This window comes from Micromonospora sp. NPDC048986, assembly GCF_040649335.1.
GTDB classification, from domain to species: Bacteria; Actinomycetota; Actinomycetes; order Mycobacteriales; family Micromonosporaceae; genus Micromonospora; species Micromonospora alfalfae.
The window spans coordinates 56,179-112,804 of the sequence record NZ_JBEZFJ010000019.1 but is presented as its reverse complement, the minus strand read 5'-3'; the positions used below and the strand labels follow the sequence as shown (position 1 = coordinate 112,804).

At 71.8% G+C, this 56,626-nt stretch carries 54 protein-coding genes and 1 pseudogene (2 of these 55 running past the window's edge); 34 read left to right on the top strand and 21 right to left on the bottom strand.

All coding sequences use genetic code 11. The annotated features are described in order from the left end of the window. The 6 genes from AB0B94_RS30255 to pip all read left to right on the top strand — a co-directional run. Positions 1-645 carry the 3' portion of an ABC transporter substrate-binding protein gene (locus AB0B94_RS30255; protein ID WP_357288242.1) on the top strand. Its footprint begins 1,098 nt before the window's first position, so 645 of the gene's 1,743 nt are visible here — the last part of the coding sequence; its start codon lies off the left edge, out of view; it ends in the stop codon at positions 643-645. Positions 646-802: 157 nt separating this feature from the next. Continuing rightward, positions 803-1,672, top strand: coding sequence for an AraC family transcriptional regulator (locus tag AB0B94_RS30250; RefSeq protein WP_357288239.1), 870 nt, complete (start codon positions 803-805; stop codon positions 1,670-1,672). Positions 1,673-1,906: 234 nt separating this feature from the next. Then, positions 1,907-2,224, top strand: coding sequence for a metalloregulator ArsR/SmtB family transcription factor (locus tag AB0B94_RS30245; RefSeq protein ID WP_357288236.1), 318 nt, complete (start codon positions 1,907-1,909; stop codon positions 2,222-2,224). Beyond that, complete coding sequence (locus AB0B94_RS30240; RefSeq protein ID WP_357288233.1) at positions 2,221-2,748, top strand: SRPBCC domain-containing protein; 528 nt, start codon at positions 2,221-2,223, stop codon at positions 2,746-2,748. Before AB0B94_RS30245 ends, AB0B94_RS30240 begins: the two co-directional genes overlap by 4 nt. Beyond that, a complete protein-coding gene (locus AB0B94_RS30235; RefSeq protein WP_357288230.1) occupies positions 2,745-3,125 on the top strand; it encodes a VOC family protein in 381 nt (126 codons plus the stop codon). Before AB0B94_RS30240 ends, AB0B94_RS30235 begins: the two co-directional genes overlap by 4 nt. A 135-nt stretch (positions 3,126-3,260) precedes the next feature. Beyond that, positions 3,261-4,214, top strand: coding sequence for a prolyl aminopeptidase (gene pip / locus AB0B94_RS30230; RefSeq protein WP_357288227.1), 954 nt, complete (start codon positions 3,261-3,263; stop codon positions 4,212-4,214). 84 nt (positions 4,215-4,298) lie between these two features. On the opposite strand, the gene AB0B94_RS30225 is transcribed toward pip, so the two are convergent. Then, positions 4,299-5,051: an XRE family transcriptional regulator gene (locus AB0B94_RS30225; RefSeq protein ID WP_357288224.1), complete on the bottom strand. Its 753-nt coding sequence runs from the start codon at positions 5,049-5,051 to the stop codon at positions 4,299-4,301. Positions 5,052-5,190: 139 nt separating this feature from the next. Here AB0B94_RS30225 and AB0B94_RS30220 point away from each other — a divergent pair, with 139 nt between their 5' ends. From AB0B94_RS30220 to AB0B94_RS30210, 3 genes are all read left to right on the top strand, one after another. After that, a complete protein-coding gene (locus AB0B94_RS30220) occupies positions 5,191-5,352 on the top strand; it encodes a hypothetical protein (RefSeq protein WP_357288220.1) in 162 nt (53 codons plus the stop codon). Then, positions 5,342-6,514: a helix-turn-helix domain-containing protein gene (locus AB0B94_RS30215; protein ID WP_357288217.1), complete on the top strand. Its 1,173-nt coding sequence runs from the start codon at positions 5,342-5,344 to the stop codon at positions 6,512-6,514. Before AB0B94_RS30220 ends, AB0B94_RS30215 begins: the two co-directional genes overlap by 11 nt. Before the next feature lie 189 nt (positions 6,515-6,703). Continuing rightward, positions 6,704-6,991, top strand: coding sequence for a hypothetical protein (locus AB0B94_RS30210; protein ID WP_357288214.1), 288 nt, complete (start codon positions 6,704-6,706; stop codon positions 6,989-6,991). Between the two features lie 43 nt (positions 6,992-7,034). Here AB0B94_RS30210 and AB0B94_RS30205 read toward each other — a convergent pair whose 3' ends face one another. From AB0B94_RS30205 to AB0B94_RS30190, 4 genes are read right to left on the bottom strand one after another with little or no spacing between them, the layout of a single operon-like run. Then, positions 7,035-7,685: a response regulator transcription factor gene (locus AB0B94_RS30205; RefSeq protein WP_357288210.1), complete on the bottom strand. Its 651-nt coding sequence runs from the start codon at positions 7,683-7,685 to the stop codon at positions 7,035-7,037. Then, the gene (locus AB0B94_RS30200) at positions 7,673-8,893 is read right to left on the bottom strand and encodes a sensor domain-containing protein (RefSeq protein WP_357288207.1); all 1,221 of its coding nucleotides are present in this window, start codon (positions 8,891-8,893) and stop codon (positions 7,673-7,675) included. Before AB0B94_RS30200 ends, AB0B94_RS30205 begins: the two co-directional genes overlap by 13 nt. Next, the gene (locus tag AB0B94_RS30195) at positions 8,890-10,230 is read right to left on the bottom strand and encodes an ABC transporter permease (protein ID WP_357288204.1); all 1,341 of its coding nucleotides are present in this window, start codon (positions 10,228-10,230) and stop codon (positions 8,890-8,892) included. The genes AB0B94_RS30200 and AB0B94_RS30195 overlap by 4 nt, the downstream gene beginning before the upstream one ends. Further along, positions 10,227-10,964: an ABC transporter ATP-binding protein gene (locus AB0B94_RS30190; RefSeq protein WP_357288200.1), complete on the bottom strand. Its 738-nt coding sequence runs from the start codon at positions 10,962-10,964 to the stop codon at positions 10,227-10,229. Before AB0B94_RS30190 ends, AB0B94_RS30195 begins: the two co-directional genes overlap by 4 nt. 356 nt (positions 10,965-11,320) lie before the next feature. Between AB0B94_RS30190 and AB0B94_RS30185 the strand changes: the two genes are divergently transcribed. Further along, the gene (locus AB0B94_RS30185; protein WP_357288196.1) at positions 11,321-11,734 is read left to right on the top strand and encodes a nuclear transport factor 2 family protein; all 414 of its coding nucleotides are present in this window, start codon (positions 11,321-11,323) and stop codon (positions 11,732-11,734) included. A 296-nt stretch (positions 11,735-12,030) separates the two neighbouring features. On the opposite strand, the gene AB0B94_RS30180 is transcribed toward AB0B94_RS30185, so the two are convergent. Then, on the bottom strand, positions 12,031-14,175 hold the full coding sequence (locus AB0B94_RS30180; RefSeq protein WP_357288193.1) for a prolyl oligopeptidase family serine peptidase: 2,145 nt from the start codon (positions 14,173-14,175) through the stop codon (positions 12,031-12,033). Between the two features lie 86 nt (positions 14,176-14,261). On the opposite strand from AB0B94_RS30180, the gene mshB reads away from it, so the two are divergent. The 3 genes from mshB to AB0B94_RS30165 all read left to right on the top strand — a co-directional run bounded on the left by mshB (position 14,262) and on the right by AB0B94_RS30165 (position 16,220). Next, positions 14,262-15,188, top strand: coding sequence for an N-acetyl-1-D-myo-inositol-2-amino-2-deoxy-alpha-D-glucopyranoside deacetylase (gene mshB / locus AB0B94_RS30175; RefSeq protein WP_357288190.1), 927 nt, complete (start codon positions 14,262-14,264; stop codon positions 15,186-15,188). A 17-nt stretch (positions 15,189-15,205) separates the two neighbouring features. After that, positions 15,206-15,643 carry a hypothetical protein gene (locus tag AB0B94_RS30170; RefSeq protein WP_357288185.1) on the top strand — a complete coding sequence of 146 codons (438 nt, stop codon included), beginning with the start codon at positions 15,206-15,208 and terminating at the stop codon, positions 15,641-15,643. Positions 15,644-15,755: 112 nt separating this feature from the next. Then, a complete protein-coding gene (locus tag AB0B94_RS30165; RefSeq protein WP_357288182.1) occupies positions 15,756-16,220 on the top strand; it encodes a hypothetical protein in 465 nt (154 codons plus the stop codon). Between the two features lie 83 nt (positions 16,221-16,303). Here the strand turns inward: AB0B94_RS30165 and AB0B94_RS30160 are convergent, their stop codons facing one another. Then, the gene (locus AB0B94_RS30160; RefSeq protein WP_357288179.1) at positions 16,304-17,281 is read right to left on the bottom strand and encodes a GNAT family N-acetyltransferase; all 978 of its coding nucleotides are present in this window, start codon (positions 17,279-17,281) and stop codon (positions 16,304-16,306) included. Between the two features lie 79 nt (positions 17,282-17,360). Here AB0B94_RS30160 and fdxA point away from each other — a divergent pair, with 79 nt between their 5' ends. The 5 genes from fdxA to AB0B94_RS30135 are packed head-to-tail and all read left to right on the top strand — an operon-like array spanning position 17,361 to position 21,136. Further along, positions 17,361-17,687 (top strand): ferredoxin, encoded by a 327-nt coding sequence (gene fdxA, locus AB0B94_RS30155; RefSeq protein ID WP_030490464.1) that lies wholly within the window; start codon positions 17,361-17,363, stop codon positions 17,685-17,687. Then, positions 17,684-18,787 carry a succinyldiaminopimelate transaminase gene (gene dapC / locus AB0B94_RS30150; RefSeq protein WP_357288277.1) on the top strand — a complete coding sequence of 368 codons (1,104 nt, stop codon included), beginning with the start codon at positions 17,684-17,686 and terminating at the stop codon, positions 18,785-18,787. Before fdxA ends, dapC begins: the two co-directional genes overlap by 4 nt. Positions 18,788-18,809: 22 nt before the next feature. Further along, positions 18,810-19,829, top strand: coding sequence for a prephenate dehydrogenase/arogenate dehydrogenase family protein (locus AB0B94_RS30145; RefSeq protein ID WP_357288176.1), 1,020 nt, complete (start codon positions 18,810-18,812; stop codon positions 19,827-19,829). A 9-nt stretch (positions 19,830-19,838) separates the two neighbouring features. Next, complete coding sequence (locus AB0B94_RS30140; RefSeq protein ID WP_357288173.1) at positions 19,839-20,489, top strand: SIMPL domain-containing protein; 651 nt, start codon at positions 19,839-19,841, stop codon at positions 20,487-20,489. Beyond that, complete coding sequence (locus AB0B94_RS30135; RefSeq protein ID WP_357288170.1) at positions 20,489-21,136, top strand: nucleoside/nucleotide kinase family protein; 648 nt, start codon at positions 20,489-20,491, stop codon at positions 21,134-21,136. Before AB0B94_RS30140 ends, AB0B94_RS30135 begins: the two co-directional genes overlap by 1 nt. Positions 21,137-21,156: 20 nt before the next feature. On the opposite strand, the gene AB0B94_RS30130 is transcribed toward AB0B94_RS30135, so the two are convergent. Continuing rightward, positions 21,157-21,795 (bottom strand): dihydrofolate reductase family protein, encoded by a 639-nt coding sequence (locus AB0B94_RS30130; RefSeq protein WP_357288167.1) that lies wholly within the window; start codon positions 21,793-21,795, stop codon positions 21,157-21,159. Positions 21,796-21,838: 43 nt separating this feature from the next. Further along, entirely contained in the window at positions 21,839-22,396 is a 558-nt protein-coding gene (locus AB0B94_RS30125) for a sugar O-acetyltransferase (protein ID WP_357288164.1), read from the bottom strand. A gap of 76 nt (positions 22,397-22,472) precedes the next feature. Between AB0B94_RS30125 and AB0B94_RS30120 the strand changes: the two genes are divergently transcribed. Then, entirely contained in the window at positions 22,473-25,892 is a 3,420-nt protein-coding gene (locus tag AB0B94_RS30120) for a S8 family serine peptidase (RefSeq protein WP_357288161.1), read from the top strand. A gap of 52 nt (positions 25,893-25,944) precedes the next feature. Here the strand turns inward: AB0B94_RS30120 and dapD are convergent, their stop codons facing one another. Continuing rightward, positions 25,945-26,904 (bottom strand): 2,3,4,5-tetrahydropyridine-2,6-dicarboxylate N-succinyltransferase, encoded by a 960-nt coding sequence (gene dapD / locus AB0B94_RS30115; protein WP_357288158.1) that lies wholly within the window; start codon positions 26,902-26,904, stop codon positions 25,945-25,947. Between the two features lie 78 nt (positions 26,905-26,982). On the opposite strand from dapD, the gene dapE reads away from it, so the two are divergent. After that, positions 26,983-28,056 carry a succinyl-diaminopimelate desuccinylase gene (dapE, locus tag AB0B94_RS30110; RefSeq protein ID WP_357288155.1) on the top strand — a complete coding sequence of 358 codons (1,074 nt, stop codon included), beginning with the start codon at positions 26,983-26,985 and terminating at the stop codon, positions 28,054-28,056. A gap of 54 nt (positions 28,057-28,110) precedes the next feature. On the opposite strand, the gene AB0B94_RS30105 is transcribed toward dapE, so the two are convergent. Beyond that, positions 28,111-28,278: a hypothetical protein gene (locus tag AB0B94_RS30105; protein ID WP_238668234.1), complete on the bottom strand. Its 168-nt coding sequence runs from the start codon at positions 28,276-28,278 to the stop codon at positions 28,111-28,113. 154 nt (positions 28,279-28,432) lie between these two features. On the opposite strand from AB0B94_RS30105, the gene AB0B94_RS30100 reads away from it, so the two are divergent. The 7 genes from AB0B94_RS30100 (at position 28,433) to AB0B94_RS30070 (ending at position 39,478) form a co-directional block, all read left to right on the top strand. Further along, positions 28,433-29,287, top strand: a complete 855-nt coding sequence (locus AB0B94_RS30100) for a TIGR00730 family Rossman fold protein (protein WP_357288150.1) — start codon at positions 28,433-28,435, stop codon at positions 29,285-29,287. Beyond that, the gene (locus AB0B94_RS30095; RefSeq protein ID WP_357288147.1) at positions 29,287-29,832 is read left to right on the top strand and encodes a TIGR00730 family Rossman fold protein; all 546 of its coding nucleotides are present in this window, start codon (positions 29,287-29,289) and stop codon (positions 29,830-29,832) included. Before AB0B94_RS30100 ends, AB0B94_RS30095 begins: the two co-directional genes overlap by 1 nt. 158 nt (positions 29,833-29,990) lie before the next feature. Then, positions 29,991-33,515, top strand: a complete 3,525-nt coding sequence (locus tag AB0B94_RS30090) for an ATP-dependent DNA helicase (protein ID WP_357288144.1) — start codon at positions 29,991-29,993, stop codon at positions 33,513-33,515. 79 nt (positions 33,516-33,594) lie between these two features. Continuing rightward, positions 33,595-37,065, top strand: a complete 3,471-nt coding sequence (locus AB0B94_RS30085; RefSeq protein WP_357288140.1) for a UvrD-helicase domain-containing protein — start codon at positions 33,595-33,597, stop codon at positions 37,063-37,065. Between the two features lie 226 nt (positions 37,066-37,291). After that, the gene (locus AB0B94_RS30080; RefSeq protein ID WP_007464836.1) at positions 37,292-37,495 is read left to right on the top strand and encodes a cold-shock protein; all 204 of its coding nucleotides are present in this window, start codon (positions 37,292-37,294) and stop codon (positions 37,493-37,495) included. A 224-nt stretch (positions 37,496-37,719) separates the two neighbouring features. Then, positions 37,720-39,033 (top strand): DEAD/DEAH box helicase, encoded by a 1,314-nt coding sequence (locus tag AB0B94_RS30075; RefSeq protein ID WP_357288137.1) that lies wholly within the window; start codon positions 37,720-37,722, stop codon positions 39,031-39,033. 244 nt (positions 39,034-39,277) lie between these two features. Next, positions 39,278-39,478, top strand: coding sequence for a hypothetical protein (locus AB0B94_RS30070; protein WP_357288134.1), 201 nt, complete (start codon positions 39,278-39,280; stop codon positions 39,476-39,478). 250 nt (positions 39,479-39,728) lie between these two features. Here the strand turns inward: AB0B94_RS30070 and AB0B94_RS30065 are convergent, their stop codons facing one another. From AB0B94_RS30065 to AB0B94_RS30050, 4 genes are read right to left on the bottom strand one after another with little or no spacing between them, the layout of a single operon-like run. Continuing rightward, positions 39,729-40,166, bottom strand: a complete 438-nt coding sequence (locus tag AB0B94_RS30065) for an Rrf2 family transcriptional regulator (protein WP_357288130.1) — start codon at positions 40,164-40,166, stop codon at positions 39,729-39,731. 1 nt (position 40,167) lies between these two features. Then, on the bottom strand, positions 40,168-41,052 hold the full coding sequence (locus tag AB0B94_RS30060; protein WP_357288126.1) for an ABC transporter permease: 885 nt from the start codon (positions 41,050-41,052) through the stop codon (positions 40,168-40,170). Beyond that, positions 41,042-41,821, bottom strand: coding sequence for an ABC transporter ATP-binding protein (locus tag AB0B94_RS30055; protein ID WP_357288123.1), 780 nt, complete (start codon positions 41,819-41,821; stop codon positions 41,042-41,044). The genes AB0B94_RS30060 and AB0B94_RS30055 overlap by 11 nt, the downstream gene beginning before the upstream one ends. Continuing rightward, on the bottom strand, positions 41,818-42,882 hold the full coding sequence (locus AB0B94_RS30050; protein ID WP_357288120.1) for an ABC transporter substrate-binding protein: 1,065 nt from the start codon (positions 42,880-42,882) through the stop codon (positions 41,818-41,820). Before AB0B94_RS30050 ends, AB0B94_RS30055 begins: the two co-directional genes overlap by 4 nt. A gap of 419 nt (positions 42,883-43,301) precedes the next feature. Between AB0B94_RS30050 and AB0B94_RS30045 the strand changes: the two genes are divergently transcribed. The 3 genes from AB0B94_RS30045 to nudC all read left to right on the top strand — a co-directional run bounded on the left by AB0B94_RS30045 (position 43,302) and on the right by nudC (position 47,068). Next, positions 43,302-44,612: a pitrilysin family protein gene (locus AB0B94_RS30045; RefSeq protein ID WP_357288117.1), complete on the top strand. Its 1,311-nt coding sequence runs from the start codon at positions 43,302-43,304 to the stop codon at positions 44,610-44,612. Then, positions 44,609-45,952 carry a pitrilysin family protein gene (locus AB0B94_RS30040; RefSeq protein ID WP_357288114.1) on the top strand — a complete coding sequence of 448 codons (1,344 nt, stop codon included), beginning with the start codon at positions 44,609-44,611 and terminating at the stop codon, positions 45,950-45,952. Before AB0B94_RS30045 ends, AB0B94_RS30040 begins: the two co-directional genes overlap by 4 nt. Positions 45,953-46,108: 156 nt before the next feature. Then, entirely contained in the window at positions 46,109-47,068 is a 960-nt protein-coding gene (gene nudC / locus AB0B94_RS30035; RefSeq protein WP_238668222.1) for an NAD(+) diphosphatase, read from the top strand. Between the two features lie 125 nt (positions 47,069-47,193). Here nudC and AB0B94_RS30030 read toward each other — a convergent pair whose 3' ends face one another. The 3 genes from AB0B94_RS30030 to AB0B94_RS30020 form a co-directional block, all read right to left on the bottom strand. Then, positions 47,194-47,469, bottom strand: a complete 276-nt coding sequence (locus tag AB0B94_RS30030; RefSeq protein WP_091406149.1) for a hypothetical protein — start codon at positions 47,467-47,469, stop codon at positions 47,194-47,196. Between the two features lie 237 nt (positions 47,470-47,706). Further along, positions 47,707-47,946: a DUF397 domain-containing protein gene (locus tag AB0B94_RS30025; RefSeq protein WP_112583698.1), complete on the bottom strand. Its 240-nt coding sequence runs from the start codon at positions 47,944-47,946 to the stop codon at positions 47,707-47,709. A gap of 74 nt (positions 47,947-48,020) precedes the next feature. Next, entirely contained in the window at positions 48,021-49,001 is a 981-nt protein-coding gene (locus AB0B94_RS30020; protein ID WP_357288109.1) for a helix-turn-helix transcriptional regulator, read from the bottom strand. Positions 49,002-49,215: 214 nt separating this feature from the next. On the opposite strand from AB0B94_RS30020, the pseudogene AB0B94_RS30015 reads away from it, so the two are divergent. Beyond that, positions 49,216-50,409: pseudogene (locus AB0B94_RS30015) on the top strand (MFS transporter); the annotation flags it as partial. A gap of 205 nt (positions 50,410-50,614) precedes the next feature. Here the strand turns inward: AB0B94_RS30015 and AB0B94_RS30010 are convergent. Beyond that, complete coding sequence (locus AB0B94_RS30010; RefSeq protein ID WP_030337579.1) at positions 50,615-50,857, bottom strand: mycoredoxin; 243 nt, start codon at positions 50,855-50,857, stop codon at positions 50,615-50,617. Between the two features lie 92 nt (positions 50,858-50,949). Here AB0B94_RS30010 and AB0B94_RS30005 point away from each other — a divergent pair, with 92 nt between their 5' ends. The 3 genes from AB0B94_RS30005 to AB0B94_RS29995 all read left to right on the top strand — a co-directional run bounded on the left by AB0B94_RS30005 (position 50,950) and on the right by AB0B94_RS29995 (position 53,981). Then, a complete protein-coding gene (locus AB0B94_RS30005; protein WP_357288106.1) occupies positions 50,950-53,115 on the top strand; it encodes an ATP-dependent DNA helicase UvrD2 in 2,166 nt (721 codons plus the stop codon). A gap of 121 nt (positions 53,116-53,236) precedes the next feature. Continuing rightward, positions 53,237-53,485, top strand: a complete 249-nt coding sequence (locus tag AB0B94_RS30000; RefSeq protein WP_357288103.1) for a hypothetical protein — start codon at positions 53,237-53,239, stop codon at positions 53,483-53,485. 130 nt (positions 53,486-53,615) lie between these two features. Then, positions 53,616-53,981, top strand: a complete 366-nt coding sequence (locus AB0B94_RS29995) for a WhiB family transcriptional regulator (protein ID WP_030490434.1) — start codon at positions 53,616-53,618, stop codon at positions 53,979-53,981. 317 nt (positions 53,982-54,298) lie between these two features. Here the strand turns inward: AB0B94_RS29995 and AB0B94_RS29990 are convergent, their stop codons facing one another. Both AB0B94_RS29990 and AB0B94_RS29985 read right to left on the bottom strand, forming a co-directional pair. Further along, positions 54,299-55,645: an AarF/ABC1/UbiB kinase family protein gene (locus AB0B94_RS29990; RefSeq protein ID WP_357288099.1), complete on the bottom strand. Its 1,347-nt coding sequence runs from the start codon at positions 55,643-55,645 to the stop codon at positions 54,299-54,301. Then, on the bottom strand, positions 55,642-56,626 hold the 3' portion of the coding sequence (locus AB0B94_RS29985) for a hypothetical protein (RefSeq protein WP_357288096.1). The gene runs 128 nt beyond the window's last position; the window shows 985 of its 1,113 coding nt (coding positions 129-1,113); its start codon lies beyond the right edge, outside the window — the gene reads right to left on this strand; it ends in the stop codon at positions 55,642-55,644. The genes AB0B94_RS29990 and AB0B94_RS29985 overlap by 4 nt, the downstream gene beginning before the upstream one ends.

Sequence of the window (56,626 nt, the reverse complement as noted above, 5' to 3'; positions counted from 1 at the left end):
ATCAAGGCGATGGGCGGGCAGACCGTCGCCGCGCCGCTGACCACGCTGATGCCGCCGGCCACCATCGGCTACAAGGCGTACGACGCGTACCCGGCGGGGGCCAACGGCAACCTCGACAAGGCCAAGGAACTGCTCGGCGGGAAGACGCCAGAGCTGGTCCTCGGCGTCGCCGACAACTCCACCGAGCAGCAGCAGGGCGCCCAGCTCAAGGCGAACCTGGAGCGGGCCGGCTTCAAGATCACGCTGCGGAACATCTCCGACGACGCGAAGCTCGACGAGATCAAGAAGAAGGACAACCCCTGGGACCTGTACATCGGTAACTGGGCGGCGGACTGGCCCAGCGGGGCCTCGATCCTGCCGGTGCTCTACGACGGCCGCACCATCAAGGCCGAGGGCAACAGCAACCAGGCCTACTTCAACGACCCGGCGATCAACACCGAGATGGACCGCATCTCGGCGCTGCCCGCAGCCGAGCAGGGCCCGGAGTGGGCCAAGCTCGACGAGCGGATCATGAAGGAGCACGCGCCGGTGGTGCCGCTCTTCGTCGACGTGGCCTACAACGTGCACGGGTCCAAGGCGGGCGGGATCTTCATCTCCAGCGTCTTCGGCTACCCGTCGTTCGTGAACGCGCACGTCAAGCCGTAAGTCACACCGCACACATCCAGGGGTCCCCTCCCGACAACGCCGTCGGGAGGGGGCCCCTGTCGTCGTTTGGGAAGCCGGGCACCTGATCGGATCGGACCGCTACGGTCGGGTGAGGGGCAGGGTCTTTCGGTCAGGCTTGACGTCGAAAGGAGGCCTCGTGATCGCGGCACTCAACAAGCTCGTCGACCTGCTCGAAGAGCACCTCACCGAGGAGTTCGACGTCGCCGGAGTGGCCAGGACGCTCGGCACGACCGAGTACCACCTGCGCCGGATGTTCTCCTCGTTGGCCGGCATGCCGCTGTCCGAGTACGTGCGCCGACGCCGCATGACCGTCGCCGCCGCCGACGTCGTTCGGGGCGAGGACGATCTGCTGAGCATCGCCGTGCGGCACGGATACGGCTCGACCGAGGCGTTCGGACGTGCGTTCCGGGCGGTCCACGGTGCCAGCCCCGGTGACGTACGCCGCGATGGAGGTCCCCTTCGCACACAACCGCAGCTCAGGTTCCGCCTGATCGTCGAAGGGAGCACCCCCATGGACACCCGCATCGTCGACCGCCCTGCGTTCCGGCTCGTCGGACACGCCACCCGGGTCCCGCTCATCCACCACGGCATCAACCCACACATCCAGCAGCACATCACCGGGCTGCCGCCGCAGGAGCACCTCCGGCTCAAGTCGCTCAGCGACACCGAGCCCTCGGGGCTGCTACAGGTCAGCGACGACGTCGACGCCGAGGCCACCGAGGGCACCGAACTGACGTACCTGCACGGGGTTGCGATGTCCCGGGACGCGCCGGTCCCCGACGACCTGGACGCCATTGAGGTGCCGGCCGGCCAGTGGGCGGTGTTTCGTACCAGCGGACCCCATCCGCAGGCGCTGCAGAACACCTGGGCGGCGACCGCGAGCGAGTGGTTCCCGTCCAACCCGTGGCGGCTGCGGCCGGGCCCCTCGATGGTTGCCATCCTCGAACGCGCTGACGACTTCAGCACCGCGACCTGCGAACTGTGGCTGCCCATCGAGCCGGCGTGACGTGAGACCCAGGGCCAGGCCGGGGTGAGGAGATAGAACTCGTTGCCCTCCGGTCGGCGATGGCTCGTGAACGCGCACGTCAAGCCGTAAGGCACACCGCAGGTCAGCAGGGTCCCTTCCGGCAGCGTCGTCGGGAGGGGCCCTGCTGTTTCTGTCGATCGGCTACGACCTGCGGCATGAGAGGTGCTGAATGTAACCTTGTGGATACGTACCCACATGGTTACATTATCCGGCATGGACGCCGTGTTGCACGCGCTGGCAGACGAGAGTCGGCGCACGGTTCTCGATATTCTCCGCGACCGCCCGGCGAGTGCAGGAGAGCTGGCCGAGGCCCTCCCGATCGCTCGCCCGGGCGTGTCCCGGCATCTCCGCGTGCTGCGGGAAGCCGGGCTTGTCGACGTACGCCAGGACGCGCAGCGCCGGATCTACACCCTCCGCCCGGAGGCGCTCGTCGAGGTCGACGAGTGGCTGGGGGAGTACCGCAGGCTCTGGGAGAACCGACTCGGCGCTCTTCACACCGAGATCGCACGAGGAAAGAAGGCGCGAGGATGACCACGATCGCGACGATGCGAACGATCGACGGGACCCGCGGAGCAATCCGGGTCGAGGACCTCTACGACACGGACATCCGCGACCTCTGGCAGGCGTGCACCACGCCCGAGCGGCTGGCCCGCTGGATGGCCCGGGTCGATGGCGACATGCGGGTCGGCGGCACCATCCAGGCCGTCTTCACGAGCAGTTGGACCGGTCCGGCGCGCATCGAGGTGTGCGATGCGCCCCACCACCTGCTGCTGACGACGAAGCCGGGTACGGACGACGAGGGGCAGATCGAGGCGTGGCTGACCGAGGAGGGCTGTAAGACCCGGCTGGTGGTCGAGGAGCGCGGCCTGCCGATAGGGCATCTCCCGTTCCACGCCTCTGGTTGGCGGGTCCACCTTGATGATCTCGGTCGGTCGCTGGAGGTCGACGGCCCGGTCCATCCGGGGGGCTGGAGCTCCGATGTCAGAGCGCGCGGATGGGAGGAGCGCTGGGAAGAGCTCACGCCGGCCTACCAGCGGATGGAGATCGTTCGATGACGGACCTGATCAGGCTTAGTTTGACGACTGTCAATGCGCCCGACGCGATCGCGCTCGCACGGTTCTACGCCGAGATCACCGGCGGGGTCGCGAAGGGTGACGAGTCCTGGGCGCTCGTAGAAGGGCCGAACGGTGACATCGGTTTCCAGCAGATCGCCGACTACCGGCCCCCCACCTGGCCGGATGGCGAGGTGGGGATGCAGATGCACCTGGAGTTCCTCGTCGACGACCTGGAGGCGACCGGAGCGCGCGTGCTGGCGGCCGGCGCTACCCGATTCGAGCATCAGCCCAACGCGGACCACTGCTTCGTGTACGCCGACCCGGCCGGGCATCCGTTCTGCCTGTCCACGTGGGGGGCGCCGAGAGTCGGCGACTGACTCAGCTCGCTCGGGCATCTGTTGTCCAGGCGCGGACCAACTTGCCGGCGCTGCCCGCGAGACCGCCGACCAGGGACACACCGGCAGCGCGGTATCGAGGACGTATCCACGATGAAGATCCACGGGGGTTGAATGATGGACTGGTATCCGCCCATCGAGCCGTACGACTCCGGGATGCTCGGCGTCGGCCACGGTAATGAGCTCTACTGGGAACTCTGCGGAAATCCCGACGGCAAACCCGCGGTGTTTCTGCACGGCGGTCCCGGCGGTGGCCTGCTTCCGGACAATCGGCGGTACTTCGACCCGTCCGGTTACCGGGTCGTGCTGTTCGACCAGCGAAACTGCGGTCGCAGCCGGCCCTTCGCGGGCGACCCGAAGACGTCACTGGAACACAACACCACCCCGCACCTGGTGGCGGACATCGAACGGCTACGCGAGCACCTGGGAATCGAGCGTTGGCTCGTCCTCGGCGGCAGTTGGGGCAGCACCCTCGGCCTGGCCTACGCCCAGGCCCATCCCGAGCGGGTCACCGAACTCGTGCTCCGTGGCGTGTGGCTGGTTCGCAGGTCGGACGAGGCCTGGTCGTTCACCCCGGCGGGCGCGGCGCACCTTTTTCCCGCCGAGTGGGCGGCATTCTGTGCCGCGATCCCCGTGACGGAACAGGACGACCTTGTCGGCGCCTATGGCCGCCGCATTTCCGACCCCGACCCCGCGGTCCACGGCCCGGCGGCCCGCGCCTGGATGAGCTGGGAGCTCTCGGCCAACACCCTGCTGCCGATGCCGCCGCCAGTCATCGACGACAGCAGCCTGCTGGCGTTCGCCCGCATCACACACCACTACATCAGCAACGGCGGCTTCCTCCCGCCGGAAGGTCTCCTGGCGGGCGTCGACCGCATTCGACACATCCCGACTGTCATCGTGAACGGCCGTTACGACATCAAGACGCCGCCGAACCAAGCCTGGGACCTGCATCGGGTCTGGCCTGAGGCGAAGTTCCACATCGTGGAGGACGCCGGCCACAGCGGCTCCGAACCAGGCACCCGCAGCCTGCTCATCGAAGCCACCAACGAGTTCCTCGCGCCAATGTGATCTTGAGCCGACGTAAAAGCCTGTTGACTGCGAATCCGTACTACGCCATCCGCAGAGCCAACTGCGGACCAGTCGGTGAAACTTCTACTCGGGCGAGGTGTTGTAGTTGTCGAGTGTCGCCTTGGACGTGGACGCATCCCGAAATGTCAGCTCCCAGGGGCCGGTGTTGACGTCCATGTCCTTGCCGAACCCGACCCATTTCCCGGCCATCCGCCGGCCGGTGGGCTCCACCAGTAGCTGGATTGCGCCGTGGTACCGGGCTCCCCGGTAGTAGCCAGCGGGGTCGGTCTGCTCCACCCAGGTGCCGGTGACCACGGCACCGTCCACGGTGAGATCCATTGACAGCGACGATGCCGCCGAGCCTGGCAGGCTGCGCACGGTCAGTCGGTCGCCGTGCTGGAGCACGACCACGAAGTGCTGCCCGGCGAATGATTCTCCCCGGCCACTGGAGTGGTATTGGTAGCGGCTGAGCCAGACGCCCTCGTACGACGCGTGGACCGCGAGTGGCTTGGGCGTTGGCGTGGCCAGATTGGACATGGGCGAGGTCAGGTCGTGGCCGCCGTGCTGGTCATCGACGACCTGGCCATTGGGTATCGCGGCGAAGCCGAGCAGCGAGACCGGCAGGCCGGTGACGACCTCCAGGGCGCGGGCGTACACGGGCCGCGGTGCGGCGATCGCGCCAGACTCCCAGCGCTGGACGAGTCTCTTGTTGGCGTCGTTGGGCTCGCCGACGCGGCGGCCGGCGGCCTGGAGCGCGCGGGCGAAGTCGTCCTGGCTCATGCGCATCCCGGTGCGGACCGCGCGTAGGGCGGTGTTCGGGGCATTCATGTTCGCCACAATAGCGATGTGTCGCCTTAATGTCGCCATCAAAGTGCCCGTGTTGTCGCATTCAGTGCCGTCGCGCCTGACGACGGATCGGCGTCACTGTGGACGACAACGCGACGCCTGCCAGTGCGCGCCAGCAGCGGAGGTGATGATGCCCAGTTCTGACGAGCCGGTCAGCCGGGGCGAGCAGATTGATGCGGCCGAACGGGAAGAAGCCAAACGCCGGTTGCTCGCGCAGGCCGAGGCCGAACGGATACCGGTGCAGGAGACGACTCGGGCGGTGTCGGATCGGCGGTGGCGTGGTGAGCCGTGATCCGGTGCCGATCGGTCGGCGGGTCGCATACCTGCGGGTACGGCGGAGGTTGTCGCAGCAGTCGTTCGCGGATCGGTTGGGGAAGTCGAAGAGCTGGGTGGACAAGGTCGAGCGTGGGGTCCGTTCCCTGGAGCGGGTGTCGACCATCCGGGAGATCGCCGCGGTGCTGCGGGTCGATCCCGCAGCCCTGCTTGGCCGTGATGTCCAGCCCGCCGGGGTTGTCGAGCGTCGCGAGGGCGTCGCGCGGATTCGGGCGGCGCTGTCGGCGTACCCAATGGCTTTCAATCGTCTGGCGGACCGTGACGTGATGTCGCCCGATCGGTTGGCTCGGGAGGTGCGGCATGCGTGGATGACCTTCCAGCACGCCCGGTACCCGCGTCTGGTCGAGCTGCTGCCCACTGTGGTGACCGAAGTGCATCGCGCCCACGCGCAGGACCCGGAGGCCGGACGGACGGCGGTGGTCGAGGCGTATCGGGTGACGGCGGCGCTCCTGGTCAAGCTGGACGAGGGGAGCCTCGCCTGGTTGGTGGCTGATCGGGCGATGTCCGCCGCCGCTGGTGACCGGGTGTTGTTGGGCTGCGCGGCGGTGCAGCTTGGCCAGGTGTTGCGGGCATCGGCTCGGGCAGGGCCGGTGATCCTCGCCGCCGCTTCCCAGATCGCCCCGGGCACGCCGGAGGAGATGTCGCTGCGGGGATCGTTGCTCGTGCAGGCCGCGCTGATCGCGGCCAGGGCCGGTGATGATCGGATGGTCGGTGAGCTGTTGGACGAGGCCGCCAAGCTGGCCGCTCAGGTGGGCGACGGTCACGACCATCACCGGACGGCGTTCGGGCCGACGGCCGTCGAACTGGCATGGGTCGCTGCCGCCGTGGAGTTGGGTGACGGGCCCCAGGCGGCCACCCGGCACGAGAAGGCGATCGAGCGGGACGGGTGGCGGTGGCTGCCGGTCGAGCACCGCGCCGCGCACCTGATCGATGCGGCGCGCGCACACCTCCACATGGATGACCTCGCCAACGCGGCGCGGCTCCTGTTGCGGGCCGAGCGCATGGCGCCCGCCGAGGTCCGCGACCGGCCAGCCGTGCGGGACGTGGTCGCCCAGGTCGCCCGCGACCCGGGTGCCCCACCGACGATCACGCAGCTCGCCATCGGCCTCGGGGTGCTGTGAGCATGACGGTCAATGGACATCGGTCCACTAGCGTGCGGGGCTGTGGCAGCCAAAGCAGCGGGAGCGTTTCGACGGACGCCAATCGAGCGATCAGACCAGCGGGTCGCATGGGAACGGACGGACCAGGCCTTCTTCGCTGCCGGAGCGTGTCACATCCTCGCCTGGGTCTGCCGGGATTCCCATCCAGGCATGTCCATCGAGATCACCGCGGTTTTCCTCACGCGCGAGCGGCAGGTCTTTCACACCTACGCGACCTGGAACGGCTGGGCGTTTGACCACTCGGGCTGGAGTCCCGAGCCGCAACTGCTAGCGGTCAACACCGACTTCGAAGGGCAACCGCTGAAGCGCCTCAAGATCGCAGGGAGCCTCGCCGAATTTTGCGAGGAGCACCGTCACCGCATGCCAAACCAGTACTGGCGAGATCCACGCCCCCGCGCTCGCGCCTACGTCGGCCGATACACCCCGCCCTGGGTTTAGCCCCTTACCGGGTGCTGGCCGGAGTTTGCACTCCCGGTGGGTTTCAGCGCGCCGCGTTCAGGTAGCGCAGCACGGCGAGCACCCGCCGGTGGTCGGTCCGCGCCTGGGGTAGGTCCAGCTTGGTGAAGATGGCTGTCACGTGCTTCTCCACGCTGCGTGCGGCGAGGTGCAGCGACTCGCAGATGGCAGCGTTGGACCGGCCCTCGGCCAGCATCCCCAGGACCTCTCGTTCCCGCTCGCTGAGGCGGGCGACGCCCGCGTCCACCGCCGGGGCCGCCAGCAACTGCCGCACCACCTCCGGGTCCAGCGCTGTCCCGCCGGCGGCCACCCTGCGCAGCGCGTCGACGAAGTCGTCGGTGCTGACGATGCGGTCCTTCAACAGGTACCCGACCCGCCCGGGGTGCTCGGCGATCAGTTGTCGCGCGTACCGGGTCTCCACCCACTGTGAGAAGACCAGCACGCTGATCTCCGGGTACGCCGCCCGGATCGCCAGTGCCGCCCGCAGGCCTTCGTCGGTGAAGGTCGGTGGCATCCGCACGTCGACCACCGCCGCGTCCGGCCGGTGCTCGCCGATCGCTGCCAGCAGGTCGTCTCCGTTGTCCACAGCCGACATCACGGTGATGCCGTGATCGGTCAGCAACAATCTGATCCCGTCGCGCAGCAACGGGTTGTCCTCGGCGATCACCACTCGCACGGCAACTCCACTGTGATAGTCGTCGGCCCGCCGGGCGGGCTGTCCACCCGCAGCGCGCCGTCCAGCGACTCGGCCCGCCGGGCCAGCCCCGCCAGACCCGTACCCTTGCTTCCCGGCACTGCACCGCCGCGTCCGTCGTCGGTGACGGTCAGGCGGAGCACGCCACCCAGCGCCCGAAGGTCCAGCCGGATCCGGGTGGACCGGGCGTGCTTCGCCACGTTGGTGAGCAGTTCGGCGGCGCTGAAATAGAGCGCGGACTCCATGTCGGGCGTTGGCCGCCGGGGCAGGTCCACGTGTGCGTCGACGGGCACCGCGCTGCGCGCGGCCAGCGTCTCGATAGCGGTGCTCAGGCCGGCGTCCAGCACGGGCGGGTGAATGCCCCGCACGATGTCCCGCAGCTCGGTAAGCGCCTCCACCACCGCGCCCTGGGCCTGCGCCACCATGGTCCGCAGCTCCGGTTCGCCGGCTCGCCGCTCGATGCGCGACAGCGCCACGCCCAGCGCGACCAGCCGGGCCTGCGTGCCGTCGTGCAGGTCCCGCTCCACCCGCCGCAGCAGCGCCGCCGCGTCCGCCCGCAGCGCGGCCCGGCTGGCCTCCAGCGCCGCTATCCGGGCTCGCTCCGGGCCCGGCTCCAACAGCGCCCCCACCAACCGCCGGTCCAGCCACACGATGAGCCGGAAGTACCACGGAAACACCAGCAGCGCCGCCAACCCCTGCGCGGCCAGACCCCAGGGACCACCCCACGGCGGATCCTGCGGAAACCGGTGCATCCAGGCGGGATAGGTGATCCCTAGCAGCCCACCGACGATGAGGACCCCGCCGAGGTAGCCGGCCGCCGCCATCAGCGGCAGCCGGGCGAAGCAGTACGCGAGGGCCTTCCAACCGCTGGCGTCGGTGAGCACCGCGGCGGCCCAACGCACCGGGCCCGACCCGCCGCGGCGTACGGGCGGCGGGTTCGGCCAGCTCCAGCCGAGGAAGAGCCGGGCCGGCCCACGGAAGTACCGCACTGTCAGCCGGGCCAGCACCAGCACACCGGTCAGTAGCGGCAGCCCGATCGTCAGCAGCGACAGCGCGGAGAACACCAATCCCAGCAGCGCCAGCGCGAACGTCGGCACGGCCAGTACCGCGCCGGTGACCGCGTATCCGACCTCACGCCAGGTACGGGCGGCCAGCGGCGCGCGCAGGACCGTGCCGACGACCGATCTCACGGGTCCACGACCAGCGACTCGACCGCCGGGCGGCGCATCGCGACCACCGCCGGCACCACGGTGCCCAGCAGGACCAGACCGATCACCGCGGCCAGGCCGACGATAAGCTGCCCGCTCGGCAGGTACGGCATCCACGTGCCCAGCATGCCGTGCAGCATCGGCACCACTGTGACCATCGCGACCACCGTACCCACGGCCATCGCCGTCACCGTCACCGTCAGGGCTTCGCAGACGACCACGGCCAGCGCCCGCATCCGGCTCGCGCCGACCAGCCGGGTCACCGCAAGCTCCCGGCGCCGGGCCAACAACACGGTCACCAGCGTGTTCACCGCGGCTACCGCGGCGAAGGCCACGTAGACGGCAGTGCCGGAATACTCCGTCCACACCTGCGCCGGTGGGTCGGGCATTGCGCGCACATGTACGGACGTGGTGTGCGTGACCACCTTCACCATGGCGAACGCGATCGCGAGAACCAGCGGTACCAGGGCGCCGGACAGCGCCTTGGATCGCACCGCGAGGTTCTCCGCGGCCAGCGCCCCGGTGCCCCCGAACAGTCGCGCCAGCGGTGCGACCAGCCGCAGCAGAACCGGGCCGAGGAAGCCGGCCCCGACGCACATCGCCAGCATCGTGAAGAAGCTCGACCCGTCGGCCTTGGCCGGGTCGCCCTTCGCGATCAGGATCGACAGCACCACGCCGCCAGCCACCAGCACCACCCCGATCGCGGTACGCACGAAGCTGACCTGGCGGCGCGCGACGGCCGTCTCGGCCAGTGCGGCGGCGGGGCGTACTCGCGCCGGGCGCACCGCGGCGACCAGCGCACCAACCAGCGACGCCCCGACGGTGATGCCCAACGCGGCGGGCAACGCCGCGGCCGAACTGTGGAACGTCACGCCGGGCGGGATCACCCCGTGCCCGGTGAGCCCCGCCAACCAGGCGTGGGCGAGCAGGGCGCCGAGCGGCACCCCGAGCACTGTCGCCGGCACTGCCACCGCAGCGGCCTGGACAGCCACCGCGCGGCGCACCAGCGCGGGAGTGGCACCGATCGCCCGCACCAGCGCGATGTCCCGACCCTGCCGGGCGATCGACGACGTCATGGTCAACCCAACGATCAACGCGGTCAGGTACACCGACACCACCACGAACAGCACCGCCATCTCGGGGATCCCGCTCTCGGTCAGCGCCTGCCGCGCGGCCGGGTCCAACCGCGCGCCGGACATCGATGAATCGGCGCCGAGCGCTCCGGACACCAGCGCGGCGGCCAGGCACTGCGTGACGAATGGTCCAGCGAAGGCCCACGGCTGCTTGCGCAACGCCTGCCTGGTCAGCCCCGCGTTCACCGGGCCACCACCGGGTCAGACGCGGTGGCGGCCAGCCGCTGGGCGATGCTTGTCGGATCGGGCGTCGGGCCGTCCGCCACCACCTCGCCGTCGCGCAGCAGGATGAGCCTGTCGCTCCAGGCCGCTGCCATCGGGTCGTGGGTGACCATCACCACAGTCACCCCGTCCCGGTCCACCCCGTTGCGAAACAACTGCAGAACCTGCCCACCGGTGGTCGGGTCCAACGCCCCGGTGGGCTCATCCGCGAACACCACGGCGGGACGGCCAGCCAACGCCCGGGCAATGGCGACCCGCTGACGCTGGCCACCGGACAACTCACCGACCGACCGGCCAGCAAGCCCGGACAGCCCGACCTCGGCCAGCACCTCGTCGAGCGGACGCGGACGCGGACCACCCAACCGGCGGGGCAGCAGCACGTTCTGCCGCACCGTCAGCTCGGACAGCAGGTTGTACGACTGGAAGACGAAACCCACCCGGTCGCGGCGCAGCCGGGTCAGCGCGCCTTCGCGCATCCGCGTGACGTCCCGGCCGACCAGCCGCACCCGGCCCGTCGTCGGCCGGTCCAGCCCGGCCGCGCACTGCAACAGCGTGCTCTTGCCCGATCCGGTCGCGCCCATCACTGCCACGAACGTGCCGGCCGCCACCGCGACTGAGACGCTGCGAAGAGCGGCGACGGGCCGGCGGCGCGAGCCGTAGCTGCGGGTCACCCCGTCGAGTTCCACCACGTTGTCCATGCGTTCCAGCCTCGGCGGCGGCGGCGATACGGACATCAGGGTGGCCCGCACGGTAGGGGTGCGGTTATCCGTCCCGCCCGTGAGTCTGTCCACGACGCGCACGCCGCCTTGGGCCGGCCGGCCGCTCGTGGGCGGCCGCCGCGTGGGCGAAGGGGTGCACGTCGGCGACCCGGAGCGGGATCGGCGAGTCCGTGGCGTGCAGACCGGCGGCGACGCCGGTCACCTCGGAGGCCGCGGCGGCGTATTTGCCAAGATCACCATCACGTGTCGCTGTGCGCAAGAGGAGATCTTGGACAGTTTCCGTTCCGCGCTGACGGAGAGTGTCCAAGATTCACGGCCCTCCGGGCTTGCCAAGGTTGTCGCTGGCGGAGGCTAGGGTCCGCGTCGTGGACGACACCTCGACGGCCCGGCGGGCCGCCCACGCCTACATTGATCTTTTGGAGCGCCGCGACTGGTCCGGGTTGGCCGCCCTGCTCGCCGGTGATGTGGTCTACGAGATGCCGCAGACTCGGGAGCGCATTCGCGGCAAGAACGCGTTCCTGCGGTTCAACACCGAGTATCCGGGCGACTGGCACCTGCGGCCGCGTCGGGTGATCGCCGACGGCCGCCTCGCTGCAGTGTTGCTCGACGTTCGCGTCGGTGACGAACAGCAGGACGCGTGCGTCTGGCTGGAGATGTCCGAGCATGGGCTGATCAGCAAGATCATCGACTACTGGCCCGAACCGTACGAGCCGCCGCCGGGCCGGAAACACCTCGTGGAACGTTGGTGATCGTCAGCTTGTCGCCACGAGCATGCGCCTACCTGGTGCTTCCCTCGGCCGCCTGCGTGGGCCGGAGACCAGGGCGACTGTTGCGCCGGTCCCGCCCAACGCCGAGTTCTTCGGTATCCGGCTCGCTCTCGGCACCGTCCTTCGGCCGCATCCCGCAGCCTCAATCGTCGACGGGTACCGTCCTTTCCCAGTGACGGACTCGGGCCGGGTGGTCATCGGCGGCGAGGACTGGGAAGCGCCGACGTACGAGAACGTCGAGCAGTTCGTCCGGCGCCGAAAGCGCTTGTCGATGCTGCTTACAGCAGGTGGGTGCGGAGGAAGTCCAGTTCCAGGGGGAGCAGCCGCTCGGCGGTGCCGTTCGCGGCCAGATGGGTGGCCCCGGTCAGCGGCAGCACGGCGTGCGGTCGGCCGGTGCTCAGCAGGGCAGCCGAGAGCCTGAGCGTGTGCGCGGCCACCACGTTGTCGTCGGCCATGCCGTGCACCAGCAGCAACGGGCGGGCCTGGTCCGGGCTGGTGACCGGCTCGGCGGCCAACTCGACGAGCGAGTGGTGCGCGTAGATGTCCTGGCCGTCTTCCGGCAACCCCAGATAACGCTCGGTGTACGCGGTGTCGTACAGCGCCCAGTCGGTCACCGGGGCGCCCGCGATCCCGCAGCGGAACAGCTCCGGGTGGCGCAGCACCGCCAAGCCGGCCAGCCACCCGCCGAACGACCAACCGCGCACACCGACCCGCCCCAGGTCCAGGTCCGGGTGCTTGCCGGCGAGCGCGGTGAGCGCGTCGATCTGGTCGGTCAGGATCACGTCGGCGACCCGCCGGTGGATCGCCTTCTCGAACGACGGCGCCACGCCCGGCGTACCCCGGTTGTCGATGGTGACCACCGCGAACCCGGCGTCGGCCCACCACTGCCGCTCCAACCACGCGGCCCGCGCCGCCACCACCTCCTGGTGCCCCGGGCCGCCGTAGACGTCCAGCAGCACCGGCAAGCGCCGGCCGGTCACGTGGTTGTCCGGGTAGAGCACCGCCGCCGGCAGCCGCCGATCGGTCACCCGTTCCAGCAGCGGCAGGGGGGAGTACGGCGGGGCGGCGGCGAACGAGCGCAGCTCGGCGATCTCCTGATCACCGCGGCGGACAGTCCAGCGCACCCCGGCGTGGTCCAGCGACGCCACGCCGACGGCCAGCACGTCCCCACCCACAGCGGCGGTGTACCAGCCGGAGTCGGTGGTGAGGCGGCGGGCGTCCACCCCACCGCCGATGGTGGTGCGGACCCGGAACAGGTGCCGCTCGCTCGGCTCGCCGTCGCTCGCCTCCACCAGCAGATCGGCCGGGCCGGCGGCGGCCGGCAGTCGACCCACCACCCGTCGTACGTACAGCGACGGCGGGGTGAGCAGGGTGCCGTCCGCGAAGAGGCACCGGGCGTCGTACCCGTCGTGGGCCAACTCCCCACCGACAAGCACCCGGCCGTCCGGCAGGTGCGTGGGGGTTCCGGCGATCGGCTCGACCCAGCGCGGATCGGCCAACTCGGCGTGCACCTGCGTCTCACCGGTGCGCGGGTCCACCGCCAGCACCAGCCCGTGCTGCTGCGAGCGGCGCAGCACGGTGATCAACGGACTGCCCTCACCCCAGCTGACCCCGGTCAGGTACGGGTAGGTCTCCCGGTCCCAGTGCACGTCGACCCAGCCGTCGTCCAGGTCCAGCAGGTGCAGGCTGACCTCGGCGTTCGGGCCACCGGCCCGGGGGTACGCGACGGCGGTCGGCGGGCTCGCCGGCTCGGCCGGGTCGTGCAGGTGCCACCGCTCCAGGCGGGACTCGTCGACCCGGGCGGCGAGCACCGAGCGGCCGTCGGGCGCCCACCAGTACCCCCGGTACCGGCCGAACTCCTCCGCCGCGATGTGCTCGGCCAACCCCCAGCTCACCCCGGCGTCCTCGCCGGCCAGCAGGGTGTCGGTGCCGTCCGGGTCGATCACCCGCAGTTCACCCCGGCGCACGCCCTCGGCCGCGTCCGTCACGTACGCCAGCCGCTGCCCGGTCGGGTCCGGACGTGGGTCCAGCACCGGGCCGACGGCCGCCACCTCCACCACGTCGCCGTGCACCAGATCGGCTCGGAACAACCGCCCGGCCAGCGCGAACACCGCAACCCGACCGGCCGCGTCCAACGCGTACGAGCCGATGCCGGCGGCGCTGAGCCGCAGTCGCTCGCGTAGCGCGCGTTCGCCGGGGGAGAGGGAGCGGACGTCCCCGCCCTCGCCCAGCAGGGTCGACGGATCGGCGACCAGCCGCTCCTCGCCGGTGCCCACGTCCAGCAACCAGAGCGCGTCCGCCGGATCCTCGGGGCCGGCGGAGCGCAGGAAGATCACCCGGGAGCCGTCCTCAGCCACCGAGACAGCGCGTGGCGCGCCGTGGCTGAACCGGCGGGTGCGGGCGGCCAGCTCCGGAAAGTCCACAGCCCAAATCGTAGAGCGGGAGCGGGGGTGATGTGGCCGACCTGGGCGGACGCGTCAGCGTTGGCCGGGCCGAACTGCCAGTTAGAGTGACCGTCGTGACGATGCTGCCCGACCGCCGCCTGCTGCTGGTCCACGCGCACCCCGACGACGAGTCGATCGGCACCGGCTCGACGATGGCCCACTACGCCGCCGACGGCGCGCACGTCACGTTGGTGACCTGCACACTCGGCGAGGAGGGCGAGATCCACGTGCCAGCGCTGGCGCAGCTCGCCGCCGCCGAGGCCGACCAGCTCGGCGGATACCGCGTGGCCGAGCTGGCCGCCGCGTGCGCCGCGCTCGGCGTCAGCGACCACCGCTTCCTCGGCGGCGCCGGCCGCTACCGTGACTCCGGGATGATGGGGCTCGCGACCAACGCGCACCCCAGGGCTTTCTGGCAGGCCGACCTCGACGAGGCCGCCGGGCACCTCGTGGAGATCATGCGAGAGGTACGCCCGCAGGTGCTCGTCACGTACGACCCGAACGGCTTCTACGGCCACCCGGACCACATCCAGGCGCACCGGGTGGCCATGCGCGCCGTCGAGTTGGCCGCCGCCGAGGGCTGCGCCCCGCTCAAGGTCTACTGGACGGCCATGCCGCTCAGCGTCCTGGAGGCCGGCATGACGCATTTCGCCGAGTCGTCCGACAACCCGTTCGGCGGCATCGAGGACATCGCCGACCTGCCCTTCGGCACCCCGGACGCCCAGATCGCCGCCCGGATCGACGGCACCGATCAGCACACTGCCAAGGAGGCCGCGATGCGGGCGCACGCCACCCAGATCCCGGCCAACTCGTGGCTCTACTCGATCGCCGGCAACTTCGGTGGCGAGTTCATGGGCGTGGAGTTCTTCACCCTCGCGGTCGGTGCGAAGGGTCCGGGCAGCGGGCCGTACGGCTGGGAGGACGACCTCTTCGCCGGCCTGCCCGCGGAGACCGCCCCGGACCGGTCCCCGGTCGCGGCGGCGGGTCTGCGGTGACAGTGCCGGCCGCACCGATGACGGTCGTGGAGGACCAGGAAGCCCCGCCCCCGGCGGGGCCACCGCCGCGACTGCTGGACCTGGGCGTCCGGCTGGTCGGTGGGATCGTCGTGGTCGTCGCTGGTGTGCTGACCGGCGTACTGGAGCTGCTGCTCGCCACGCTCCGCGTCGGCGGGCAACTGGTCGGCGTGTCGGTGCTCCTCGCGATCGGCGCCAACATCCTGCTGAGCTGGTTCGCGTACGAGGCGGTGGGCCGTCGCTGGGCGGTGGCGCTGCCGGCGGTGCCGTGGTTCGCGCTGATGGCGGTCGCCGCCATCCGGACCAACGAGGGGGACCTGTTGCTGGCCGGAGACAACTGGGTCGGGCTGGCCATGATCGTGGCCGGTGCGATGACCTTCGCGGTGATGGGTTTCCGGCAGATTCTCGCCCCGCAGCCGGCCATGCTGGACGGTTGACGCCGGGCTGGTTCTGGTTGCTGCCGGGTGATGACGGCTCCCAGGTAAGGGTGGTAGATATTCCTGCCAGGGATGCGAGCCCGCGACGGGCGTACGGCAGGAGGGTCCGGCGATGGACAAGCGGTGGCGTGACCTCGGGGTGCTCGTAGCGGCGCTGTTCGCGGTCAACGTGGTCGCCCGACTGATCACCCGGTTCGGTTTCGACGGTGACGACACCGCCGCCGACCGGGTGTCGCTGACGATGTTCACGGTGATCGGCCTGATCCTCGCCGTGGTCGCCTTCCGCTGGGGCCGACGCCGGCCGCTGGCGGGCTGGACCGCCGACATGGCCCTCGTGGTGCCGGTGGCGCTGCTGCTGACAGTCCTGGTCGGGCCTCTGCTGGTCGGTGACAACCCGTTCGCCGGTGGCGCGGCGACGTTCTTCGCCCAGATCTGGCTCTACCTGCTCGCCACCGGCGTCGGGTTGCTGATCGGCTATCTGGTGCTCACCGCGCTCGGCCGTGACTACCGCTCTCAGCAGCTCAAGCGGTACGCCGAGGTCAGGGCCGCCAAGCCCCGCCGAGTCGTTCGCCGCTGACCACCGCCCTTGATCGACTCGGCTTCCTTGAAGTCGGGGGTCCCGGGCGTCCGGATGCCGCGACTTCCTGAAAGCCGAGTCGATCAAGCTGTGTTCGGGGCTACCCGGGTCAGGTAAGTGTGGTGGGTGACGAGGCCGAGTCGCTGGTAGAGCGCGACAGCCGCCGCGTTGCGCTGCTCGACCTGGAGGAACGCGTGCGTCGCGCCGCCCGCCACCCCCCAGTTGGCCAGCTCGTGGATCACGCGGCGGGCCAACCCATGGCGGCGGGCCGCCGGCAGGACCTCGATCAGGCTGAGGCCCAACCAGCGCCCCTGGCCGGTCACAGTGCCGCGGCCGATGGCCACCAGGCCGTTGTCGGCGTACACGTGGGCGAAGCGGACCTGGTCCACGGCGGTGAGGACGTGCCGGGCGGCGTCCGGCAGACCGCCCTTACGGCCGGCGGCGATGGCCAGCCACTCGTCGCTGGGCGCGGTGGTCAGCTCGACGACAGCGCTGCCCCATCCGTCGGCCTGGCCGCTGGCGGGCGTCGACGCCGGCAGCGGCAGCGGCGCGGTCTGCACCAGCGTCGGCGGGCGGGTGCCCCAGCCGCGGGCGTCCAGCTCGGCGCCGACCGGCGCGGCGAGCGGCAGTGGCGTGTTGATCAACGCGGGTTGGCCCAGGTCGGCGTACCAGCGCTCCACCGCGTCGACAGCGGCGGCCAGTGGTCGGTCCGGGTCGCCGATCGGCAGCGCCGAGTTGGCGCGCCCGGTCCAGCCCTCGGCCGACCGGAGCAGCCAGTCACCGAGTAGGCCCCGGGTCGGCGCCGGCCACGCCTCGTCGGCGGCCCGCTCCAGCGCCACGACCGCCGCGGCGGTCGGCCGCCGGGTCGGCGGAACGCGCTTGGCGCGGTGGACCTGCGCCACCGGGACCCGGAGCGGCCCCTGAGCGGTGGCCAGAGTGAGATGAGTCTCGCTCAGCTCGACCAGCTCGCCGAGGGCATCGGAAAATAGTGGGCGGCCCTCGCGAATCCCCACAATCCGGCGGACCACGATCCGGTGTCCCACATCCTGCTGTCGGAGCACGATCGACCCCCTCCCCGGCGAGATACTAGGCTCTTAGCGTCGCGGGAGATCGCGGCGAGTCTTGCGGAGGAGAAGACCGGTGACCTACATCATCGCCGAGCCGTGCGTAGATGTGCTCGACAAGGCATGCATCGAGGAGTGCCCGGTCGACTGCATTTACGAGGGCAATCGGATGCTCTACATCCACCCCGACGAGTGCGTCGACTGTGGTGCCTGTGAGCCCGTCTGCCCCGTGGAGGCGATCTTCTACGAGGACGACGTCCCGGAGCAGTGGAAGGACTACACCGGCGCGAACTACGAGTTCTTCGAGGACCTGGGCTCGCCCGGGGGCGCCTCGAAGGTCGGCAAGGTGGAGAAGGACGCCACCTTCGTCGCCGCGCAGCCGCCGCGCGGCGAGGGCCACTGAACCGGCCCGCGCCGGTCTCGTCGCGGCTGCCCGAGTTCACCTGGGACACCCTGGACGCCGCGGCCACGTTGGCCGCGGCGCATCCGGAGGGCCTGATCAACCTCTCCATGGGTACGCCGGTCGACCCGGTGCCCGAGGTGATCCGGCGGGCGTTGGCTGACGCGTCCGATGCTCCCGGTTACCCGCTGACCGCCGGCACCCCGGCGTTGCGGGCCGCCATCGCGGCGTGGGTGTCCCGAGCCTGTGGCGCTGGCGTCGACGGTCTCGGTGTGCTGCCGACCATCGGCTCGAAGGAGCTGGTGGCCTGGCTGCCCACGCTGCTCGGCATCGGCCCGGGTGACGTGGTGGTGGTGCCGTCGATCGCGTACCCCACCTACGAGGACGGGGCCCGGCTGGCCGGTGCCACAGTCGTTCGTGCCGACTCGCTCACGGCGGTCGGGCCGACCTCGCGGGTCCGGTTGGTCTGGGTCAACTCGCCAGGCAACCCGACCGGCCGGGTGCTGCCCGCGGCGCACCTGCGCAAGGTGGTCGACTGGGCCCGCGAACGTGGCGCGGTGGTCGCCAGTGACGAGTGCTACCTGCCCCTGGGCTGGTCGGCCGACCCGGTCTCGGTGCTGTCTCCGCAGGTCAGCGGGGGTAGCTACGCCGGGGTGCTGGCCGTGCACTCGCTCTCCAAGCGGTCCAACCTCGCCGGCTACCGGGCCGGCTTCGTCGCCGGCGACCCGGCGCTCGTCGCGGAGCTGCTCAAGGTCCGCAAGCACGCCGGCATGATCGTGCCCGCGCCGGTGCAGGCGGCAATGGTGGCCGCACTGGAGGACGAGCGACACGCCGAGGAGCAGCGGGAGCGTTACCGGGCCCGGCGGGAGGTGCTCACCGCGGCGTTCACCGGTGCCGGGTTCACCGTCGAGCACTCCGAGGCGGGCCTGTACCTCTGGCTGACCAGGGGTGAGGACTGCTGGCAGACCGTCGACTGGCTGGCCCGACGCGGCATCCTGGTCGCCGCCGGCGTCTTCTACGGTCCGACGGCCGGGCAGCATGTCCGGGTCGCGCTGACCGAGTCCGACGAGCACATCGCCGGCGTCGCGGCGCGCCTCACCTGATCGCGGATCCGGGCGGTCGAGCATGGTGGACAGGCCAGGTGCGCGGGTACGGGCGGCGGTCGTCGGCACCGGCCTGATCGGTGGCTCGGTGCTGCTCCGGATGGCCGCCGCCGGCATCGACGTGGTCGGGTGGGACCCGGACGAGGCCACCCGGCGGGAGACTCGCCGGGTGGGCGTACCCGCTCCGGACGACCTGGTCGAGGCGGTGACCGACCGGGACGTGGTCTTCCTGTGCGGGCCGTTGCCCACCCTGCCGGCGACGCTGGTCGAGGTGGCGGCGATGACCGGCGAGCGTTGTGTGCTTACCGACGTCGGTAGCACCAAGGAGCAGGTGGCGGCGTTCGCCGCCGCGCAGGGGCTGACGCACCGCTTCGTGCCCGGCCACCCGATGGCGGGCACCGACCGGGCTGGCCTGACGGCCGCGCGCCCGGACCTGCTCACCGGGGCGGCCTGGGTGCTCTGTCCGGCGCCCGGCCCGGGCGCCACCGCGTTCCGTTGGCTGGCCGAGCTGCTGGTGCAGGTCTTCGAGGCCCGGGTGGTGCCGATGTCCGCCACGGAGCACGACTCGGCCGCCGCGCTCGCCTCACACGTGCCGCACCTGCTCGCCGGCGCGCTGGCCGGCGCCGTGCAACGCGCACCGCTGCGCGACGCGATCCTCGCGCTCGCCGCCGGCAGCTTCTCCGACGGCACCCGGGTCGCCGGAACCCCTGCCGACCGTATCGCCAACATGCTGCTCGGCAACCGGGACCGGGTGCTGCGTGAGCTGGCCGAGGTCACCGCGTTCCTGGAGGAGCTGACCGTCGCGCTGCGCGCCGACGACGCGCCGGCGCTCACCGCACGCTACGACGAGGCGAGGGCCTCCCGGGTGGCGCTGCGCGACCGGCGGTTCGACGCGGACGACAGGCAGTTCCCGGCCGGCGGTGACCACGTCGCAGAGGTGTCCTGGTTGCGTGAGCTGGGGGTGGCCGGCGGCTACCTGACCGGCCTGCGCGCCGACGCGAACACTGTTTCCTACGCGGCGCGTCGCCCCACCGCTGACTAGGCTGAGGGCATGGCGGTGGACGGTCCGGTGGTGCAGGTGCGCGGTGAGGCGTACCGGGAGGTGCCTCCCGAGCTGGCCCGGTTCGCGGTCACCGCGACAGCCCGCGACCGGGACCGGGAGGCGACGCTGACCCGGTTGGCCGAGCGGGCCGCGGCGGTGCGGGTGCTGCTGGACGGCTCCGGGCCGGTGGTGGCGCGGCGGGAGACCGGCGACCTGCGGGTGCGGCCGGAGACCCGGCGCTCTGGTGAACGGGTGATCGCCTGGCACGGCAGTGTCACCACCACGGTCACCGTCACCGACTTCACAGCGCTCGGCGAGCTGATGCTCCGGCTCGCCGACCAGGACCAGGTCGAGGTGGCCGGCCCGTGGTGGGAGCTCCGTCCGGACAGCCCCGCCCATCGTGCGGCCCGGCACGCCGCGATCAGCGACGCGCTGCTACGGGCCCGGGAGTACGCGGAGGCGCTGGGCGCCCGGGTCACCTCGTTGATCGAGCTTGCCGACGCGGGCCCCGCCGACCGGCCGATGTTCGCCCGTGCGGCCTTCGCCGGGGCTGGTGGCACGGGCGGTGGTCCGCCGGAGCTCGAACTGGACCCGCAGCCGCAGACCGTGCAGGCGGCGGTGCAGGCCCGGTTCACCATCAGCGACCCGGTTCTGGGCTGATGCCGCCGGCCCGGGTGCTGTCCACCGACGAGTTGGTGGCGCGGGCGTCGGTGCTCGCCGAGGCCGGTCCGCGACAACTACTCGGCATCGCCGGTGCACCGGGCGCGGGGAAGTCCACCCTGGCGGAACGGATCGTCGCCGAGATCGGGTCGGCCGCCTGCCTGGTGCCGATGGACGGCTTCCACCTGGCGCAGTCGCAACTGGTTCGCCTGGGCCGCGCCGACCGCAAGGGCGCCGTGGACACCTTCGACGCCAACGGGTACGTCTCGCTGCTGCGCCGGCTGCACCGGTTGGAGCCGACTGCGGTCTACGCGCCTGAGTTCCGCCGGGAGTTGGAGGAGCCGGTGGCCGGAGCGATCGAGGTGCTGCCGTCGGTCCGGTTGGTGGTGACCGAGGGCAACTACCTGCTGTTGCCGGATTTTCCCTGGCAGGAGATCCGACCGCTGTTGCACGAGGCGTGGTTTCTCGACCTGGACGCCGAGGTGCGCCACCGCCGGCTGACCGCCCGGCACGAGGCGTTCGGTCGATCTCCGGAGCAGGCGCGGGCGTGGGCGCTGGGCAGCGACGAGTCGAACGCCGCACTGATCACCCCCACCGCCGACCGGGCTGACCTGGTGGTCCGTCTGGCAGACCCCCCGCCGGCCTGATAACAGACCGCCCGGCCGCGCTACTCCTCGACGCCGCGGCCAGGGCGGCTCATGTCCCCGGTTCCGGGCGTTCCGGCGGCGAGGCCGTACCGCAGGAGCACCGCGCCGGTGCCGGAGGTGGCGGGCGGTTCGAGCAGCGTCAGATTCGCCGGCACCTCGCCGCCGTCGAACACCTTCTTGCCGACGCCCAGCACGATGGGGAAGATCCACAGGTTGAGCTGGTCGAAGAGGCGTTCGTGCAGGAGGGTCTGCACCAGGTTCAGGCTGCCGATCACGTGGACCTTCTCGTGCTTGTCGCGCACCGCGCGGACAGCGGTCGCCAGGTCGGGCCCGAGGTGGGTCGAGCCCGCCCAGTCCAGGTCCGGGTTGCCGCGTGAGGCGACGTACTTCGGGATGCTGTTGAACAGGGTGGCGATTCCGCCGTCGACGCCGTCGGCCTGGTTCGGCCAGTACGCGGCGAAGATGTCGTACGTCCGGCGGCCCAGGAGCAGGGCGTCCATGCCCCGCATGCCGTCCATGACCTGACGGCCGCCCTTCTCGTCGAACAGCGGTGCCTGCCAACCTCCGTACGGGAAGCCGTCGGGGTCCTCGTCGGGGCCACCCGGCGCCTGGGCGACCAGATCGAGTGTCGCGAACAGGTCGATGTGGATCGTGCCCATGTCGTCCTCCGTGTTCCGATCGAGGAAGCCTTGACGGTGCACCCTAGTCGAGTTGGCGGACCGGCCGGGCCGGGTTGCCGACGGCCACGACGTTGGCGGGCAGGTCCCGGGTGACCACAGCGCCCGCGCCGACGACTGTGTTCGCGCCGATCGTCACGCCGGCCAACACGATCGCGCCGCCGCCGAGCCACACGTTGTCGCCGATGGTGATCGGCTTGGCCGCCTCCCACTTGTCCCGTCGCGGGCCGGGCTCGACCGGGTGCGTCGGGGTGAGCAGCTGCACGTTCGGGCCGACCTGGACGTCCGCGCCGAGGGTGATCCGAGCGACGTCGAGGAAGACCGCGTTGTAGTTGACGAAGCTGCGCGGGCCGATGCGGATCTGCCAGCCGTAGTCGCAGTAGAACGGTGGGCGGATCCAGGTGTCCTCGCCCAGTTCGCCGAGGAGTTCCCGCAGTGCCGTGATCCGGGCCTGCGGATCGGCCGCGGGACTGGTGTTGAAGCGCTCCATCAGCCGGGCGGCCCGGTCCAGATCAGCGATGATTTCGGGATCGTCGGCGATGTATGGCTCGCCGGCGAGCATCTTGTCCTTCGTGGAGGTCACCGCCCGATCATGCCGGCCCGGTTCGTCGGCTCGTGGCGGGTCCGTCATTTTTTGGCCTTTATTGTGCATACCCGGTATGCAATTCTGGGTTGTCAATGTGACTCCATCCATCAAGACGCTTGACGAGGAGGATCCGTTGCACCAGGGAAGAAGATTGGCCGCCCTCGGCCTCGTGTTCGCGCTGGCGCTCTCCGCGCCGGCTCCCGCCTCAGCCGCTGCCACAGTGCCCGCCACGCCGGGCGGCACTGGGCCACAGTCCACTTCGGGTGGACCCGTCGCCAACCGCTCGGCCACCGTCACGCTGATCACCGGTGACCGGGTCACCATCACCGCCTCCGGCGCCTCGGCCCGGCCCGGCGTCGGCCGCGAGGACGTGCAGTTCCTGGTCCAGCGCGAGCGCGGACGCCTCACCGTGACGCCGACTGACGCGCTGCCGTTGCTGCGCTCCGGCCGGGTGGACCGGCGACTCTTCGACGTCACCGGGCTGATCGAGGCAGGGTACGACGACGCCCACCGCACCACCCTCCCGCTGCTGGTGTCGTACGGCGCGACCGGGTCCGCCCGGCGTACGTCGGCCGCACTGCCCGGCACGCGGGTGACCCGCGACCTGCCGCTGATCCGCGGTGCCGCCCTGAGCAGCGACAAGTCCTCCCTCGGCGCGGTGTGGTCGGCGGTCGCCACCGGTCCCGCTGGGGCCCGGCTCGACGCGGCGGGGGGCGTCGAGCGGATCTGGCTGGACGGCCGTCGACGGGTGACCCTCGACCACAGCGTGCCGCAGATCGGCGCGCCCGCCGCCTGGGCGGCCGGGTTCACCGGCGCGGGAGTGTCCGTCGCGGTGCTGGACACCGGCGTCGACGCCACCCACCCGGACCTGGCCGGCAAGGTGGCCGAGGCGCGCAACTTCACCGAGGTCGCCGACGCTCGGGACACTGTCGGCCACGGCACCCACGTGGCGTCGACCATCGCGGGCACCGGCGCCGCCTCCGGCGGGAAGTACCGAGGTGTGGCGCCGGACGCGACGCTGCTGGACGGCAAGGTCTGTGAGGACGCGGGCTGCACCGACTCGGCGATCCTCGCCGGCATGCAGTGGGCGGCCGTGGAGAAGAAGGCCGCAGTGGTGAACATGAGCCTCAGCGGCTGGAACACCCCGGAGGTCGACCCGATCGAGGAGGCCGTGCAGACCCTCACCGCCCAGACCGGGACGCTGTTCGTCCTCGCCGCCGGCAACGACGGCACTGACGGCTCGGTGGGCTCCCCGGCCAGCGCCGACGCCGGGCTCGCCGTGGGCGCGGTGGACCGCGACGACGAACTGGCGGACTTCTCCAGCCGGGGCCCGCGAGTCGGCGACGATGCGCTGAAGCCGGACATCACAGCGCCCGGCGTCGACATCGTCGCCGCACGGTCCGCCAACGGCGTGATCGGCGACCCGGTGGGGGAGCGCTACGTCGCCCTCTCCGGCACCTCGATGGCGACCCCGCACGTCGCCGGATCGGCCGCGCTGCTGGCCCAGCAGCACCCCGGATGGCGGGCCGACCGGCTCAAGGCCACCCTGATGGCCGCCGCCAAGCCACACCCGGACCAGACCGCCTACCAGCAGGGTGCCGGGCGGGTCGACGTCGCACACGCGATCACCCAACAGCTCAGCACCGACCCGGTGAGCGTCTCGTTCGGGCGTACGCTCTGGCCGCACGGCGACGACGCCCCGATCACCCGCACGGTGACCTGGCGCAACGACGGTCCGGCCCCGGTCACCGTGGACCTGAGCGTCGAGGGCGCCGGCCCCGGCGGTCGGGCGCTACCGGCCGGCCTGTTCGTCCTGGGCGCCAACCAACTCACGGTGCCGGCTGGCGGCACGGCCGCCACGACCGTCACCACTGACACCCGGCTCGGCGACGCCGACGGTTACTGGACCGGGCGGATCGTGGCCCGGTCCGGTGCGGCGGTCGCTGTCACCCCGCTGGCAGTGAACCGGGAGGTGGAGAGCTACACGCTCACGGTGGAGCACCTGAACCGCGCCGGCGCGCGCACCGCCGACCACTGGAGCCTTCTGCTCGGGATGGACAGCTACGGATCCTGGGACCTCGTCAGTTCCGACGGGGTGGCCACCGTGCGGGTGCCCAAGGGGCACTACGGCCTGGCCGGTCTCGTCTTCGAGCCCGGTCCGGAGGATAAGCAGCGCGGGATGTCGCTGTTGATGCAGCCCGAACTGACAGTCGAGCGGGACACCCGGATCGTCGTGGACGCCCGCCGGGCCAAGCCGGTGCGGACCACCGTTCCGGACCGGACCGCCGTCCCGCAACTGATCGACCTCAGCGGCAACTTCACCGCCGACGACGGCAGTGGGTACGGCGTCGGGCTCTGGGCGGAGACGTTCACCGGCCTGACCAGCGGTCAGCTCGGCAAGCCGACCTCCGCCGACAAGTTCGTCGGCACTCTCAGCAGCCAGTGGACCACCCCGGACCCGGCCAACAGCCCGTACCTGTACGCGCTGGCCGAGGCGATTCCTGGCCGGATGCCCACCGGGTTCGTCCGCGACTACACCCGGCGGGACCTGGCCACCGTCGTACACCGGTTCCGGGGTGGCTACCCGGGCATGGCGGCCGAGCGGATCGTGATCCCCGAGCTGGAGTACAACGTCGGCTATTCCGCTGTGGTCCTGCCCACCGTCGTGCCCGGCCAGCGGGTGGAGCACTACAACACCAAGAACGTGAAGTGGGAGTCCGAGGTCTACTTCGGAACTGTCGACGACGAAGGCTGGTTGAACCCGAAGGCAGCGCTCTTCTCCACTCCAACCGCGTACCGGGCCGGACGGACGGTCCAGGAGATCTGGAACCAGGCGCCGTACGCACCGTCCTTCCCGAACCCGCGCTGGCCGTACCAGAGCGTCAGCCGGGTCGGCGACACCATCCTGGTCGACGTGCCGATGTTCAGCGACGCGGCCGGGCACCCGGGCGCCTCGCTGAGCGACAGTGAGCACACCAAGCTCTGGCGCAACGGCAAGCTGGTCGGCGAGAGCGAGTACGCCGGCTACGGCGAGTTCGCGGTTCCACCGGGTGCGGCGGACTACCGGCTCGTCACGTCGTCGAAGCGAAGCTTCACCGACCTGAGCACCGCGGTGGAGTCGAGCTGGACCTTCCGGTCGAAGCACGTCGCCGGCGAGACGCCGGCCCGACTGCAGCTGTCGGCGGTGCGCTTCGCGCCGCCGCTGCGGGTCGACAACAGCGCTCCGGCCGGTCAGGGCTTCGTCGTACCGGTACAGGTGCAGCGGCAGCCCGGCGCACCGGCCACCCGGGTGGAGAGGCTCGCCGTCGACGTCTCGTACGACGGCGGGAAGACCTGGGGTGGGGCGAAGCTGGTCCGCACCTCGGCCGACGGCTGGTCGGCAGTGTTGCGGCATCCGGCCGGCCCCGGCTACGTGTCGTTGCGGGCCACCGCCCGGGACACCGCCGGCAACACGGTGACCCAACGGATCATCCAGGCGTACCGGTTGCGCTGAGGCGTACCCCGTCCGGGTCCGCGGCCGAACGCCGCGGACCCGGACGGGGGCGTCAGTCGTTGGCGTGCAGGGCGGCGTTCAGCTCGATGCCTCGGCCGGTGCGCGGTCGGGCCTCCAGCCCGCCGGTGACCGAGTTGCGCCAGAACAGCAGGCCGTCGACGCCGGACAGCTCCCGGGCCTTGACCACTCGGCCGTCAGGGAGGGTGATCTTCGACGCGGCGGTGATGTAGCAGCCGGCCTCGACCACACAGTCGTCGCCGAGGGAGATCCCGACGCCGGCGTTCGCGCCCACCAGGCTCCGCTCACCGATGCTGATCTTGTCGGTGCCGCCGCCGGAGAGGGTGCCCATGATGGAAGCCCCGCCGCCGATGTCGGAGCTGTCGCCGACCAGCACGCCCTGCACGATCCGCCCCTCGACCATCGAGGTGCCGACGGTGCCGGCGTTGAAGTTCACGAAGCCCTCGTGCATCACAGTGGTGCCGGCGGCCAGGTGCGCACCGAGACGGACCCGGTCGGCGTCGGCGATCCGCACACCGGAGGGCACCACGTAGTCGGTCATCCGGGGGAACTTGTCGACCCCGTACACCGCCAGGTGCCGACCGGCGGCTCGCTCGATCACCCGCAGCTCGTCCACCCGCTCCGGGGGGCACGGCCCGGCGGACGTCCAGGCCACGTTGGCCAGCTTGCCGAAGATGCCGTCCAGGTTGAGCTGGTTGGGTCGGACCAGGCGGTGCGAGAGCAGGTGCAACCGGAGGTACGCGTCGGACGCGTCCTTGATCGGGTCGTCCAACGAGCCGATCACGGTCACCACCTGCACGGTACGCAGGCCGGGCAGGGACCGGTCACCGAGCGCGGCGGGCGGCAGGTCGAGCACGTCCGCCTTGTCCTCGCCGGCGACCAGCGGCAGCTCGCCCAGGCCCAGCTTGCCGGTCGGGTACCAGGTATCGAGCACCTGCTCGTCTGCGGTGACCGTAGCCAGGCCGATGCCCCAGGCGGAATCTGCGGACGTCACTGTTACACCTCTCGGTCACGGCCAAGCTGACCTCGGCTCGCTCCTCGCGCTGACAGACCTGAAGGTACCGTGCGAACCATGGAGAACCCGCTGACCCCCGAGGTCCTCGCCGATCCGGTGCAGCTGACCCGCGCTCTGGTCGACATAGAGTCCGTGTCCCTCAACGAGAAGGCGATCGCCGACTGTGTCGAAGAGGTGCTGCGGGGCGTACCGCACCTGACCACCCACCGGCACGGCAACACGGTGATGGCCCGTACCGACCTCGGTCGGTCGCAGCGTGTCGTGCTGGCCGGGCACCTCGACACGGTGCCGTTGAACAACAACTTCCCGTCGACCATGCGCGGCGACCTGATGTACGGCTGCGGCACCTCCGACATGAAGTCGGGCACCGCGTACGCGCTGCACCTGGCGGTGACGCTGCCTGAGCCGCGTTACGACGTGACGTACTTCTTCTACGAGGCCGAGGAGATCGAGTCGCGGTACAACGGACTCAACCTCGTCGCCCAGGCGTTCCCCGAGTGGTTGCAGGCGGACTTCGCGGTGCTGCTGGAGCCGACGTACGGCATCGTCGAGGCGGGCTGCCAGGGCACCATGCGCTCGGTGGTCACCACGACCGGCGTACGCGCCCACTCGGCGCGCTCCTGGCACGGGGTCAACGCCATCCACGCCGCCGGCGAGGTGCTGCGACGTCTCCAGACGTACGAGGCGCGCCGGGTCACCATTGACGGTTGCGACTACCGCGAGGGCATGAACGCGGTGCGGATCAACGGTGGGGTGGCCGGCAACGTGGTACCCGACCTCTGTGAGGTCGAGGTCAACTACAGGTTCGCCCCGGACCGCACCCCGGCCGAGGCGGAGGCGCACCTGCGTGAGGTGTTCGCCGGCTTCGAGGTGACAGTCACCGACACAGCTGCCGGTGCCGCACCCGGGCTCGACGCGGCCCCCGCGAAGGAGTTCCTGGCGGCTGTCGGCGCCGCACCGATCGGCAAGCTGGGCTGGACGGACGTGGCCCGGTTCGCGGCGATGGGCATTCCCGCGCTGAACTTCGGCCCGGGTGACCCGAACCTCGCTCACCACCCCGACGAGCACGTCGAGATCAGCAAGATCCGCGACGGCGCGGCAACCCTGCACCGCTGGCTGGCCCCGGTCTGACCCGGCCCGGCTCCGGTCCAGCGCCGGAGGCCACCGGTGATCAAGAGGTTTGCGTCAGCCTGGCCCGTTGTCGGCGACGCAAACCTCTTGATCGGTTCCGGAGGGTGTGGGGGAGGTGGGGGTTGGGTTCTGCTGGCGGGTGCGGCGGCGTTCGGCCACCACGTCTCGGATCCGTCGCTGCATCTGGCGACGGATCCGGATCATCTCGCTGTTACTGATCACGCTGTCTCCTCCCCCGAAGGCGCGCGCCGGGGCATACCCGGTATGTGAATAGTAAGACGTACGGGAGCGCCGAATAGTTGCCCATGATCCCGAACAATTTCTCGGCGTCCCCGCCCCGCGCACCCGGCCGGTGCTGCTCCACTACGGTTGCCCCATGAGCCAGAGCAACGGGCGGGAGGCCGGTCGCGGTCCGGGACAGGAGCGGCATCGCGGTGCGGTCACCCTGCGCAGAGGGGCGATCCCGAGCAGCACCGCCGACCAGCGACTGCTGGATTCACGGGGGCGCAGCGACTGGAAGACCAAGGACGCCTGGCGCGCGCTGCGCATCCTCGCCGAGTTCGTCGAGGGTTTCGACACCCTCGCCGACGTGCCGTCAGCGGTCAGCGTCTTCGGCTCCGCGCGCAGCGCGCCGGACAGCGCCGAGTGCCAGTTGGCCGAGCAGTTGGGCGGTGCGCTGGCCCGAGCCGGCTACGCGGTGATCACCGGAGGTGGGCCCGGCGTGATGGAGGCCGCCAACCGGGGCGCCAGCGAGGCCGGTGGGCTCTCCGTGGGTCTCGGCATCGAGCTTCCGTTCGAGCAGGGCATCAACGACTGGGTCGACCTGGCCATCGACTTCCGCTACTTCTTCGCCCGCAAGACGATGTTCGTCAAGTACGCCCAGGCGTTCGTCGTGCTGCCCGGCGGCTTCGGCACCATGGACGAGTTGTTCGAGGCGCTCACCCTGGTGCAGACCGGCAAGGTCACCCGGTTCCCGGTGGTGCTCATGGGAGTCGCCTACTGGCAGGGCCTGCTTGACTGGCTGCGCGACACGATGGCAGCCACCGGCAAGATCGGGCCGGTCGACCTGGACCTGATCTGCCTCACCGACGACGTCAACGAGGCGGTCCGGTACATCGTCGCGTCGGAGGCCGCGCTCTCCGCCGAGCAGGAGGCGGTCCGCGAGGAGGCCGTCGCGCGCACCGGCGCAGACCAGCAGGCCGCCGCCGAGCAGGCTCGGAACCACGACTGATGGCGGCGATCTGCGTCTTCTGCGCCTCCTCTCGTACCCTTGATCAGCGCTGGTTGGACCTGGCCGCCGAGACCGGTGCGGAGCTGGCCCGGCGCGGGCACACGCTGGTCAGCGGTGGTGGCTGCGTCGGCATGATGGGCGCGCTGGCGGACGGCGCCCGATCCGCCGGTGGGCGCACCGTCGGCGTGATCCCGCAGTCGCTGGTCGACCTGGAGGTCGCCGACCTGGCCTCGGACGAGCTGCTGGTGACCGACTCGATGGCCAGCCGCAAGACCCTGATGATCGACAAGTCGGATGCCTTCCTCACCCTGCCCGGCGGGCTGGGCACCCTGGACGAGTTGTTCGAGGTCTGGACCACCGCCACCCTCGCCCTGCACACCAAGCCGATGGTGCTGATCGACACCGACGGGTTCTACAGTCCCCTGCTGGACTGGCTCGACGCGCTGGCCGACCAGACCTTCCTCAAGCCCGCCGGCCGCGACCTTCTGACGGTCACCACCACCGTCACCGAGGCCCTCGACGTTCTGGAATCCCACCTGACCTGACCGCCCCAACCCCACCCGGGCCGCGGTGACCATGGAGTTGTCGACGGCGCCGTCGGCGTGTCGGGCAGCTAACGTCATGATCGACGAGGCTGGATGGGGTGCGGTGTGGAGTGGGGTTTGGGTGGGTGGGTGTCGTATGGGTCTGATGGGATGAGCTGATGCAGGCGTACCGGTTGGTGCGGCGGCCCGGAGGGCCGGCGCGGGGGGACGGGACGACGCCTGACGGCGCTTCCGTGCTCGCCAGCGGCGGCACGTCGGTGGGCGGTGTCGGCACGTCGGAGGGGCCCGGTCGAGTGGCCGGGCCCGAGCTGGCCTTCGGCGGCTGGCGGGCCGATCCGGTGCAGGCCGAGGTGGTCGGGCACACCGACGGGCCGATGCTCGTGCTCGGCGGCCCGGGCACCGGCAAGACCAGCACGCTGGTCGAGGCGGTCGCCGCCCGGGTGGCCGAGGGGGTCGACCCCGAACGGATCCTGGTGTTGACCTTCGGCCGCCGAGGCGCCACCGCGCTGCGCCAGCGCATCGAGGCCCGGATCGCGCAGGACGGCCACCGGGTGCTGCGTGAGCCGTTGGTGCGCACCTTCCCGGCATACGCCTTCGGGCTGCTCCGCCGCGCCGCCGCCGAGCGGGGCGAACCGTCGCCCCGGCTGCTCACCGGCCCCGAACAGGATCTGATCATCCGTGAGCTGCTGGACGTGGTGGGCGAGGAGCCCGAGGACGACCCGGTCGGCTGGCCCACAGACCTACGCCCCGCCCTGCGCACCCGGGCGTTCGCCGGCCAACTGCGCGACCTGCTCATGCGCGCCGCCGAGCGCGGCGTGGGGCCGATCGACCTGGCCCGGCTGGGTGAGAAGCTCGGCCGCGCCGACTGGCCGGCCGCCGCCCGCTTCCTGCGGGAGTACGTCGCAGTGCTCGCGTTGCGCGACGTCAGCAACCGGGGCTCCATCGCGTACGACCCGGCGGAACTGGTCCGGGCGGCCACCGGGCTGCTGCGCGACGACGAGGAGTTGCTGGCCGCCGAGCGCCGTCGCCTCGCGTACGTCTACCTCGACGAGCTGGCCGACACCGACCCCGCCCAACTGGAGCTGCTCTCGGTGATCGCCGGCGGTGGCAAGTCGCTTGTCGCGTTCGCCGACCCGGATTCCTCCACGTACGCCTTCCGGGGCGCCGACCCGGCCGGGGTGTCGACGTTCCCGCACCGGTTCCGGACGGCATCCGGTGCGCCGGCCGCGCAGGTGCTGCTGACCACGTCGTACCGGGCCGGGCCGGGTCTGCTCGCGGCGATCGCCCGGCTGGGCCGCCGGCTGCGGGGTCCGGCCGCGCACCGCCGGCTGCACCCAGTGCCGGGCGCGCCGCCCGGCGTGGTCGAGGTGCACACCTTCCGTTCGGCGACCAGCGAGGCCGCCTGGCTGGCCCACGCGCTGCGCTCGGCTCACCTACTCGACGGCGTCCCGTGGTCACGGATGGCGGTGCTGGTGCGGTCCACCGCGTTGCAGCTGCCCACCCTGCGACGGGCGCTGCACGCCGCCGGGGTGCCCACAGTCGTGCACGGTGAGGATCTGCCCCTGCACCTGCAACCGGCGGTCGCGCCGCTGCTGCTCCTGCTGCGCTGCGCGCTGGAGCCGGATCGACTCGACGAGGAGGCGGCAGTCGCGCTGCTGCACTCGCCGCTCGGCGGGGCCGACCCGCTGGCCGAGCGGCGGCTGCGGCAGGGCCTGCGTGCGCTCGCGTTGGCCGGCGGCGACCGACGTCCCTCCGGGGAGCTGATCGTCGAGGCGTTGCAGGACCCGGAGGAGCTGGCCGGCATCGAGCGGCTCTGGGCGGAGCCGGCGCAGGCGGTGGCCGGGCTGCTGGCCATCGCACGGGAGGCCGCCGCCCGCCCGGGTGCGACCGCCGAGGACGTGCTCTGGGCCGTCTGGGACGCCAGTGGTCTCGCCGAGCGGTGGGCCGGCGCGATCAACCAGGGTCGTCCGGAGGCCGGCGAGGGCGACCTGGCCCGGCGTCGGCGGGCCGAGGCTGCCGACCGCGACCTGGACGCCGTGCTGGTCCTCTTCGACGCGGCGGCCCGGTTCACCGACCGGCTGCCCGGTGCCCGCACCGAGGTCTTCCTCGACCACGTGCTCGCGCAGGACCTGCCGGCCGACACCATCGCCCCGACCGCAGACCGGGGTGCGGCGGTACGCCTGCTCACCGCGCACGCCGCGAAGGGCCTGGAATGGGATCTGGTGGCGGTGGCCGGCGTGCAGGAGGGCATCTGGCCGGACCTGCGGCTGCGCGGCAGCCTGCTCGGCTCCGAGCGACTGGTCGACGTGTTGGCCGGCCGGTCGGTCGACGGGGCGACCGCGGCGAACGTGGTGGGTCAGACCTCGGCGCTGCTGGACGAGGAGCGTCGGCTCTTCCACGTCGCCATCAGTCGGGCCCGGCACCGGCTGCTGGTCAGCGCCGTGGCGTCGGCCGCCGTCGGCGGCGACGACCACGAGGAACAACCCAGCCGGTTCCTGCACGAGCTGGGCCCGGGCACACCGCCGCCAAACCCGCCGGGCACACCGCCGCCGACAGCGCCCGGCCCGCCGCCCGGTCCCCGCACCGAGCCGTCCTCCGGCGGCAGCGGGGGCGCTGCGGTCGGCGAAACCGGCGACGAGGAGCCGGACCGCCCCGGGGCACTGCCGGTGACCCGTCCACCCCGGGCGCTGACCCTGCCGGCGTTGGTAGCTGAACTGCGTACCGCCATCACCGACCCGGCCGCCCCGGCGGCCCGGCGGCGCGCCGCGGCGGCCGAACTGGCCCGGCTCGCCGCCGCCGGGGTGCCCGGCGCGCACCCCGACGACTGGTGGGGGTTGCGGGTGCTCTCCGACGACCGGCCGCTCGTCGACGACGGCGACCCGGTGCGGGTCACCCCGTCGGCGATGGAGAGCGCGCTGCGGTGCAGCCTGCGCTGGCTGCTGGAACGGCACGGCGGTAGCGGCCCGACCAGCACCGCGCAGGGAGTGGGCAACCTGGTGCACGCCGCCGCGATGCTCGCCGAGGACGCCAGCGCCGACCGGGGCGCGCTGCTCGACTACGTGGCCGCCCGGTTCGACGCGATCGAGCTGGCGGCCCGGTGGATGGCCGGGCCGGAGCGGGAACGCGCCGAGGCGATGGTCGACAAACTGCTGCGCTGGCTGGCCACCAATCCGCGCCGGTTGCTCGCCATCGAGCACGAGTTCGCCGTCCGCCTGGACGACCCGAACCGGCCCATCGACCTGGCCGGCCGGGTCGACCGGCTGGAGGTCGACGAGGCCGGACGGCTGGTGGTGATCGACCTGAAGACCGGCAAGTCCACAGCTGTCACCGGCACCGACCTTGCCGAGCACCCGCAGCTCGGCGCCTACCAGGCGGCGGTGGAGGCGGGGGCGTTCGCCGAGTTCGGTGACGAGTCCGGAGGTGCCGCGCTGGTGCAGCTCGGGACCTCCGCCAAGGACGCCAGGGAGCAGAATCAGCCGGCCGCCAGCGAGGGGCCGGCCGCCGGCTGGGCGACAGCGCTGGTCCGGCGGACCGCCGATACGATGGCAGCCGCCACGTTCGCCGCGGTGGCCAACTCGAAGTGCCGGGTCTGCCCGGTGCGCACCAGCTGCCCGGTCTCCGGGCAGGGTCGCCAGGTCGTCGAGCCGCCCACCGTGCGACGCACAGGTGAGGGCGAGGAATGAGCGTGCGAGCCCAGTCGCGACCTGGGACGGCACCCGTGAGGGCGAGGAGCGCGCCGGTGTTGGGAACCGAGACGGCACCGTGAGTCAGCCCACCCTGTTCGGCGCGGGCCCCGCGCCGACGCCCCGACTCGCGGACTCCGGCCCCCGCTACACACCGGTGGAACTGGCCAAGCTGCTGCGGTTGCCGGCGCCCACCCGGGAACAGGCCGCGATCATCGCCGCCCCGGTGGAGCCGCTGCTGGTGGTAGCGGGCGCCGGGTCGGGCAAGACCGAGACGATGGCCGCCCGGGTGGTCTGGCTGGTGGCCAACTCGTACGTGCGGCCGGAGCAGATCCTCGGCCTGACCTTCACCCGCAAGGCGGCCGGCGAGCTGGCCCATCGGGTACGCACCCGGCTCGACCAGCTGATCCGCCGACTCGGCCGGCAGGGACGGGACCCGCTGGACGACCCGCTCGCGGGTGAGCCCACCGTCTCCACCTACCACTCGTACGCGGGGCGGATCGTCACCGAGCACGGGCTGCGGGCCGGCTACGAGCCGTCCACCAGGCTGCTCACCGAGGCGTCCCGCTGGCAGTTGGTGGACCTGCTGGTGCGCAACTACGACGGCGACATGTCCGAGGTGGACCGGATGCCGAGCACCATCACCGACGCGGTGCTGGCGCTCGCCGGGGAGCTGGACGAGCATCTGGTCGCGCCGGACGACCTGGCGGCCTGGACCGGTCGGTTCTTCGCCGAGGTGCAGTCCCGGCCGGGTCGGGTGTACGCCGACGTGCGCAAGGCACTCACCCTCCAGCAGACCCGGTTGCGCCTGTTGCCGCTGGTGCGGGCGTACGCCCGGCGCAAGGAGGACTTCGAGGCGATGGACTTCGCCGACCAGCTCGCCCGGGCGGCCCGGGTGGCCCGCGACCACCCGGGGGTCGGCGTGATCGAGCGGGACCGCTTCCGGGTGGTGCTGCTCGACGAGTACCAGGACACCAGCCACGCCCAGGTGGTGTTGCTCAACGCGCTGTTCGGTGGCGGGCACCCGGTGACCGCTGTGGGCGACCCGTGCCAGTCGATCTACGGCTGGCGGGGGGCCAGCGCGGGCACCCTGGACCGGTTCCCCACCGAGTTCGCCCGCGCCAACGGTGAGCCGGCCCCGGCGCTGGGGCTCACCACGAGTTGGCGCAACCGCCCGGAGATCCTCCGGGTGGCGAACGCCCTCTCCACCCCGCTGCGGGCGGCGGGTGCCCGGGTGCCGGAGCTGCGCTCCGCGCTGACCGTCCGGGACCCGATTCCGCACCGCAGCCCGGGCGGCGCAGCCGGCGGCACGGTGCACTGCGCGATGCTGCCCACGTACGCCGACGAGGCCGACTGGATCGCCGACAGCGTGCTCGCCGCCTGGCGTGGGGCGGCCGGGATGCCGGGCGCGGCCCCGGAACACATCCCGGTGGAGCGCCGTCCGACGACCGCCGTGCTGGTCCGGGTGCGCAGCCAGATCCCGGCGATCGAGTCGGCGCTGCGGGAGCGGGGCCTACCGGTCGAGGTGGTCGGGCTGGGCGGCCTGCTGGACACCCCAGAGGTACGCGACGTGGTCTGCACGCTGCGGGTCCTTGCCGACCCGACCGATGGCGCCGCGCTGCTGCGGTTGCTCACCGGCGCCCGCTGGCGGATCGGGCCACGTGACCTGGTGGCGTTGCACCGGCGGGCCCGGGCCATCGCGAACGCCCGGCGGCAGGTGGCCGCCGACGAGGCCGCGGAGATCAGCCCCGACCTGTTGGACGAGGCGACTCTGGTGGAGGCGTTGGCCGACCTCGGGCCGGCGCAGGCGTACTCGGCTGAGGGGTTCGCACGGCTGCGCGCGTACGGCCGGGAACTGGCGCTGCTGCGCTACCGGCTGGACCAGGCGCTGCCGGATCTCATCGCGGACATCGAGCGGACCATCGGTCTGGACGTGGAGGTCGCGGTGCGGGCCGGCCGCGACGGCGCCGGCGACGCGGGCCTGGCCCGGGGGCACCTGGACGCGCTCGGCGACGTGGCGGCCCGGTTCAGCGGGGAGACGCCCGGTGCGACCCTGTCCGGGTTCCTGTCCTACCTGGCCGCCGCCGAGGACGAGGAGCGCGGTCTGGCGCCCGGCGAGGTCGAGGTGGTGGAGGGCGCGGTGCAGGTGGTCACCGCGCACGCCGCCAAGGGCCTGGAGTGGGACGTCGTCGCGGTGGCCGGGCTCAGTCGTGGTCTGTGGCCGGGGCCGGTCCGCAACTCCGACCACTGGCTCGGTGGGCTCGGCGTGCTGCCGTTCCCGCTGCGCGGCGACGCCGACGGCCTGCCCGAGTTGGCACTCGACGAGGCGGGGGACCAGCGGGCCGTGGCGCGTGCGGTGACCGACTTCACCGACGCGTGGCGGGCCCACGACGAGCGGGAGGAACGCCGGCTGACGTACGTCGCTGTCACCCGACCGCGCCGGCTGCTGCTCTGCTCCGGTTACTGGTGGGGAGAGGGCACGAAGCGACCGCGAGGTCCGTCGGTCTTCCTCCGTGAGGTGTACGACGCCTGCCTCGACGGCGGGCCCGGGCATTTGATCGACGCCTGGGCGCCGGAGCCGACTCCCGACGCGACGAACCCCACGGCCGAGGTGGTGCTCCGCGCGGAGTGGCCGGCCGACCCGCTGGGCGGTCGCCGGCCGGCGTTGGCCGAGGCGGCCGGGCTGGTGCGTCGCCTGATGGCCGACGGTCCGGCGGCGGCGCTGTCCGGGCCGGTGGGGCCGGTGCTCCCCGGGCCGGTCACGCCGATCGGATCGCCGGTCGGGCCGGTGCTCCCCGGGCCGGTCGGATCGCCGGTCGGGCCGGCCGAGCAGGTCGAGCCGGAGGTGGATCCGGAGGTGGCGCGCTGGCAGCGCGAGGCGGACCTGCTGTTGGCGGAGCGCGCCGAGCTGACCCGGCTCTCCGGTGCGGTCGAGGTGGCGCTACCCGGCGCGTTGAGCGTCACCCAGCTGGTCGCGCTGCGGCGCGATCCGGCGGCCCTGGCCCGTACGCTGCGTCGCCCGGTGCCGTCCGAACCCAACCCGTACGCCCGTCGAGGCACCGCCTTCCACGCCTGGTTGGAGCAGCGCTTCGGCGCCGACCGCCTGTTGGATCTGGACGAGCTGCCCGGCGCGGCCGACGCCGATGCCGCGCCCGACGAGGCGCTGGTCGAGCTTCAGGAGCGGTTCCTGGCCAGCGAGTGGGCCGACAGGTCACCGGTGGAGGTGGAGGTGCCCTTCGCCACTGTGATCGCCGGGGTGGTGGTGCGGGGCCGGATGGACGCGGTCTTCGCCCGGCCGGGTGGCCGGTTCGACGTGGTCGACTGGAAGACCGGCGCGCAGCCCACCGGGCCGGCGGCCGACGTGGCCGCCGTGCAACTGGCCGTCTACCGGCTGGCCTGGGCAGAGTTGGCCGGCGTGCCGGTCGACACTGTGGGCGCGGCGTTCCACTACGTCCGGCACGGGGTGACCGTCCGGCCCGCCGACCTGCTGGATGTGACCGGCCTCACGGCCATGATCGCGCAGCTGCCCGAGGATTCTGCCCAAGGTTGACCATGGCGGGGGAAACCGTGGTAGGTTGACGGGGTTGCAGTTTTGGTTACCAGAGACTCTGTGTGCGCCTGGCGGGATTGTGGCCCCAGGCGCTCTTTGTTGTGTCCGGAGTTCTCCGGGCGGGGCGACCAGAAGCGACAGGCGATTCGCGCATCCCCGCGCGGAGCGCTCCTCTTCGGGCACGCAACAAGTGCGTGTCCGACGTTCCGTCAAGGAGACGAAACACATGGCTATTGGCACCGTGAAGTGGTTCAACGCTGACAAGGGCTTCGGCTTCATCACCCCGGACGGCGGCGGCGCCGACGTCTTCGCCCACTTCTCGGCGATCCAGTCCTCCGGCTACCGGAGCCTGGACGAGAACCAGCGGGTCGAGTTCGAGGTGACCCAGGGCCAGAAGGGCCCGCAGGCGGAGAACATCCGCCCGCTCTGATCTTCGGATCGGTCAGCATTACCTGTCGCGCCCTCCGGGTGTGACGGTGACGGGACCGGCCCGCCCCGCTGCCGCCTGCCGACGCAGGTGGCGGCCCGGCGGCGGGCCGGCCTGTACTCCCTTTCGGTTCGTGCTTGTGAGTCCTGGCTGCCTTGCGCCGCCGGTTGACAGCGCCGACTTCGGCGCCCTCCCTCGACACGTGCCGCGTCGAGGAAGGCTTCCGCATGACCACAGTTATTCCTTCGTTCGCTCATACCGGTCTGGCGCCGGCGCTGCTCACCGCGCTGACCGCGCAGGGCATCAACGAGCCGTTCCCCATCCAGTCGGCGACGCTCCCCGACTCGCTCGCCGGCCGGGACGTGCTGGGCCGGGGTCGTACCGGCTCCGGCAAGACCCTCGCCTTCGGGCTTCCGCTGCTGTCCCGCACCGCCGGCCGTAAGGCGCGGCCGGGCCGCCCGCTGGCCCTGGTGCTGGTGCCGACCCGCGAGCTGGCTCAGCAGGTCACCACCGCCCTGGCCCCGTACGCCCGCGCCGTCGGGCTGCGCTGCGCCACTGTGGTCGGCGGTCTGTCGTTGCAGCGGCAGGCGGACGCCCTGCGCGCCGGCACCGAGGTGGTCGTCGCCACCCCCGGCCGGCTGCACGACCTGATCAACCGTGGTGACGCCCGGCTCGACCAGGTCGAGATCACAGTGCTCGACGAGGCCGACCAGATGGCCGACATGGGCTTCCTGCCGCAGGTCACCAAGCTGCTGGAGCAGGTCGCGCCGCAGGGGCAGCGGATGCTCTTCTCCGCGACTCTGGACGGCGGCGTGGACCGGCTGGTCCGCCGATTCCTGAGCAACCCGGTCACCCACTCGGTCGACCCGGGCACCGCGACGGTCACCGCGATGACCCACCACGTGCTGCACGTCGACGCCGCGGACAAGCCCGACGCGTTGACCCGGATCGCCGCCCGTGAGGGCCGCACCATCCTGTTCATGGGCACCAAGCACCGCGCCGACCGGCTGGCCCGCCAGCTGCTCTCCAAGGGCGTACGCGCGGCCGCGCTGCACGGTGGCAAGTCCCAGCCGCAGCGCACCCGGATCCTTGAGCAGTTCCGCAACGGTCAGGTGACCGCCCTGGTCGCCACCGACGTGGCGGCCCGTGGCATCCACGTGGACGGTCTGGACATGGTGGTCAACGTGGACCCGCCGACCGAGGCGAAGGACTACCTGCACCGGGGCGGCCGTACCGCCCGGGCCGGCGAGTCCGGTTCCGTGGTCACCCTGGTCCTGCCGGAGCAGCGCCGGGACGTGTCCCGGCTGATGGCCACCGCCGGTATCCGACCTGAGTCGGTCCAGGTGCGTGCGGGTGACGGAGCGCTGGCCCGGGTGACCGGTGCCCGCGAGCCGTCCGGTGTGCCGGTGACCATCGTGGCTCCGCCGGCGCCCGCAACTCGGGCCCGTACCTCCGGGGGCTCGGCCTCCGACGGGGGTGCCCGTCCGGCGCACCGCGCGTCGGGCCGGTCCCGTCGGCCGCGTCGCCCCCGCACCGTCTGATCTTCTGCGCGTCGACCGACCCGTCCCGCTTCGGCGAGGCGGGTCGGTTTTGTCCGCGTGGTGTTCCGGGCCGGTCGGCTGGCGGTGCGGCCCGACCGGTCAGCCGACCGCGCCGGGTGGCCCCTCTGCTGAGTCGGTAATCAGCCTCCGCTGGGTCGGCTGGCCGACTGCGCCCCGGCCGCTGGTGGTCGAGGCTGACCGACGGGGGATGTCGGGCGGGGGGCCCGGCACGGGAGGGGTGACCATGGCGGGCGAAGCCGGCTCGGGCGCACTGCGTGAACTGATCCTGGTGGTCGCGGTCGCGCTCGCCGGGTTGCTGCTCGCCATGGTTGCGGCCTTCGCGCCCTGGCACGCCACCCCGGCGGGTAATGCTCCCGCCGGTCTGGTGGAGCTGCGCAGTCCTGGCGACCCGGGCCTCGCCCCGGCGACCGCCCACGTGGGCTGAGCAGCGTCCGGCCTACCGGTGCCGGCGGAGGGGCAGGCCCGGTCAGGATCGGTACGAGATGTGGTCGGGTCGGCGGGGCACCGACCCGACCACATCGCGCCTTCCTGCGTGTGCCCCGGCCGTGGCGACCGCTCTCTGCGTCGATCTTGCAGTTTCGGATGCCGGTATGCCCGGTAACACCCGGAATGTGAGCGCCGAAAGTGCAAGATCGGCCGGGGGCGGGGGCGGGGGCGGGGGCGGGGGCGGGGGGTCAGGTTTTTGTGGGGGCGTGGGTGAGTAGGTCGGCCAGGGTGGTGCTGTCGACCACAGTGGCGATCGCCCCGTGCACCGCCAGCCAGACGTCGGTGAGCCCGGCGGCCACTCCGTGATAGCCGGCCCGCTCGGCCGGCAGACCGCGCACCGTGGTGAGCGAGCCGCCGACCGCGCGCAGCACGTCGCCGACGGTGATCTCGTCGGCTGGGCGGGTCAGCGCGTACCCGCCGTCGGCACCGCGATGGCTGTGCAGCAGACCGGCCCGGCGCAGGTCGAGCAGGATGCCCTGCAGGAAGCTGAGCGGGATGTCCTGCACCTCGGCCAGGCTGGCCGCCTTCACCAACTCGCCGACCCGGTCGCCGTCGCCACCATCACCACCGGCGGCGACGGCGAGCATCGCCCGGAGCGCGTAGTCGCTGCGCGCGGAGACGAACACGTCACTGACCAGCCTGGTCCAGTACGCCCCAGCGGCGCCGGATCGCCTTGTCCGCGGCGCCGAACGCGGCGTCCACGACGAGGCCGACGACCAGGATGACGATCATCGTGGAGAGCAGCCAGGGTGAGTCGGACAACTCGCGGGAGTAGGTGAGCTGGGCGCCGAGCGAGGTCTGCGAGATGCCGACCACGAGCAGCTCACCTGCCATCAGGCTGCGCCAGGAGAAGGCCCAACCCTGCTTGAGCCCGGCGACGATCGCCGGGAGGGCGGCCGGTGCGATGACGTACCGGTAGAGGTTGAGCCCTCGCGCGCCGAGGTTACGGCCGGCGCGCACCAGCAGCGGCGGCACGTAGTCCACCCCGGAGATCACCCCATTGGCGATGGACGGCGCCGCACCGAGCACCACCACGAAGAAGATCGCCTTCTCGCTCAGCTCGAAGAGCAGGATGGCCAGCGGGAACCAGGCGATCGACGGCATCGTCTGCAACGCGGTGATCATCGAGCCGATGGCGGCGCGCAGCACAGTGGACCGGGCCACCGCGAGGCCCAGCAGCAGGCCGACGGCGACCGAGAAGACGTACCCGACGGCGGCCCGGCGCAACGTGGTGAGCAGGCCGTCCCACAACTGCGGACCCTGGGCCTGGGTGATCAGCTCACGGCCGACCTCCAGCGGACCCGGCAGCGAGTACGGGGGCTTCCAACCCGAAAGGACCACGAGTTGCCAGGCGGCGATGGCGATGGCCAGCGCGGCGAGCTTGGGCCAGGTGGCCGCCCAGATCCGGGCGCCGCGGGAAACCTCCTTGTCCCGGCCGGCGATCTCCAGCGCGTCGAGGCCGGTGATCTCCGCGTCGGTACGCGCCGAACTGGTGAGGGTGTCACTGGCCATGGCGGCCCACCTCCGTACGGAGCCGCTCGGTGACCTCGGCGGCGATGGCGGCGACCTCGGGGGAGTCGATCCGGCGAGGGCGCGGGATGTCCACCTCGGTGGAGTAGATGATCCGGCCGGGTCGGCTGGAGAGCAGGATGATCCGGTCGGCCAGCCGGGCCGCCTCGCGGACGTTGTGCGTCACGAAGAGCACAGAGAGGTTGCGCTCGGACCAGATCCGTTCCAGCTCGTCGTGCAGGATGTCCCGGGTCATCGCGTCCAGCGCGCCGAACGGCTCGTCCATCAGCAGCACCGGAGTGTCCAAGGCCAGCGTGCGGGCGAGCGCGACGCGCTGCCGCATGCCGCCGGAGAGCTCGTGCGGGCGCTTACGGCCGAAGTCGGCAAGGTGCACCGTCCGCAGCAGCTCGGCCACCCGCTCGCGGCGCTGCGCCCGGGGGAGCCGGCGCAGCTTGAGGGGCACCTCCACATTGGCGTCGACTGTCAGCCACGGGAAGAGCGCCGGCTCCTGGAACATCAGGCCCGGGTTGGCGTCGCCGGCCAGGGTGATCTGCCCACCGCTGACCCGGTCCAGCCCGGCCACCAGGTTGAGCAGGGTGCTCTTCCCGCAGCCGGACGCGCCGACCAGGCAGACGAACTCGCCGGGCGCGACATCCAGCGAGACACCGTCCAGGGCCAGGACGGCGTTCGCCCCGCGCCCGTACACCTTTGTCACGCCGGAGAGCGCGACCGCTGTGGTCGCGCTCTGCGGCGTCGTCGTTGTCGACGTCATGGCTGGACGACCTCGGGCTCGCCCTGCGCCTTGAGCGCGTTGTTGAGGTACTTGAGGTCGTACAGGCCCTTGAGGTCGACCGGCTCGGTCAGCCCGACGTCGACGGCGTGGTCGAGGCCGGCCTTCAGGGAGGAGGAGATCGGGTCGTTGGTGAACTCCAACGTCGGCCACGCCTGCTTGATCAGCTTCAGGTCCAGCGGCTTGCCGGTGATCTTGCCGATCGCGTCGGAGATGGCCTGCTGCGCCTCGTCGGGCTTGGTGTTGACGAACTCGTTGGCGGCCACCTGGCCGTCGACAAGCTTCTGCACCACGTCCGGGTGTGCCTTGAGGAACTTCGTGCTCACCAGCAGGTTGGTGATGACGAACTTCTTGTCCGGCCACAGGTCGCGCTCGTCGACGAGCACCTTGCCGCCGGCGTTGACCAGGCGGGAGACGAACGGCTCGGGCACCCACGCGCCGTCGATCGCGCCGCTGTTGAACGTCTCGACCGTCTGGGCGTTCTCCTGCGGCACGATCTTGACGTCACCGCCACCCTCCTTGGTGGTGGTCAGGCCCTGCTGCTTGAGCCAGTACCGGATCGCCACGTCCTGGGTGTTGCCCAGCTGCGGGGTGGCGATCTTCTTACCCTTCAGGCCCTGCGCATCGGTGATGCCGGGCTTGACCACCAGCGCCACGCCGCCGGAGGCCGCGCCGGAGATGACCCGGACGGCCTCGCCCTTGGACTTGGAGAAGGCGTTCACCGTCGGGTTCGGACCGATGTAGGTGGCGTCCAGCGCGCCGGAGAAGACCGCCTCGATGGCGGCCGGGCCGGCGTTGAAGGTCTTCGGGTCCAGCTTGACGTCGGTGCCGAGCTTCTCCGCGAAGATGCCCTTCTCCACCCCGACGACCGCCGGCGCGTGGGTGATGTTGGGGAAGTAGCCGAGGCGCAGCGTCACCGGGCCGGAGCTGCCGCCCGCGCCCTCGCTGTCGTCGCCGCACGCGGCGGTGCTGCCCAGGGTCGCCGCGCCCAGGGCGGCGAGGGTGGCCAGGGTGACCAACCGGCGCAGGGGGAGCCGTCTCATCGTCCATCCAATCCGCAGTATTCCTACTTAGTTGGTAGGAAGAGTGGGCCGGGCCGCGGCCAGCGTCAAGGCCCATCCACATGGCGGGATGGCGCGTCTCGGGCATGTCGGTAATTCCTACCAGCTTGATAGGGGGTGAGCGGCGTCGTGCTGATCGCGGTCCGGGCCGGGTTCGCGCCAGCGCGGTGTCGCCGGCACCATCGAGACCGGGGGCGACCCGGCCGGGCAGCGGGCGTACCGCGACCTGCTCGGGCACGACCACCGCCGGAGCGCACCGGCGAGCATCCTCTCCGGCTGGCCGCACCGGGCCGAGGCAGAGCAGGTCGGCACCGACGTGCCGCGCCTGGTGACGGCCCCGGTCGCGGCGGCTCCGGGAAGGTCGCGGGTGGCGGAGGTGTCGACGCGCTAGGGTCGACTCCGTGGCGGCGCGGAGATCCAGAATTCCAGCGACGAAGTATCCGGTCGAGCGGTTCACCCTCGACAACGGCCTGCGGGTGGTGCTCACCCCCGATCGCAGTGCCCCGGTGATCGGGGTGGCTGTGGTCTACGACGTCGGCATCCGCTCGGAGCCGGAGGGGCGTACCGGCTTCGCCCACCTCTTCGAGCACCTGATGTTCCAGGGCTCGGAGAACCTGGAGAAGCTGGCCCACTTCCGGCACGTGCAGGGCGCGGGTGGCACCTTCAACGGCTCCACCCACCTTGACTACACCGACTACTTCGAGACGCTGCCGAGCAACGCGCTGGAACGCGCGCTGTTCCTGGAGGCGGACCGGATGCGTGGACCCCGGCTGACCGAGGAGAACCTGCGCAACCAGGTCGACGTGGTCAAGGAGGAGATCCGGGTCAACGTCCTCAACCGGCCGTACGGTGGCTTTCCCTGGCTCACTCTGCCGCCGGTCATGTTCGACACCTTCCCGAACGCCCACGACGGCTACGGCTCCTTCGACGACCTGGAGTCGGCGACCGTCGCCGACGCCGCGGACTTCTTCCGCCGCTACTACGCCAGCGGCAACGCCGTGCTGGCCGTCAGCGGGGACATCGACGTGGCCGAGGCGATCGAGCTGGTCACCCGGCACTTCGGCGACGTGCCCGCCCGGCCGGCACCGCAACGGCCCGACTTCACCGAGCCTGATCTGAGCGCCGAGCGGCGTACCTCGTACACCGACGCCCTGGCGCCGCTGCCGGCGGTGGCCGGCGCCTGGCGCGTGCCCGACCCGGTCACCGACTTCGCCGGCTACCTGCCGTACGTGGTGCTGGCCGAGGTGCTCACCGACGGCGACGCGTCGCGGCTGGTGGAACGGCTGGTGCAGCGGGACCGCACGGTGACCAGCCTCGGCGGATACCTCGGTTTCATGGGCGACCCGTTCGACGTCCGCGACCCCACCGCGCTGCTGTTGCAGGCGCACCTGCCGCCCGGTGGCGATGTCGACAAGGTGCTGCGCACCATCGACGAGGAGTTGGACCGGCTGGCCACCGATGGCCTGACCGACGGTGAGCTGGCCCGCACCCAGGCCCGGATGGCCACCCACCTGCTGCGGGACACCGACGCGGTGCTCGGCCGGGCGCTGCGGATGGCAGTGCTGGAACAGCAACGCGGTGAACCGGGTCTGCTCAACGAACTGCCCCGGCTGGTCGGCGAGGTCACCGAGGAGCAGGTCCGGTCCGCCGCGGCCATCCTGCGCCCGGAGCGCCGGGCCGCCATCGAGGTCATCGCCGGAGGCGCCCGATGAGTGTCACCACCGCTCCCGCCGGGCCGCGTACGCTGCCACCGCTCGGGCCGACCCGCAAGCTCAAGGTGCCCAAGCAGGCCGAGCGCACACTGCGCAACGGCCTCACCGTGATCGCCGTACGCCGGCCCGCCGTACCCCTTGTCGAACTGCGGCTCTGGGTGCCGTTCGGCCGGGTCCACCTGGCCCGCGGCGCGATGCTCTCGCAGACAATGCTCTCCGGCACCGACTCGATGACCAGCGTGCAGATCGCCGCCGAGTTGCAGAAGGTGGGCGGCGGGCTCTCCGCGGGCGTCGACCCGGACCGGCTGATGCTCTCCGGCGCCGGCCTGGTCACCGGTCTGGACCGGATGCTGGAGCTGCTGGCCGAGGTGCTGACCGGCGCCAGCTACCCCGGTGACGAGGTGGCCACCGAACGGGACCGGCTGGTCGACCGGATCCAGGTCGCGCAGAGCCAGCCTTCGCACCTGGCCCGGGAGGCGCTGCTCAAGCGGATCTACGGCCGGCACCCGTACGCGACGCAGACGCCGGAGCCCGGCCAGATCCGTGCCGTCCGACCGGCGGCGCTGCGCACCCTGCACGCGGAGCGGGTCCACCCGACCGGCGCGCAGTTGGTGCTGGTCGGCGACGTCCAGCCGGAGAAGGCACTGGACGCGGCCGAGCGGGCGCTCGGCGGCTGGTCGGGCGCCGGGCGGGTGGCCGAACTGCCGGCGACCCCGCCGCTGGAGCCGGGGCCGCTGCTGCTTGTCGACCGGCCGGGCTCGGTGCAGTCCTCGCTGCGGATCGCGCTGCCTGCGGTGTCGCGCACCGACCCGGACCACGCCCCGCTGCAACTGGCCAACCTGATCTTCGGCGGTTACTTCTCGTCCCGGTGGGTGGAGAACATCCGCGAGGACAAGGGCTACACGTACGGCCCGCACTCGGTGATCGAGCATTCCGTCGCCGGGTCGGTGCTGGTCGCCGCCGCCGACGTGGCCACCGAGGTCACCGGGCCGGCGCTGCTGGAGACGACGTACGAGCTGGGTCGGTTGGCCTCGCTGCCGCCGAAGCCGGAGGAGTTGGAGCAGGCCCGGCAGTACGCCCTGGGCACCCTCCAGCTCGGCATGTCCACCCAGGCCGGGTTGGCGGCGTTGACCAGCGCGTACGCCGGCAATGGTCTGCGCCTGGACTTCCTCGCCGAGTACGCGGCGAGGTTGGCGAAGGCGAGCACCGACGACGTCGCGCAGGCGGCGGCCCGCTACCTGGCCCCGGCTCGGGCGGCGATCGTGGTGCTCGGCGACGCGGAGCGGGTCACCCCGGGGCTGGCCGCGCTGACCACGGTGCAGACCGAGCAACAGGCGTGAGTGAGCGGAGCGAGCGAGCCGTGGGGTTCAGCAGCGGGCCGTCTCGCGGCGGCGTGCGGCGAAGCGGAGCGCCGGCGTGAGTGAGCGGAGCGAGCGAGCCATGAGGTTCAGCAGCGGGCCGTCTCGCGGCGGCGTGCGGCGAAGCGGAGCGCCGGCGTGAGCGGGGAGGCGGCGCCGCCGTTGGCGCGGTCCACGCTGGATCGGGCCGCGCACCGGCGGGGCGACTCGCAGTGGTTGACCGAGGCGTGGTTGCGTGCCCGGGTGCTGCTGCTCGACTCGACCGACGAGGGTCGGACGCTGGCCCGCACCGAGACGTCGCCTCCGACGTTGGTGCTGTTCGGGGCGGCTGACGTGCCCGCCGGGTCAGAGTCGATGGCGATGTTCCTGGGTGTCGAGCCGGACGGGGTGCCGGTCTTCGCTGTCGACGCGCCGCTTCCGGCGATCCCGGGGACCCGGGCGGTCCATCTCCGGGAGGTGGGTCACCTGCTCGCCGATCGGGAGGCCGGCATCTTCACCACCGCGTTGGCGCTGGTCAACTGGCACACCCGACACGGCTACTCGACGAGCACCGGCGCGCCGACCGCTATGGACGAGGCGGGTTGGTCCCGGGTGGATCGCAATGGCGGGCGGATCTGGCCTCGTACCGACCCGGCGATGATCGTGCTCGTCCACGACGGCGTGGACGGGCCGGACGGCCGCTGCCTGCTCGGCAACAACGCCGGCTGGCAGGGCACCCCGGGTGGTCGCCGCTACTCCTGCCTGGCCGGCTACGTGGAGCCAGGCGAGTCGGCCGAGGCGGCCGTGCTGCGCGAGGTCCGCGAGGAGGTGGGCATCGGGGTCGAGCGCATCGGGTACGTGGGCAGCCAGGCATGGCCGTTCCCCGGCTCGCTGATGTTGGGCTTCCTGGCCACCGCGAACCCGACCGAGCCGGTGCGGGTCGACCCGTCCGAGATCGCGTACGCGCGATGGTTCTCTCGCCGGGAGATCGGGGCGGCGCTGGCCGGGCAGACGGTGGACGTGGGCGACGGGGCCCGGCTGATCCTGCCGCCTCCGTCGTCGATCGCGCTGTTCCTCATCCACCGGTGGCTGGACGGCTGGATGGACGCCGACCGCTGAGCACGGTCCCGACCCGTGGCCGCCGTTGCCGCGGCGGTCACGGGCCGGGAACACGGGCCGTCGTGGTCAGCGGGTACGTAACGCGGCGGGGGAGCCGGTCCGACCACGACGGACGTCCTGTGGAGTCAGGTGCCGGTGCGGCCCGGTCTGTGTCGGAAGGCGGGCCGCGACTCGATCAGCGGGAGGACCTTGACCCGCTGCTTGCCGGCGCGGACCGCGCCGACGGTGGCCAATGCGCGGGCCAGTAGCAGCGCGGCGTCCCGGTCCTCGGCGTGCACGATCTGCCGGCGCGGCTCGGGCGTCGTCGTCTCGTCGCGAAGTCGGTGGCCGTCCGCCCAGGCGGCGGCGATGTCCCCGTCAGCGACGGCGCGGATGTCGGTGCGAACGATCAGGAACCGCATGAGGGTCTCCGGATGAACCGCGACGGATGAGCCAGTGTGGAAGTTCCACGTATCCGAGGGCCATGTTACGCCCCGTGTTCGTCTCAGCAACTGAAACGCGCCTATCGGTTTCGACCCTCGTCCGATCGGCGGATGGCTGCTCAGCGGGGTCGTCGGGCCGCCGAACCACCGAGCCGGCCGGGTACGACGCGACGGGGCCGCCGGCAGTGTGCCGACGGCCCCGTAACAGTCACCGAATCAGTTCAGATCGAACTGGCCCTTCTTCGCCCCGGTGATGAAGCCGAGCCATCCCGCGCGGTTGAACAGCAGCACCGGGCCGCCCCGGTCCTTGCTGTCGCGCAGGGCGACTGCCGACGGGCCGGTGGCCAGTGGGGCGACCTCCACGCAGTTGGAGGTCTGGCTGCGTGTGCTGGTACGCCACGGGGCGTCCGCCAACGAGTGGGCGGAGACGGACGGCGTGTTGCGGATTTCGTTCATGGTTCTGCTCCTGATGTGCAGCGATCCGATGGGACGAGTGGTGCCGCACGTCCCGACGGAGGGTCCCCCGTGGATCACCGGTCCGTCAGTCGCCCCGATTCCCGGCGGCGTTGGGTCGGCGCCGTTGCCGGCCCGAACGCCACTGTGGATGGGGGCGTCGCCTCGGTCAGCCGTCCCGTCGCCTCGATCAGCCAGGAGAGGGTGTCCGAGGCGTTAAGTGCCGCCGTGCATAGCCACTCGAACACCACTTTATAGCGATTTAGCGTGATTGACTCGGTCGACATGACGTCGGTGAAGCCACCTTCGATGGCCAATGTCTCCGGATCGAGGGGATCGGCGAACCGATAGACCGAGAAGGCGGTCGGCGGAAGGTACCAATTGCCGATCTGGGTGTCCCGGGGCAGCACGTGCAGGGCCACATTGGGCAGCAGCGCCAACTCGCAGAGCTGGAGCAGCTGTTCGTGCAGCACCTCCGGCGGCCCGGCCCGGCGGCCGAGAGCCGCCTCCTCCAACACCGCCGTGTAGCGGGGAGCGTGCGGCTCCCGGGTCAGCAGCGACTGGCGGGCCAGCCGCGCCTGCACCTCGGTCTCCGGCTCGTCGCCGGGCTCCGGCTCGCCAGCGCCCGCGTTGACCTGCCGGGCCGACACGATCCGGAGCTGGGCGTACCCGGGGGTCTGCAGCAGACCCGGCACCAGCACCGGGTTGTACTCGGAGATCTCCGCGCAGCCCGCCTCCAACTCGGCCCAGCCGCGCTGTTGCTGCGTCATCACCGGGAAGTTCTTCAACCAGCCGCGCATGTCGCCGGCCTCGTTGGTGATGCCCAGCAGCTCGTCGTGCAGCGCCTGGTCGGCGCCGTAGAGGTCGAGCAGGTCGCCGACGTCCTGCGGGTCCGGTCGGCTGCGGCCGTTCTCCAAGCGGGACAGTTTGGACGCGGAGGCCCAACCGATACGCTCGATGACCTGATCGCCGGTGAGGCCCGCGGCCTCACGTAGGCGGCGCAGCTCGATGCCCAACCGGCGACGACGCAGGATCGGGCTGGGTGCGGCAGGAGGCACAGTGTCCTCTTTCCCGTCGACCGCCGCAGACGCGACGGTAACTGTATGAAATTCGCCCCCCACGGTCAGTATGGACGGCGCGACCGGTGTCGGAGGTTCCGGCGAGGGCGTGTCTTGCGAAAATCGCACCACGGGAATGCCGGATGACGACGGACCCGCGGTCGCGGCCCGTCGACCTCGCCCACCCGGGCACGCCATCCCGCCGGAGGGACCCATGCGCACGATCCTGCGCCGACCCGACTTCCGCCTGCTCTTCGGCGGTCTGCTGGCCAGCATGGCCGCCGAGTCGATCCTGCTGCTCGCACTCGCCATCTGGGTCAAGGATCTGACCGGCTCGAACGGGTTGGCCGGTGCCACGATCTTCGCGGTCATCGCGCCGATGACGCTCGCGCCGCTGGTCGGCTGGGTCGTCGACCGCTACCCGCGCCGACCGTTCTTCGTGGCCGCGAACGTGCTGACCGCTGCCCTGCTCGCCCCGTTGTTCACCGTCCACGACGCGGGCGACGTGTGGGTCGTCTATCTGGTGGCCGCCCTGTACGGGCTCTCGTCCATCACGCTCGGCGCGGCGCTCAGTGGGCTCATCCGCGAGATGGTGCCGATCGAGCTGCTGGCCGACGCGAACGGCGTGCTCCAGACCGTACGTCAGGGGATCCGACTGGTCGGCCCGCTGGTGGGCGCGGCGCTCTACGCGGCGCTCGGCGGGTGGGCGCTGACCGGAATCGGCATGGTCGGATTTCTGACCGCGGCGGCGGTGGTCACCGCGCTGCCCACCCCGCAACAGCTGCCGCCCGCCGTACGGCTGCGGTGGCCGGCCGAACTGGGCGCCGGCCTGCGGCACCTGGCCGGTGAGCCGGCCCTGCGGCGGGCCCTGCTCGGCTACGGACTCGGGTCACTGGTGATGGGCTTCAGCGAGTCGCTCATCTTCGCCTACGTCGACCAGGGGCTGAACCGCGATGCCGCGTTCGTGGGGGTGCTCGTCACAGTGCAGGGCGTCGGTGGGTTGCTCGGTGGACTCTGCTCACCGACGCTGGTTCGCCGGCTCGGAGAGGTCGGCACGCTGGCCGCCGGTGTCGCCTTCTTCTCTCCGGCCGCGCTCGCGCTCGCTTTTCCCGATCTGTGGCTCGGGTTCGCGGCGGTGCTGCTGGCCGGGGTCTCCCTCCCGCTGACGATGGTGGGTCTGCACACGCTGATCCAGCGCCGCACGCCGCCTACGCTTGTCGGCCGGGTCGCCGCAGCCACCCAGGCGGTGGTCAGCGGGCCGCAGGCGGTCTCCATCGGGGCAGGTGCCCTGCTGGTCGGGTTCCTGGACTACCGGCTGCTGTTCGCGCTGGTCGGGGTGGCCACCCTGGCCGCCGGAGGCTACCTGTGGCGGGGCCGGCACCTGAGCGCGCCGACCGGGGCCCGCCCGCCGACGCCGCCCACCCGCCCGACGCTTCCGGCACCCCGCCGTCCGGCCGCGGACGCCGACCGACCAGTGCTTCCGGCACCCCGCCGTCCGGCCGAGGACGTCGACCGGCCAGTGCTTCCGGTGCCCACCGACCGTGGCCCGTTCCCGAACACGACGAGCGGCCGCCCCGGACGGGGCGGCCGCGCACCGAGAATGAACCGGCAGATCAGGCGTTGAGCGTCTCCAGGTGCTGCTTCACCTGGGTGATCGAGGGATTCGTCAGGGCACTGCCGTCGGCGAAGCGCAGCGTCGGCACCGTCTGGTTGCCACCGTTGACGCTCATCACGAACTCCGCGGCCTTCGGGTCCTGCTCGATGTCGACCACCTCGTACCCGATGCCCTCCCGGTCGAGCTGCGACTTCAGCCGGTGACAGTAGCCGCACCAGGGGGTGGAATACATCGTCAGCATCCTCGGATCCTCCAACTCCTCCGGCCGCGGCTTGCGGATCAAGCCGAGGCTGTTCGCTGCAACGCTGGGAGGAGCTGAGATGATTCCTGGTTGTGGTGGTTCACTCAGCGTCGGAACAGGTGCTCGCCGGGCTGGACCCGGAGCAACGCTCCGCCGTGACCGCACCTGCCGGCCCGGTCTGCATCCTGGCCGGCGCCGGCACCGGCAAGACCCGGGCGATCACGTCCCGAATCGCCCACCGGGCGCTCTCCGGGGAGATCTCCCCGCGGCACGTGCTCGCTGTCACCTTCACCGCCCGCGCCGCCGCCGAGATGCGACACCGTCTCACTCTGCTCGGTGCGCACGGTGTCCAGGCGCGGACATTTCACGCTGCCGCGCTGCGCCAGGTGCGGTACTTCGCGCCCCGGTTGCTGTCCGGCCGCGCCATGCCCGAACTGCTGGACAGCAAGGTACGACTGGTCACCCTCGCCGCGGCCCGGGTCGGCCTGCGTACCGACCGGGCCGCCGCCCGCGACCTGGCCGGCGAGATCGAGTGGGCGAAGTCGTCGCTGGTCGAGCCGACGGACTACGTGGTGGCCGCGGCGCGGGCGCTGCGCGACACACCGCACGAGCCGACAAAGGTCGCCGACGTGTTCACCGCGTACGAGCAGCTCAAGCGGTCGAACGGCGTGATCGACTTCGAGGACATGCTGCGGGCGGCGGTGTGGGGCATCGAGGAGCACCCGGACGTCGGCGAGCAGATCCGCGGCCAGTACCGGCACTTCGTGGTCGACGAGTACCAGGACGTCAACCCACTCCAGCAGCGGTTGCTGGACGCCTGGCTGGCCGGCCGCAACGACCTGACGGTGGTCGGCGACGCCAGCCAGACGATCTACTCGTTCACCGGGGCGACCTCGGCGTACCTCGTCGACTTTCCCCGCCGGCACCGCAACGCCACTGTGGTACGGCTGGTCCGTGACTACCGCTCCACCCCGCAGGTGGTCGGGCTGGCCAATGCGGTGATCTCCCAGGCCCGGGGCACCGAGGCGCGCCTGCGGCTGGAGTTGAGCGGGCAACGCCCACCCGGCCCCGAGCCGGACCTGCGGATCTTCACCGACGAGCCGGCCGAGGCGAACGCGGTGGCCGCGCGCTGCCGGTCGCTGATCGACGCGGGCACGCCGGCGAAGGAGATCGCCGTGCTGTTCCGCGTCAACGCGCAGTCCGAGGCGTACGAGAAGGCGCTCACCGAGGCCGCGGTGCCGTACGTGGTGCAGGGCGCGGAGCGTTTCTTCGAACGGACCGAGGTGCGCCAGGCGATGGTCGCGCTGCGTGCCGCGACCCGCTCGATCCCGGGCGAGACACCGCTGCCGGCCGCTGTCGTCGAGGCGCTCACCGCCGTCGGCTGGGCCCCGGACGCGCCCCCGGCCGGCGGCGCCGCCCGCGAGCGCTGGGAGGCGCTGTCCGCGCTGGTCCAGCTCGCCGAGGAGTACGCGGCCACCCCCGAGGTCGTGCCGATCGGCGAAGCCGCCTCGGTGGAGCGTCCGGTCACCCTCACCGACTTCACCGAGGAGTTGGCGCGCCGGGCCGCCCAGCAGCACGTGCCGACGGTGGACGGCGTGACGCTGGCGTCCCTGCACTCGGCCAAGGGGTTGGAGTGGGACGCGGTCTTCCTGGTCGGCCTCGCCGAGGGCACCCTGCCCACCACGTACGCCAAGACCGTCGAGCAGGTCGAGGAGGAGCGCCGGCTGCTCTACGTCGGGATCACCCGCGCCCGGGAGTGGCTCTGGCTGTCGTACGCCACCGCGCGCTCGCCGGGCGGACGGGCCCGGCGGCCGTCGCGGTTCCTGCCCCAACTGGATCGTTCCGGCGGCACCGAACGGGCGACCGGCGGCGCCGGTCCGGCCCGCAGTCCCGAACGACGGCGAACCCAGATCGTCTCCTGCCGGATCTGCGGCGCCACCCTGCTCGCCGGCCCGGACCGCAAGCTCGGCCGGTGCCCGACCTGCCCGTCCGACATAGACGATGAGCTGCACGAACGGCTGCGCGAGTGGCGGCAGCGGGTGGCCGGTGCGCAGAAGGTACCGGCGTACGTGGTCTTCACCGACGCGACGCTCGTCGCGTTGGCCGAGCGGCGACCGGGCCGGTCGGAGGAGTTGATCGCCATCGCCGGTATCGGCCCTCGCAAGCTGGGTCTCTACGGGGAGTCGGTGCTGGCCCTCGTGGCCGGCGCCGGGGTGGACGACGTCTGCCCGGAGAAAACTTTCGAAATCTCGTCGTAAATTCGTTTGCCCTCGCCCCGGCGCGAGGAATAGCCTCAGAACACACCACGCGAGCGGCGCCATTCCGGCTGCTCACGAGGTCGGTCCAGTCGATTCGAGGAACGTGAGGGAGGTGGCACCCGTGAAGATCTTCACCTATGAGCGTCTGGCGGCGATGCCGTCTGTCTGCGCTCCGATGTCGGCTGTCCGGGTGGCCCTCGTGGCCGCACGACCGTCGGTTCCACAGGTGCACCAGGTTCAGGCCGAGCTGACCCTGACCGTCGCGCCCGCTGGAGTCGAGGGGACCAGTGGCTTCACGGGCAATGGCATCCGGGTCGCCAAGAAGCGCACGGATGTCCGCGGCGTTCCACCTCGAGGTAAACCGGTCTGACCATCAGACTCCGGCTCACCTCGAGGCCGCGGAACCCGCTTACCGGGATCCGCGGCCTCAGTTTTTTGCCCGCCGTAAGTACGTCGGAATGCGATCCACGAGATCGAAGTGAGAGAGAGGTGACCGGGAGATGAGTCTGGCGTTGGCCCCCCTCGACATGAGCGTCGAGATGGAGGCGAACCTGCCCTGCCGGAAGTTCGACCCCGACCTGTGGTTCTCCGACTCGCCCACCGAGCTCGAGCTGGCCAAGTCACTCTGCGGGGACTGCCCGCTGCGTGTCGAGTGCCTGGCCGGAGCCGTTGAGCGAGCGGAGCCGTGGGGCGTCTGGGGCGGCGAGATCTTCGAGCGTGGCGCGGTTGTCCCGCGTAAGCGGCCCCGTGGCCGTCCGCGTAAGGAGGACGTCGCCCGTGACGCCGAGCTTCGGGTCGAGGCCGAGGCGCGCCTGGCGGCCAGTGGGCTGTCCGAGGTGCGTGGTGCGGTCCGGCTGGCAGCCTGACATGTTCCCGACCCGTTCCAACTACGCCGGTGTCACACCGGCAGTGAGTGAGAAAACGATGTTGAACGTTCCGAGTGGAGCCTTCGAGATGCAACTACTCCACGAAGCGTTGACCCGGGCTCGAATGCGCCGGCCTCAGGCCGGTCGTACCACCACGAGCACTGAGGCAACCCGATCCGCCCGTACCGTCGCCATGACCAGCCGCAATCAGGCGGCTCGCGACCTGGGCGTTCTCTAGTACCACCTCACACAGAAGGGCGGGTGCCGACCGGCACCCGCCCTTCCCCATGTGGTCAGCCGCCCGGGCCTTGGTGTGGTCAGGCGACCGGGGCGAAGCCGGGCAGCCAGCGCTCCAGGATGCTCCGGTACGGGGCCTTCGCCTCCAACTGGCAGAGCACCCCGATCGACCCGAGCGTCACCCGGTGGATCAGCAGGTACGACGGTGGCAGGTTGAGCTGCCTGCTCAGCTGGTACGTGGGGGAGCGAGGGCTGGCCAGTCGACCCGCCTCGGCCCGCAGCCAGGCCCGGGTGAACCGGAAACCGTCCGCCGCGATGGGCTCCAGCATGGGGCGGATGAAGTCGAGCACCCCTTCGGCGTCGATCTCCTCGGCCGAGCCGATGAACCCCTCCGACCGCAGCCCCGCCACCACCTCGTCGGCATCGCCGCGCAGGGCCGTCGCGGCGATACGACCGATCGGCTCCGGGGTGCCCTCCGGCATCCGGGCCACCGCACCGAAGTCGATCACCCCGAGCCGACCGTCGGGCAGCAACCGGAAGTTTCCCGGGTGCGGATCGGCGTGCAGCAGCCCGGCCCGCTGCGGTGCGGAGAGGTGCAGGGTGGCCATCAACCGACCCGCCTCGTCCCGATCCTCCTCGGTGCCCTCGCGGATGATGTCGGCCAGCGGGGTGCCAGTCACCCATTCGGTGACCAGCACCCGGGGCGAGGCATTGACCACCTCCGGGATGTAGATCTCCGGGTCGTCGGCGTACGCGGCGGCGAAGGTGCGCTGCGACTCGGCCTCCAACTCGTAGTCCAACTCCTCGGTGATCCGTTCGCGCAGCTCGGCCAGGAGCGGCTTGACGTCCAGGCCGGGCTGGATGGCCCGGAACATTCCGCCCAGTCGGGAGAGCTGCTTGAGGTCGGCGAGCAGGGCGTCGCCGGCCCCCGGGTACTGGATCTTGACCGCCACGTCGCGGCCGTTCGGTTCGCCCGACTCGTCGAAGCCCGGCTCGCGCCAGCGCGCCCGGTGCACCTGACCGATGCTCGCGGCTGCGGCCGGAACGTCGTTGAACTCGACGAACAGGTCCCGCCAGTCGGGGCCGAGCTGCTCGGCCAGCACCTTGTGCACGCTGGCGACCGGCAGCGGTGGCGCCGCCTCCTGCAACTTCGTCAGCGCCTGCCGGTAGGGCGCGGCGATCTCCTCCGGCAACGCGGCCTCGAAGACCGACAGCGCCTGGCCGAACTTCATCGCCCCGCCCTTGAGCTGGCCCAGCACGCTGAACAGCTGCTCGGCGGTGCGCTGCTGAATCTCCGCGGAGATCACGTCGGAGGCCAGCCCGGTGACGCGCTTTCCCATCCCGAGAACGGTCCGGCCGGCGAAGCCGAGCGGCAGGGCGGCGAGCTTGGCGGTGCGGGACACGGCGCGGCGCGGGATGTCGGTCACCCGGTCATTGTTACCGACCGGAGGGCCCCGCTGCTGCTCTGCGGCCGGGCTGGTGCGGACACTCGGCCTCGCGAGCACCCACACGCCGGGTGCGGCGGCCAACCCCGACGACGGAAACAGCCGGCACCGGTGATCTCCATGGCACTACCCAGCGTTTCCGGCTGGCCGCCGTCCAGCTGCGTCAGCGCCTCGGCCAGGGCGTACCCGCAGGCGACGAGCAGCGTGCCTGTCGTTGCGGCGGCCATCGGGTCGGCGGCGGCGAGTTGCGCGGCGAGCCGGGGCCAGTCCGGGTCGCGGTCGGCCCGGTGCAGCTCGACGCAGTGCAGGCAGGGCCCGGCGGGTGGGCGGACCAACGGCCCGATCACCGGTACGCCCTCGCGCAGCGTGACCAGCAGGTGTGGCTGCCGGCGCTGGGCGAGAGCGGCGGCGAGCAGCGCCGGAGGCCGGTCCGTACCGAGCTGGATCACCAGGTCGATCCGGCCGGCGCGGCTTGGACGGGTGCCGGTGCCCGGTGCGACGCGGCTGACAGCAGCCCGCACCGCCGGAGCCAGCGGCCGACCCAGTTCGGCGGCGGGGATGCCGGTGCCGATCAGGTCGACGGGGCGCACCGGGCCGGTGAGCTGGGGATTCACCTGCCCCACACCGGACTGGGCCAACGCCACCGTCAGCGGCCCGCCGAGCGCCCCGGCGCCGGTGAGCAGGACGCGGGCCGCCCGCCGCCTCCGCAGGACCTGCGCGGGGGTGCCGGGCAGCCGGGCGGCGGCCAGGGCCAGCGCGCCGGCCTCCGCCGCGAGCCGGGCGCGGACCGGGCCGGTCAGGTCGCGGGGGAGCAGGCTGTGCGCGGACACCAACAGGCCGGCGGCCCGCAGGGTGTCGAGCAGGGTACGCGCGTCGTCGGCGCTGACCTGGGCGGACGCCGCCTCGATCAGCACGGTCCGCTCGCTGCGGGTGCCGTCGAGCAGGTCGAGCAGGTGGGCGGCG

Bases quoted from the DNA above. Each gene is read 5' to 3' on its own strand.
- AB0B94_RS30145 (WP_357288176.1), top strand. From the start codon at position 18,810: ATGGTGGACAGGCCAGGTGCGCGGGTACGGGCGGCGGTCGTCGGCACC.
- AB0B94_RS30060 (WP_357288126.1), bottom strand. From the start codon at position 41,052: ATGGCCAGTGACACCCTCACCAGTTCGGCGCGTACCGACGCGGAGATC.
- AB0B94_RS30030 (WP_091406149.1), bottom strand. From the start codon at position 47,469: ATGCGGTTCCTGATCGTTCGCACCGACATCCGCGCCGTCGCTGACGGG.
- AB0B94_RS30220 (WP_357288220.1), top strand. From the start codon at position 5,191: ATGCCCAGTTCTGACGAGCCGGTCAGCCGGGGCGAGCAGATTGATGCG.
- AB0B94_RS30130 (WP_357288167.1), bottom strand. From the start codon at position 21,795: ATGGGCACGATCCACATCGACCTGTTCGCGACACTCGATCTGGTCGCC.
- AB0B94_RS30190 (WP_357288200.1), bottom strand. From the start codon at position 10,964: ATGGACAACGTGGTGGAACTCGACGGGGTGACCCGCAGCTACGGCTCG.
- AB0B94_RS30075 (WP_357288137.1), top strand. From the start codon at position 37,720: ATGACCACAGTTATTCCTTCGTTCGCTCATACCGGTCTGGCGCCGGCG.
- AB0B94_RS30140 (WP_357288173.1), top strand. From the start codon at position 19,839: ATGGCGGTGGACGGTCCGGTGGTGCAGGTGCGCGGTGAGGCGTACCGG.
- AB0B94_RS30040 (WP_357288114.1), top strand. From the start codon at position 44,609: ATGAGTGTCACCACCGCTCCCGCCGGGCCGCGTACGCTGCCACCGCTC.
- AB0B94_RS30210 (WP_357288214.1), top strand. From the start codon at position 6,704: ATGTCCATCGAGATCACCGCGGTTTTCCTCACGCGCGAGCGGCAGGTC.
- AB0B94_RS30170 (WP_357288185.1), top strand. From the start codon at position 15,206: ATGACGGTCGTGGAGGACCAGGAAGCCCCGCCCCCGGCGGGGCCACCG.
- AB0B94_RS30010 (WP_030337579.1), bottom strand. From the start codon at position 50,857: ATGCTGACGATGTATTCCACCCCCTGGTGCGGCTACTGTCACCGGCTG.
- pip (WP_357288227.1), top strand. From the start codon at position 3,261: ATGGACTGGTATCCGCCCATCGAGCCGTACGACTCCGGGATGCTCGGC.
- AB0B94_RS30135 (WP_357288170.1), top strand. From the start codon at position 20,489: ATGCCGCCGGCCCGGGTGCTGTCCACCGACGAGTTGGTGGCGCGGGCG.
- AB0B94_RS30240 (WP_357288233.1), top strand. From the start codon at position 2,221: ATGACCACGATCGCGACGATGCGAACGATCGACGGGACCCGCGGAGCA.
- AB0B94_RS30100 (WP_357288150.1), top strand. From the start codon at position 28,433: ATGAGCCAGAGCAACGGGCGGGAGGCCGGTCGCGGTCCGGGACAGGAG.
- AB0B94_RS30095 (WP_357288147.1), top strand. From the start codon at position 29,287: ATGGCGGCGATCTGCGTCTTCTGCGCCTCCTCTCGTACCCTTGATCAG.
- AB0B94_RS29995 (WP_030490434.1), top strand. From the start codon at position 53,616: ATGAGTCTGGCGTTGGCCCCCCTCGACATGAGCGTCGAGATGGAGGCG.
- AB0B94_RS30245 (WP_357288236.1), top strand. From the start codon at position 1,907: ATGGACGCCGTGTTGCACGCGCTGGCAGACGAGAGTCGGCGCACGGTT.
- AB0B94_RS30235 (WP_357288230.1), top strand. From the start codon at position 2,745: ATGACGGACCTGATCAGGCTTAGTTTGACGACTGTCAATGCGCCCGAC.
- dapE (WP_357288155.1), top strand. From the start codon at position 26,983: ATGGAGAACCCGCTGACCCCCGAGGTCCTCGCCGATCCGGTGCAGCTG.
- AB0B94_RS30070 (WP_357288134.1), top strand. From the start codon at position 39,278: ATGGCGGGCGAAGCCGGCTCGGGCGCACTGCGTGAACTGATCCTGGTG.
- AB0B94_RS30050 (WP_357288120.1), bottom strand. From the start codon at position 42,882: ATGAGACGGCTCCCCCTGCGCCGGTTGGTCACCCTGGCCACCCTCGCC.
- AB0B94_RS30055 (WP_357288123.1), bottom strand. From the start codon at position 41,821: ATGACGTCGACAACGACGACGCCGCAGAGCGCGACCACAGCGGTCGCG.
- AB0B94_RS30080 (WP_007464836.1), top strand. From the start codon at position 37,292: ATGGCTATTGGCACCGTGAAGTGGTTCAACGCTGACAAGGGCTTCGGC.
- AB0B94_RS30025 (WP_112583698.1), bottom strand. From the start codon at position 47,946: ATGAACGAAATCCGCAACACGCCGTCCGTCTCCGCCCACTCGTTGGCG.
- AB0B94_RS30165 (WP_357288182.1), top strand. From the start codon at position 15,756: ATGGACAAGCGGTGGCGTGACCTCGGGGTGCTCGTAGCGGCGCTGTTC.
- AB0B94_RS30090 (WP_357288144.1), top strand. From the start codon at position 29,991: ATGCAGGCGTACCGGTTGGTGCGGCGGCCCGGAGGGCCGGCGCGGGGG.
- AB0B94_RS30120 (WP_357288161.1), top strand. From the start codon at position 22,473: ATGCAATTCTGGGTTGTCAATGTGACTCCATCCATCAAGACGCTTGAC.